Below are 57,671 nucleotides of genomic sequence, written 5' to 3' on the forward strand. Positions count from 1 at the left end.
ATCACAATGAGTGAGCATATTAACAGGGGTCAATACACTGCTTAACCATTCCCTTATTTCAGTCTGTTGGCACAGTTTTGAGCGACTATCATAGAGAAGAAAATAACACCCTTCCTCTTTACGACTTTCTAATGAATCTTTATTGGTATCATCGTCCGTTAAATGAATAGTTGAACAAACCATCTTGTTATTCAGTTCAGGAACGACCCAAATATCAATTTCATCTAATAATGCCCGCAAGCCAAAATAGCGATTAAAGGCCTTGATTTGCAGCTTATGTTTATCATTAGCGATAACTTGATAAGCGCCTGTGCCAATAGGGTGTTGTGCAAAAGAGGGAAGTGATGCCCATTCTTGCGGCAAAATAACAGCTTGTGGACTCCCTAATAACGTTGCAAATTGCTTATCAGCTTCGCTTAAGTAAATGTCGAGCACATAAGGTTGGGGCGAGGAAATTTGTTCTATATGGGCATAAAGAGGATTGCAGTGTTTCATTCTCATTAAAGAAGTGCTGATATCTTCAAGTGTAAGCTCTCGACCATGATGAAAATAGATAGAGGGACGTAAATAAAATCGCCAATGTTGCTCTGTGAGCATTTGCCAATGATGAGCTAATTCCGCTTCTACTTCCCCATTTTCCTCTTTTAGATGCACCAACGAATTGAATATTTGGCTCATTAAATGCAATTCAGAGCGCCTTAATGGTGTTCCTGGTAATAAATTTTTAAAGGGACGGTAGTAAATAATACGTAGTAATTGTTGACCGGGATGAAAGCTTTTTTCAATTTGTGAGAGCACCATTTGGCGTACAGAATCTTTATCACCCATTAGTGCTACAAGCTTTTCAATATCATTATCTTCTATTAGTCTTTCGGCGCGATTTTGTTGGATCTCAAGTGCATTAGAATGAAAAATAAGCGTGGATTTTTTACCTCGACCGACTTCTGCTTGCCAATTTATCCAACCTATTTCTTGCATTTTATTTAATAAAGAGCGGACATGACGACGTGTGCAATGCAGGGTTTGTGCTAATTCTTGTAACGTTGTTTCGGTTGCTTTTCCTTGGAAGGCTTGCCATAAGCGAATAAATTGTAACTCTAAGCGGGGTGAGGTCATAAAAGAGGAAATCCCTTGATAAAGTGATCAATTTTAATTTCCTTATATTAGACCGATAATGCCTGTGTTTAAAGTTAGCTCTCATGTTAGTTATCACAAATTACGAATACTGACAGACTCCCCCATTTGAGCATTCGGTGATTACCGGCCAGTGATACGGATCACTGGCTTTTTTATTTGAGCAAAAAAAAGCCGTAAATGAATTTACGGCAAGAATGACAAAGTAAACATCACAGAAAGTAGAAGAAGATGAAAAAATTACTGTAGTTAGCGCATAAAGGTGGGTTGTTTTGCCTCGTAAGCACTAATATCATCTTGGTGTTGCAGCGTTAATCCAATGCTGTCTAATCCTTCAATCATGCAGTGACGGCGAAATGAGTCGATTTCAAAAGAGAAATGTAATTCACCCGCTCTAACCTCTTGTGCCACTAAATCTACGGTAATTGGTGTACCAGCATGTTCTTTTACCCAATCAAATAATTGTGAGATTTCATCATCACTTAATTTGATGGGTAATAATTGATTGTTAAATGAATTTCCGTAAAAAATATCAGCAAAGCTGGGTGCGATAACGGCGTGAAAACCATAATCAGTTAATGCCCAAGGTGCGTGTTCACGAGATGATCCACAACCAAAGTTTTCTCGTGCTAATAAAATAGAAGCGCCTTGGTAAATTGGCTGATTTAAAATAAATGTAGGATCAGGCTGTGTGCCTTCGTCATCCAAAAAACGCCAATCATGAAACAGGTGTTTACCAAAACCAGTACGCGTCACTTTCTGCAAAAATTGCTTAGGAATAATGGCGTCGGTATCCACATTTGCTGCATCTAAAGGAACCGCAATACCCGTGTGTTGAGTAAATTTATTCATTGTGTTCTCCTTTAAGATGCCACTGCAAATGTACGAATATCTGCAAAATGACCATTAATAGCAGCAGCTGCCGCCATTGCAGGACTAACTAAGTGTGTTCGACCTCCACGACCTTGGCGGCCTTCAAAGTTACGGTTGCTGGTAGATGCACAGCGTTCGCCTGGATTTAATCGGTCGTTATTCATGGCCAAACACATTGAACAACCCGGTAAGCGCCATTCAAAACCTGCTTCAATAAAGATTTTATCTAAGCCTTCCGCTTCCGCTTGGGCTTTAACCGGCCCTGAACCCGGAACAACAATCGCTTGAACATGAGAGGCGACTTTATGACCTTTGGCTATTTCAGCGGCAGCACGTAAATCTTCAATACGAGAATTTGTACAAGAGCCAATAAAGACTTTGTCGATAGCGACATCTGTTAAGTTAACGCCTTCACTTAACCCCATATAAGCCAAGGCTTTTTCAGCAGAGGCACGTTCAACAGGATCGTTAAAACTGTTTAATAATGGAACAATTTGGTCAATCGCAATGACTTGGCCTGGGTTGGTTCCCCATGTGACTTGTGGTGCGATATCGGCAGCATTGATAGTCACTGTGGCATCAAAGATTGCATCATCATCAGATTTTAAGGTTCTCCAATAAGTGACGGCTTCATCCCATGACTGATCTTTAGGCGCAAATTGACGCCCTTTTAAGTAGTCAAAAGTGGTGTCATCAGGTGCGACTAAACCTGCTTTAGCTCCCATCTCAATTGCCATGTTACATAAGGTCATTCGACCTTCCATGCTTAAGGCTTCAATGGCTTCACCTGCAAATTCAACGATATAGCCTGTACCCCCCGCACTGCCTAATTTGCCGATAATGGCTAATACGATATCTTTTGCCGTGATCCCAATGGCTGTTTTACCCTGAACTTCGATTTTTAATGTTTTAGCACGAGACTGTTTTAAGGTCTGAGTTGCTAAAACATGTTCAACTTCTGAAGTACCAATCCCAAAAGCTAATGAACCAAAAGCGCCATGAGTTGCTGTATGTGAATCACCGCAAACAATAGTCATTCCCGGTAAGGTTATGCCTTGTTCTGGCCCCATTACGTGAACAATTCCTTGATAAGGATGATTTAAGTCATACAACGTGACACCAAATTCTTGGCAGTTTTTCATCAACTCTTGCATTTGAATTCTTGCCATATCACCACAAGCATTAATATCTTTAGTTTTTGTTGATACGTTGTGATCCATCGTTGCAAAGGTTTTATTCGGTTGACGAACAGGGCGACCTTTTGTCCTTAATCCATCAAAGGCTTGAGGCGATGTCACTTCATGCACTAAATGCCGGTCGATATACAGAATGGGTGTTTCATCACTCACTTCTCTGACAACATGTGCATCATAAATTTTTTGATATAATGTTTTACCCATGTTATGCCCCTTCACGAATATATTGAGCGATACGATCACCCATTTCGGCGGTTGTGATTGCGTTACCATCACCCGCTAAATCTGCGGTGCGATAGCCTTTTGCTAACACTTGTGTGATAGCATCTTCAATGGCTTGAGCTGCATTATCTTCATTAAAGCTATAACGTAATAACAGTGCGGCAGACAGAATTTGTGCAATAGGGTTAGCAATGTTTTTACCTGCTATATCAGGAGCTGAACCTCCAGCTGGTTCATATAAGCCAAAGCGTTCTTCGTTAACACTGGCAGATGGCAACATTCCCATAGAGCCAGTGATCATTGCGCATTCATCAGATAAAATATCGCCAAAAATATTGGAGCACAGCAACACATCAAACTGAGAAGGATCTTTAATTAACTGCATTGTTGCGTTATCGATATACATATGCTGAATTTCAACATCTGGGTATTCTTTTGCGATCCCTGTTACCACTTCACGCCATAAAATAGAGCTTTGTAATACGTTAGCTTTATCAATTGAGGTTACTTTATGACGGCGTTTACGTGCTGATTCAAACGCAAAGCGTGCAATACGTTCAATTTCATAACGATGATAAATTTCAGTATCAAAAGCACGCTCTTGTGCACCTTCACCTTCACGACCTTTAGGTTGACCGAAATAGATACCGCCTGTTAATTCACGTACACATAAAATATCAAAACCACGTTGTGCAATATCGGCTCGTAATGGGCAGTAGGCTTCTAAACCTTCATATAAGCGAGCAGGGCGTAAATTGCAGAACAATTTAAAATGCTTACGTAATGGTAATAAAGCACCACGTTCTGGCTGTTCATTTGCAGGTAAATGTTCCCATTTAGGACCACCGACTGAACCAAATAAAATCGCATCAGCTTGTTCACAACCTGCTAAAGTATCTGCGGGTAACGGAGTACCATGATTATCAATGGCAATGCCACCGATATCGTATTCTTTTGTTGTGATATTGAGTGAGAAGCGCTCACTAACTGCCTTCATCACTTTTTGTGCTTGAGCCATGACTTCAGGGCCAATACCATCTCCGGGTAATACTGCAATATGATAATTTTTTGACATAATTAAACCGCTTCTTGTGTTGTGTGTTGTTTGCGTTTTTCTATTTCGACTTGCTCTGAGCGCCAAATGCTATTAATAACGTGGATCATGGCATTTGCTGATGAACCTACGATGTCAGTTTCTAAACCCATTCCATGAAATTTACGTCCTTGATATTCAACGACGATATCAACTTGCCCTAAGGCGTCTCTGCCTTCACCTTTAGCTGTTAATTGGTAAGTGACTAATTTCAACGGATAACCTGTTGCGCGAGAGATGGCTTGATAAACCGCATCGACGGGACCATTACCCGTTGCTGCTTCAGTAATTTCTTTATCACCATGAGTAATGCTGACACTCGCGGTAGCAACGGTTGATGAACCCGATTGAGTATTAAAATAATTCATTACAAACTCATCAGGCTCTTGTTGCTGTTGTCCCATAAATGCTAAAGCTTCCAAATCGTAATCAAAGACTTGGCCTTTTTTATCAGCCAAACGTAAGAAGGCAGAATATAAAGTATCCAAGTTATAATCTGTTTCACGATAACCCATCTCTTCCATACGATGTTTAACTGCCGCACGACCTGAGCGAGAAGTTAAATTCAGTTGCACTTCTTTTAATCCGATAGATTCTGGAGTCATGATTTCGTAGGTTTCGCGGTTCTTCAAAACGCCATCTTGGTGAATACCCGATGAATGCGCGAATGCATTGGAGCCAACAACAGATTTATTAGCATGAATTGGCGTATTACATAATTGGCTGACTAATTGGCTGGTGCGATAAATTTCTTTGTGATTAATCCGTGTCTGAACATTCATCATTTGCTCACGGACTTTTATCGCCATAATGACTTCTTCTAATGCGCAGTTACCTGCACGTTCGCCTAAGCCATTAATTGTCCCTTCGACTTGTCTTGCACCCGCTTGTACTGCGGTAATTGAGTTAGCGACCGCCATGCCCAAATCGTCATGACAGTGAACAGAAATAATAGCTTTATCAATATTGGGAACACGCTCAAACAAGTTGGTGATAATGCCACCAAACTGATAAGGCGTTGTATAGCCTACGGTGTCTGGAATATTAATGGTGGTTGCACCAGCATTAATTGCGCTTTCAACAATTCGACATAAATTATCGATATGAGTACGTCCCGCATCTTCGCAAGAAAATTCCACATCATCGGTATAGCGACGAGCTCGTTTTATTGAGTTCACGCCCATTTCAATAATATCTTCGAATGATTTCTTCAATTTATGTTCAGCATGCAATGCCGAGGTTGCCAAGAACACGTGGATACGAAAAGCTTCTGCGACTTTTAAAGACTCTGCTGCAACATCAATATCGTTATCAACGCAGCGTGCTAATGCACAAATACGGCTATTTTTGATTTCGCGTGCAATGGTTTGTACGGATTCAAAATCACCGGGAGAAGAAACAGGAAAGCCCGCTTCAATGATATCCACACCTAAACGCTCTAAAGCGTAAGCAATTTGTAACTTCTCTTTTACGCTTAAGCTCGCCTGCAATGCTTGTTCACCATCTCTCAATGTGGTATCAAAAATAATCACGTCATGGCTCATAATCTATTCCTTTCTCTTTTTATTTGCTGTTTGCGCTCTCCCAGGTATAAAAAAACCCGCGACTAGCGCGGGTTTTCTCTCTAAGGGCAGGTGTGTTTCACTTTTTACCCATAAGCCGACCGCGCATAAAAGTTGCGAGTAGTAGTAGGCTTGATAGTAAAATTGCGTTTGACATGAAACATCCTTAGATAAGTTCTCAATAATCTGTATTTATTGATACCTAATACCAATAAAGATGTCAAGTGTTGGAATTTATTAATTCATTTGTCAGTGTTATTTATAAATTTTTCATAGTGATTCTGGCTAATATCTAAATTTTTACTAATGATTATAACTATCAAGCATTCATTGATTGGGTTAATGTTCCATACGTTGTTTGAAAAAGAGTGAAATGAAAAATTAAACAATTGTTTGCTTTTTTTTTAATCAGCCAGTGGGTAGGGGAAAAAGAGGGGGTTAGGGGAGGAATAATTGACAAATGTGAGCAACGTTTTGAATGTAAGAATAAAAATCATTGTATTATAAAAAATAATAGATATCGGATACCTATTTTAGGAATGAAAGTACATTATTTTATTATGATTTTTATCATACTTTGTTTTATTATTTGCAAGGCAGAAGGTAAAACAGGTTGTAATATATATTGATATAATCATTTTCTATACATGTAATTTTAATGTCAAAATTAATTTCTTATATGAAATATGTTTTTTTATTGATATGAAAATTATGTGTTTAGTTATATGCATGGATGATGAATAATAAATTTTAATAAATAGTTTAAGTAATAGTTAAAGCTTATTTATTATTAATAATATATTAGTTAATAATGTTTATTTGACTATTATGATAACATAGTGGAGTAAGAAATGACGGATTACACATCAGCAACAGTTACCAGCAGAGAATCAGCAGATATGCATTTACGTAATGTTGATCTTAATTTATTAACGGTATTTGATGCTGTTATGCAAATGCAAAATGTTACCCGTGCTGCGCAAGTACTGGGCATGTCACAACCCGCAGTGAGTAATGCTGTATCTCGCCTTAAAGTTATGTTTAATGACGAATTATTTGTTCGCTATGGACGCGGTATTCAACCTACATTAAGAGCTAAACAACTTTTTGGCCCAGTAAGACAAGCCTTACAATTGGTTCATAACGAGCTTCCTGGAGCAGGATTTGAACCAGAACAAAGTGAGCGTATATTTAATTTATCTATTTGTAGTCCTCTAGATATAAAACTAGCACCCAAAATAGTTGAACAAATTAAAAATGAAACACCTAATATTAACGTTAATATTAAGTCTTATTTAAATAGCAATATAGAACACCAATTAAAATATCAAGAAGTTGAGTTCTTTATTAGCTATAAGGAATTTGAAAAGACTGAATTTCATTCACAACCACTATTTAATGACGAAGTTGTTTTAGTCGTTTCTAATAAACATCCTCGTATTAAAGAGAGTGTGACCCAAGAGATGTTATTAAATGAGCAACATTCCATTGTTTCTTTAGATGATATTGGTTCATTTAGTGCGCCTTATTATAAAGATACTCATTTGGAAGATTTAATCACTTATCAAGGAACCGATTTAAATAGTGTATTAAATATTGTATCTAGAACTTATTTGGTCGCTATTGCACCAAGATGGTTAGTTGAAAGTTATTCTGAGCAATTAGATATTAAAGCTGTGTCGTTACCTTGGGAAAAAACAGAGCGTCCATGTTACTTGATTTGGCATGAGTCAACAGCGCGTGATAAAGGCCACTTATGGATGAAAAATTTATTAAGTGAAGTTTGTCAAAAATAGAGTGTTTTTGCTCATAATTAGTTTTTTTTACTAATTATGCAGAAATAGTGGCAGATAACGTTAGCTATTCGGCTAATGACCAAAATGGCGTTTATGCAGTTAGGTAAACTAAATTGGATTGCTGTCACTATTTTTGCCCTTTCTTTGTAATAATGACTCTTATTTGTATTATACTGTGCTAAACCTATTTTTTTTCACTAATATTCTCCTCTCTATATTGTCATTGATTAAGTTATAACAATTACCTATTGTTATTTATCAGCTTTTCTTTTCGGCTTTCCATAAAAAATAAGATCATCATATTTAGTTTTCTCACGATGATGAGATAGCCTTTTTTGACAAAACTTTTCATAACTCACAATTTTACAAATTTATGTAAAATTGAATTCCTTTATTTTGGTGGATCACTTAGACTTTTATTCGAGTCAGCGAACATGTGTAAGCTGAAATTGTAAGGGAGACATTTTATCCATTTCGGTTTCATAACACGGTCGCTTTTCCATAAATAGCAGGAAAATTATGATAAATAATAATAATCTTCATGATTATCATATAATTAGAAGATTGCAGATGCAATTTTTGCACAGCGGGAATAAAATTGCTTATCGTCAGTGGGATGCTAAGCGCAATATCGAAATGTCTTGGGAGTTGGTTGAAAAGAAAACACGCGCGCTCTCAAATGCATTGTTAGAAATGGGTGTGGATATTCAAGAAAATATTGGGATCTTTTCTCAAAATACCATTGATTGGTCTTTAGCTGATATTGCTTCTTTGCAGCTACGCGCAGTAACTGTTCCTCTTTATGCAACAAGTAGTGTTGAACAAGCCGCTTACATTTTAAATGATGCGAATATTCGTATTCTTTTTGTTGGCGACCAAAAGCAATACGATATTGTTTCTGAATTATTAGCGTTATGTCCTCAGCTTGAACATATTATTGTGTTTAACTCTGATGTTGTGTTAAACGAAAATATACCTTCATGCTATCTGGAAAATTTAATTAACCAGTCAACATTTCAGCATGATGACGTGTTAAAACAGCGTATTAATGAATGCAATTTAGATGATCTGTTTACTCTGATTTATACATCAGGAACCACAGGTGAACCTAAAGGCGTTATGCTTGACTATACAAGTCTAGCATCACAACTTTATCTACATGATGAGCGTCTCTCATTATCTGATAAAGATGTTTCTCTCTGTTTCTTACCTCTTTCTCACGTTTTTGAACGCGCGTGGAGCTTCTATGTGATGCATACAGGTGCGGTTAACGTGTATTTGACTGACACTCATGCTGTCAGAGAGGCAATGAGTGCGGTTAAACCTACCGTGATGTGCGCCGTTCCTCGCTTTTATGAGAAAGTGTATAGCGCTATTCAAGATAAAGTGTCTCAAGCTTCAGTGTTTCGTCAATTTATCTTTAAATGGGCGATAAAGCAGGGTGAAAAACAGCGTGAAGCACAACTAAATCAACGTCAACAGGGCTTTATTTCCCGCTTATGTTATCGTTTTGCAGATAAAAAAGTGTTAAGTCCAGTGCGTCAAATTTTAGGTGGGCGAGTTCGCTTTTTACCTGCGGCAGGAGCGCGTTTAGATGATGCTGTGATCCGCTTCTTCTTGGCTACTGGTATCAATATTAAATATGGCTATGGTATGACAGAAACCTGCGCCACAGTTTCATGCTGGGAAGAGAACAAATATAAATTAGGTTCTATTGGCACCCCATTGCCGAGCGTCGAAGTGCGTATTGGCGCAGAAAACGAAATCCAAGTACGTGGCAGCATTGTCATGAAAGGGTATTTCAATAAGCCTGAAGATACGGCGGATGCCTTTACAGAAGATGGATGGTTACGTACCGGAGATGCTGGTGCACTTGATAGTGATGGCATGTTATTTATCACTGAACGTTTAAAAGATTTAATGAAAACGTCAAATGGTAAATACATTGCACCACAAATGATCGAAGGAACATTAGGGCAAGACCGCTTTATTGAGCATATTGCGGTGATCGCAGATACACGCAAATTTGTTTCTGCACTTATCGTACCTTGCTTTGATGCATTAGAAGAACACGCGCGTGCATTAAATCTAAAATATCAAGATCGTATGGAATTATTACGCCATACTAAAATTAAAGAGCTATTTGATGAACGTTTACGTGAAATGCAAAAAAACTTTGCAAGTTTTCATCAAGTTAAGCGCTTTACTCTTCTTGCTGAAGGCTTTTCTATGGAATCGGGTGAATTAACACCAACATTGAAACTTCGCCGTAAAATTATTTTTGAACGCTATCGAAATGAAATCGAATTAATGTATCAAGATTAATTTTAATTGATGAAAAAGCACCTAAATGGTGCTTTTTTCTTTTGAAATTACTTATTGATAGATAATAATGATTGAAATAATTGATAAAAGACATAAACGGAAACGTTGACGCATACGGTTTTATCAGTAAATTGTGTTAAAATGCAAACTCAGATCAGCATGATGACTGAAATTCATAGCAATATGTAATAAATAACACATTTAATAATTAAAAGAGGCTAATGTGAAACTGGATGAAATCGCCCGCTTGGCTGGTGTTTCACGAACAACAGCAAGTTATGTCATTAATGGTAAAGCGAAACAGTACCGTGTAAGTGACAAGACTGTTGAAAAAGTGATGGCGGTGGTCAGAGAGCATAATTACCACCCGAACGCTGTTGCCGCGGGATTACGTGCTGGTCGTACGCGTTCTATTGGTTTGGTTATTCCTGATTTGGAAAATACCAGTTATACCAGGATTGCAAATTACCTTGAACGACAAGCGCGTCAACGCGGTTATCAATTACTGATTGCCTGTTCAGAAGACCAGCCAGACAACGAAATTCGTTGTGTTGAGCACTTACTGCAACGTCAAGTTGATGCCATTATTGTTTCAACAGCATTGCCACCAGAGCATCCTTTCTATCAGCGTTGGGCAAATCGCTCATTACCGATTATTGCGTTAGACCGAGCATTAGAAAGTGAGCATTTTATCAGTGTTGTTGGCGATGACTTAGAAGATGCCAAAATGCTGGCAACAGAATTAAAAGCATTCCCTTCGCAATCTGTACTCTATTTAGGCGCACTTCCTGAACTCTCTGTGAGTTTTTTACGTGAACAAGGTTTCCGTAATGTATGGAAAGATGATCCTAGAGAAGTCACCTACCTATATGCAAATAGCTATGAACGAGAAGCTGCTGCGGCTGCTTTTTCTGAATGGTTAAATAACAATCCAATGCCTGATGCGTTATTCACTACCTCTTTCGCTTTATTACAAGGGGTTATGGATGTGACATTACAACGTAGTGGTCGTTTACCAACACAATTGGTTATTGCGACTTTTGGTGATCATGAGTTATTGGATTTCCTTGAATGTCCTGTTTTATCTGTCGCTCAACGACATCGTGATATTGCAGAACGTGTGTTAGAACTTGTTCTTGCGAGTCTTGAAGAAGAACAAAAACCGCAAGCAGGAATTACACGTATTCGTCGTGATTTATGTCGTCGAGGCAGTTTGGGGCGTGCGCGTTAATTGATGTCGCTCTGTTGGTAATTATCTGCATTTATACTCATCCCTGTTTTATTAAATTAAAACGGGGATGTTTTATTTGATTTAAGAATGTCGAATTGCTTAGAGAATATTAAATTTGAGATTAATCTTAAGCGTTTTTTTACTATTTCTCGCATTTTGCTAAATTAGTAGATTGAATTTTGACATATCCATAAGTGATATTGCTTAAATTTAATGAGTAATTAATTTTATTTTGGGAAACTTAAGAAAAAAAGAAATAACTATCTTCATGATATTGAATTATTTTTTTTCGTCTTGCTGTTTTTGTTTATATAAAAGCAACCTCAAATTATTATGTTGGCTAAAGGTAAATGAACTGCAATAAATTAGTTTTTTATAATAAAAATCATGATTTACTTATTATGATTTCTTTATCTGGTTTTCTTCCTTGTAATCGCTATAAATAATTACTTTTCGTGATTAAAAATAGAATTTGAAAAATAACCTCTATTAATCATAGTGTTAATATTTCTTTTTTTCTTTTTGTCGATAATTTAAACATTCCAGAGTATCTACCAAATTACTGTAAATATAAATAAAGCTTCCTATATCTGGCTTGACAACGTTTTCATACCATCCGTAAACTCTATTTGTGGGGATTTGTGGGATAATGTGGTGTAAATTACAAAGCTGGGGGTAATGAGGATGTTTCGTGGAGCAACACTCGTTAATCTTGACAGCAAAGGGCGAATAACAGTTCCTTCCCGTTATCGAACAACGCTGAGTGAGATTTCTGAAGGTCAAATGGTTTGTACCATTGATCTCAATCAGCCATGTTTATTGCTTTATACCCTTCCAGAATGGGAAAAGATTGAGTTAAAATTAGCGGCTTTGTCCTCCATGAATCCTGCGGAACGTCGAGTTCAACGTTTGTTATTAGGTCACGCCAGCGAATGCCAAATGGATAGCGCAGGACGTCTTTTGTTAGCTAGCACGCTAAGACAGCATGCGGGGCTAACAAAAGAGGTCATGTTAGTCGGTCAATTCAATAAATTTGAATTGTGGGATGAACAGGTCTGGTACAAACAGATCGAAAAAGACATTGTAGCCGAGCAAACCTCACAGGAACCGTTATCGACACGACTATTGGATTTATCACTTTAAATAATGACAACGAATAATTTTAGTCATACCAGTGTATTACTGGATGAAGCAGTGAATGGCCTGAATATTAAACCTTCAGGTATCTATATCGACGGAACATTTGGTCGCGGAGGGCACTCTCGTCTAATTTTATCGCAATTGGGCGAACAAGGTCGCTTGATTGCGATAGACAGAGATCCACAAGCGATTGCTGTTGCTAATGAAATTGATGATGCTCGTTTTTCTATTGTTCATGGGCCGTTTTCAAATATTGAGCAGTATGTCACTGAGTTAGGTTTAGCAGGGAAAATTGATGGTGTATTACTGGATTTAGGTGTTTCTTCACCTCAACTTGATGATCCAGAACGTGGTTTTTCTTTTATGCGTGATGGACCTCTTGATATGCGTATGGACCCAACATCAGGGCAATCAGCCGCACAATGGCTGATGACAGCAGCAGAAGAAGACATCACATGGGTATTGAAAACCTTTGGTGAAGAACGATTTGCTAAGCGTATTGCTCGCGCCATTGTTGCACGTAACAAAACAGAAGAGCCTTTGACTCGAACCAAACAATTGGCTGATTTAATTAGCGACGCAAGCCCAGTAAAAGAACGACATAAACACCCAGCAACACGTAGCTTTCAGGCAATTCGTATCTATATCAACAGCGAATTAGATGAAATTGAAAAAGCATTAAAAGGTGCTGTTTCTGTTTTAGCACCAGAAGGACGTTTGTCGGTCATTAGTTTCCATTCATTAGAAGACCGATTGGTGAAGCGTTTTATTCGAGATGAAAGTAAAGGGCCAGTTGTCCCTGCGGGTATTCCTCTCACAGAAGCGCAGATAAAAGAGTTAGGAAGTGCTCGCTTATCGAGTATTCACAAGATGAAACCGACAGGCGTAGAAGTTGAAGAAAATCCACGGGCACGAAGCTCTGTATTGCGTGTAGCACAACGTATTGAGGAATAAATGTCTACTGAACGACACTCACTACCGAGAGTTATAGGGCAGGATTTACTGCGTCATGGCAAATTACCTGTATGTTTACTGATTGCTGTGATTATTTCTGCGGTGTATGTCGTGACGACCGCACATAAGACACGTTTATTAACAGCCGAGAAAGAGCGTTTAGTGCTGGAGAAAAACGTATTGGAGATCGAATGGCGCAATCTCATTCTTGAAGAAAACGCACTGGCTGACCATAGCCGAGTAGAGCGTTTTTCAAGTGATAGTTTGGGAATGATCCATGTTGACCCAACAAAAGAGAACATCGTGGTTACTAAATAATTAAGGCAAGTATGAAATTTTCACGTTCGGCAAAAGCGAAAGCAAAAACAAAGTCAAATGCCAAACTACGCAAGCCTGAAGAAAAAACAGGATTTGTGAGTTGGCGTTTTGCGTTGCTTTGCGGTGGTATTGGTATCGCTTTAGCCGCGCTATTAATCCGTGTTGCCTATTTACAGATTATTAACCCCGATCCCCTTATTCGTGAAGGGGATATGCGTTCTCTACGTGTACAAAAAGTACCGACAGCAAGAGGCATGATCAGTGATAGAATGGGGAGGCCTCTTGCCGTTAGCGTGCCTGTTTTTGCCATTTGGGCAGATCCTAAAGTTGTATTAGATGCTAATCCCGATATGACAGATTCTCGTTGGTTAGCACTTGCTGATGCACTGAAAATGCCAGTGAATCACATCGAGCAAAAAATTGTCGCAACGCCTTCCGCTCGTTTTATCTACTTGGCTCGCCAAGTGAACCCTGAAATTAGTGATTATATTAGTAAACTAAAAATCACTGGGATTAATATGCGCCAAGAATCAAAACGCTATTATCCATCAGGCGAAGTAACTGCTCACATCATCGGTGTAACAAATATTGATGGTGATGGTATTGAAGGTGTTGAAAAAAGCTTTAACCAGTGGCTGACAGGTGCTCCTGGTGAGCGTGTTGTTCGTAAAGATGGTTTTAACCGTGTTATCGAGAATATCGCTCAAACAGACAGCCAAGCTGCTCATAACCTGATGTTAAGTATCGATGAACGTCTGCAATCTGTGGTTTATCGCGAATTAACCAATGCGGTTATTAAGAATAAAGCAGAGTCGGGAACCGCTGTTTTAGTTGATGTAAATACCGGTGAAGTGCTGGCGATGGCTAACAGCCCATCGTACAACCCAAATAATTTAACGGGAACGCCTAAAGATGCGATGCGTAATCGTGCTATCACCGATATTTTTGAACCAGGTTCTACCGTAAAACCGATGGTTGTGATGAGTGCGCTCCACAATCATATTATTAAAGAAAATAGTGTTATTAATACCGTTCCTTATCGTATTAGCGGGCATCAGATAAAAGATGTGGCGTTATATCATGAGCTTTCGATAACAGGAATATTACAGAAATCGAGTAACGTTGGTGTTTCAAGACTGGCGTTAGCGATGCCTGCATCTGAACTTGTGGATGTTTATTCACGATTTGGATTCGGGAAGCCAACTAACTTGGGGCTAGTTGGCGAAAGTAGTGGCATATTTCCAATAAAAAAACAACGGTGGTCCGATCTTGAAAGGGCCACCTTCTCTTTCGGATATGGGCTAATGGTAACGCCGTTACAGTTAGCGCGTGTCTACGCAACGATTGGTAGTTTTGGTATTTACCGTCCTCTTTCTATTACAAAAGTTGACCCTCCAGTACCGGGAACTCGCGTATTCCCCGAGCCTGTGATGAGAACCGTCGTTCATATGATGGAAAGCGTTGCATTGCCCGGTGGCGGCGGTGTGAGTGCTGCAATTAAAGGTTATCGTGTTGCGATTAAAACAGGGACAGCGAAGAAAGTAGGGCCAGACGGAAAATATATCAATCAATATATCTCTTATGCGGCGGGTGTTGCTCCAGCAAGTCGCCCTCGTTTTGCATTGGTTGTCGTAATCAATGAACCCAAAGCAGGGAAGTACTATGGTGGGGCAGTTTCTGCACCGGTGTTTGGCGCGATCATGGGCGCGGTTTTACGCACAATGAACGTAGAACCTGACGCATTGACGCCAGACGATAAAAATGAATTTGTAATTAAAAAAGAAGAGGATACAAGTGGCCGATCCTAACTTAAGTGACCTATTAGGGGCACTCGGGATACAAGCACCGTCATTGATGCTCAAAGACATGACACTCGATAGCCGAAAAGCGGCGAGCGGTGATCTTTTTATCGCCATCAAAGGTCATGAAACTGATGGTAGACGCTATATTCCTCAAGCAATTGCTCAAGGTGTTTCGGCGGTATTAGCGGAAGCACAAGATGTTGCAACGCATGGTGAAATCCGTGAAAGTCACGGTATTCCAGTTATTTACATTGATAATCTTAATGCAGAATTATCAAAGTTAGCGGGACATTTTTATCATCAACCTGCGGAAAAACTGAAACTGATTGGTGTTACTGGGACTAATGGAAAAACGACAACAACACAATTGTTAGCACAGTGGGCACAAGGTTTAGGTGAAACAAGTGCTGTGATGGGAACAGTAGGTAACGGACTTTTAGGTCATGTTGTTCCTGCGATGAACACCACAGGATCTGCGGTTGATATTCAATTAGAGTTACAGCAATTATTAAATCAAGGCGCGACATTGACCGCTATGGAAGTTTCTTCTCATGGTTTAGTTCAAGGTCGTGTGAGTGCATTGCCTTTTGTGGCGAGTGTATTTACGAATTTAAGTCGTGATCATCTTGATTACCATGGTGATATGGCTAACTACGAAGAAGCAAAATGGTTACTGTTTTCCACTCATTGCAGTGGTGAAAAAATCATCAATGCGGATGATGCCGTTGGTCAAAAATGGTTATCTCGTTTACCTGACGCTGTTGCCGTGACAATGGAAAATAAATTGCCACAGAATTGGCAAGGCCGTTTTGTTAAAACAACCCAGATTAATTATCATGATGCGGGTGCAACCATTCACTTTAGTTCTAGCTGGGGTGATGGTGAAATTGAAAGCCCATTAATGGGGGCATTTAATGTTAGTAATCTTTTATGCGCTTTAGCGACATTATTAGCACTTGAATATCCATTAGATGCGGTTATTAAAGCGTCATCTTCACTCACACCTGTTTGTGGCCGCATGGAAGTATTTAGTGCGGATAATCGCCCTACGGTTATTGTCGATTATGCTCATACTCCAGATGCTTTAGAGAAAGCACTTCAAGCTGCTCGTTTACACTGCACAGGTAAACTATGGTGTGTATTTGGTTGTGGCGGAGATAGAGACAAAGGTAAGCGCCCACTAATGGGAGCAGTCGCAGAAGAGCTGGCTGATAAAGTTGTTATCACCGATGACAATCCTCGTAGTGAAGAGCCTCAAGCAATTATCCAAGATATTCTTTCGGGTTTAATGGATCCTGGTCGTGCGATTGCTATTGAAGGTCGGGCTGAAGCGGTTACTAACGTGATTATGCAAGCAGATACCAATGATATGATTTTAGTCGCAGGTAAAGGGCATGAGGATTATCAGTTGGTTGGCTCGCGTCGTCTCGATTATTCAGACAGATTAACCGTTGCTCGGTTATTGGGGGTGATAGCGTGATCCCTCTGTCTTTAGGAAATATTGCACAAATTAGCAAAGGCACATTGAGCCATCTCGCTCAAAGCCAAGCGGATCAACTTATCATCAAATCGATTTCAACAGATAGTCGTAAAATTGATGAAGATTGCCTGTTTATTGCATTAGCGGGTGAGCGTTTTGATGCTCATGATTTTATTGCTGATGTAAAAGAAAAGGGCGCCGTTGCGGTTTTAGTTAATCGTGAGATTGATGTTGATTGTCCGCAAATCATTGTGAAAGATACCCATCTAGCAATGGGCGAAATTGCAGCACATATTCGTTCGCTAAGCCACGCCAAGATTGTTGCGTTGACAGGCTCTTCTGGAAAAACCTCCGTTAAAGAGATGACCGCTTCTATTTTGCGTCACTGTGGCGAAACCTTATATACCCATGGCAATTTAAATAACGATATTGGTGTACCTTTAACGCTTTTTCGTTTAACGCCAGAACACCGTTTTGCGGTTATCGAATTAGGTGCAAACCATATCGGTGAAATCGCTTATACCGTAAATATGGTAAAACCAGATAGTGCATTGGTAAATAATCTCTTTTCTGCACATATTGAAGGTTTCGGTTCACTGGAAGGGATTGCTCAGGCAAAAGGTGAAATCTTTACCCACTTAAAAGAGCAAGGTACAGCCATTATTAATCTGGATAGTAATGACTTACCTCTGTGGAAACACCATTTGAATGCGCGCCAAACGCAATGGTCATTCTCTTTATCAGCACAAGGTAAAGCCGATTTTTATCCATCAGATATCACGGTTAAGCAATTCATCACAAACTTCACCTTACACACACCAGAAGGTTGTGTAGAAGTCACTCTTCCATTACCGGGTCGTCATAACATTGCGAATGCTTTAGCGGCAAGTGCGCTTGCGCTATCTGCTGGGGCGACGCTTGAAGATATTCGCCTTGGTTTATCGACATTAAAAGCCGTACCAGGAAGATTGTACCCTGTTGAATTAACAGCAGGAAAAATGGTGTTAGATGATACTTACAATGCTAACGATGGTTCGATGATCGCAGGCTTACAGGTTTTGTCTCAATTACCGGGATATAAGATTTTTGTCGCAGGTGATATGGCTGAATTAGGTAAAGATTCAGAAAAATGTCACCGTGATGTGGGGCGTTTTGCACACGATGTAGGTATTGATAGCGTATTTACCGTAGGACATCACAGCCATTTTATTAGTGATGAAAATCAAGGTGGTCAGCATTTTGCATTTAAAGCCGACTTACTTGCTCAATTAATTCCATTATTACAGCAGCATGATGTTGTTTCAGTTTTAGTAAAAGGTTCACGAAGCTCCGCGATGGAAGATATCGTGAACGCATTAAAGGAGTGCTTTGAATGTTAGTTTGGCTAGCCGAATATTTGGTTAAATACCATACATTTTTTAATGTGTTTTCTTATCTGACATTCAGGGCGATTGTTGGCTTATTGACGGCATTAATTATTGCGTTGTGGATGGGGCCTCATCTGATTGCATGGTTACAAAAAATGCAAATCGGGCAAGTGGTTCGTAGCGAAGGGCCTGAGTCTCACTTTAGCAAGCACGGTACGCCAACAATGGGCGGGATTATGATCCTGTTCTCTATCTCCATCTCCACACTACTATGGGCAAGATTAGATAACCCCTATGTTTGGTGTGTATTACTGGTTTTAATTGGTTACGGCGTGATTGGTTTTGTTGATGATTATCGCAAAGTAGTTCGTAAAGACACAAAAGGCTTAATTGCTCGCTGGAAATATTTCTGGCAGTCCGTACTCGCACTTGTTGTGGCATTTAGTATGTACGCAATTGGTAAAGATACGCCAGCAACACAGCTAGTCGTTCCATTCTTTAAAGATGTTATGCCTCAATTAGGTATGCTCTACATTTTATTGGCTTACTTTGTGATTGTGGGTACCAGTAACGCTGTGAACTTGACAGATGGTTTAGATGGTTTAGCTATTATGCCAACAGTATTTGTTGCTGCGGGCTTTGCATTAGTTGCATGGGCAACAGGTAACGTTAATTTCGCCAGTTATTTGAAAATTCCTTACTTAATGCATGCGGGCGAATTGGTGATTGTCTGTACCGCGATAGTTGGCGCTGGTTTAGGTTTTCTTTGGTTTAACACTTACCCAGCACAGGTCTTTATGGGCGATGTTGGTTCACTTGCATTAGGTGGCGCATTAGGGACTATCGCAGTGTTATTACGCCAAGAGTTCTTATTAGTGATTATGGGGGGTGTGTTTGTTGTTGAAACACTCTCCGTTATTTTACAAGTCGGTTCATTTAAGTTGCGTGGTCAACGTATTTTCCGTATGGCTCCAATTCATCACCATTATGAATTAAAAGGCTGGCCTGAACCTCGTGTTATTGTCCGTTTCTGGATCATCTCACTGATGTTAGTGCTTATTGGTCTGGCGACATTAAAGGTGCGTTAAGATGGCAAATTATCAGGGAAAAAAAGTGGTTGTTGTTGGGCTTGGGATAACAGGCCTTTCTTGCGTTGACTTTTTTATCCGCCAAGGTGTTACACCTAAGGTTATTGATACACGCCAAAAACCAGGAGGCTTAGATAAGCTTCCTGTTGACGTTGAATATCATACAGGTAGTTTTCATCAAGCATGGCTTAACGATGCTGATTTAATTATCTCAAGTCCGGGTATTGCACTTTCGACACCGGAGCTTGTTGAAGCCGCAAATCATGGTGTTGAAATTGTTGGTGATATTGAACTGTTTTGCCGTGAAGCCAAAGCGCCTATTGTAGCGATTACGGGCTCTAACGGTAAAAGTACCGTGACAACGCTTGTGGGTGAAATGGCAAGCGCGGATGGTATTCGTGTTGGAGTCGGTGGCAATATTGGTGTTCCAGCTCTGACCTTATTAACCGAGCCTTATGATTTATATGTATTAGAGCTATCGAGTTTTCAACTAGAAACGACTTATAGCTTACAAGCCGCTGCTGCAACGGTATTAAATATTAGCGAAGATCATATGAATCGCTATCCGTTAGGATTAGAACAATATCGTGAAGCAAAACTGCGTATTTACGATAATGCTAAAACCTGTGTTTATAACGAAGATGATGCATTAACGCTACCTTTAGCGGGTAAAGATAATCGTTGTGTTAGTTTTGGTGTTGGACAAGGTGATTATCAGCTTGATAACACAAATCGCATTTTAAAAGTGAAAGGTGAAAAAGTCCTTTCAACGGCTGAAATGTACCTTTCAGGACAGCATAACTATACCAATGCATTAGCCGCATTAGCTCTTGCTGATGCTGTGGGTATTTCTCGTAAAGCTGCAACCGAGGTACTGAAAACGTATCACGGTCTTGCTCACCGTTTTCAATTAGTTTATTCACATCAAAATGTACGTTGGATAAATGACTCGAAAGCCACCAATGTGGGAAGCACTGAAGCGGCATTACGAGGACTTGAAGTTGAGGGCACACTACATCTTTTATTAGGTGGTGATGGGAAATCTGCTGACTTCACTTCTTTATTGCCTTATATCAGTGGAGACAATATTCGTCTGTACTGTTTTGGACAAGATGGACACGCATTGGCAAATCTACGACCAGATGTCTCTTTATTAACAGTGACAATGGAAGAAGCCATGCGGGCTTTAGCTCCTTCTGTAAAATCAGGGGATATGGTGTTGCTCTCTCCTGCATGTGCAAGCTTAGATCAGTTTAAATGTTTTGAGCAGCGTGGTGATGAATTTGCACGTTTAGCAAGGGAGCTTGGCTGATGAGCGTATTCGCAATGCGAAGATTAAAACAGTGGCTAGTGGGCAGTTATCAAACTGAGAATACGGCATTTGTACCGTATGATCGCACTTTGCTCTGGTTTACTTTCGGATTAGCGGTTGTCGGCTTTGTTATGGTGACATCAGCTTCAATGCCTGTTGGTCAACGTCTTGCAGAAGATCCTTTCTTATTTGCTAAACGTGATGGCATCTATATTGTTGTCGCATTTTGTATTGCGTTAGTCACCATGCGCATTCCAATGGCAATTTGGCAACGTTATAGCAGCTTAATGCTGTTTGGTTCGATATTACTTTTATTAGTGGTATTGGGGGTAGGGAGTTCCGTTAATGGTGCTTCACGCTGGATTGCGGTGGGACCATTAAATTTCCAGCCTGCTGAATTATCAAAACTTGCGCTGTTTTGTTATTTATCGAGCTATTTAGTCCGAAAAGTTGAAGAAGTCAGAAATAACTTTTGGGGTTTCTGTAAGCCGATGGGCGTGATGTTAGTACTGGCCGTTTTATTGTTATTACAACCAGACTTAGGAACCGTTGTGGTTTTATTCGTAACAACATTAGCGCTGTTATTTTTAGCGGGTGCTAAAATTTGGCAGTTCTTAGCCATTATCGGTTCAGGAATTGCCGCTGTTGTTATGTTGATTATTGTTGAACCTTACCGTGTTCGACGTATCACTTCTTTCTTAGAACCTTGGGAAGATCCATTTGGAAGCGGTTATCAGCTTACACAATCTCTAATGGCATTTGGTCGTGGTGATTTGCTTGGACAAGGTTTAGGAAACTCAGTACAAAAACTAGAATATTTGCCAGAGGCACATACCGACTTTATTTTCTCCATTTTGGCTGAAGAACTTGGTTATATCGGTGTGGTTTTGGTGCTTTTAATGGTATTCTTCATCGCTTTTCGCGCGATGCAAATTGGACGACGTGCGCTGATCCTCGATCAACGTTTTTCAGGCTTTTTAGCTTGTTCTATCGGGATCTGGTTTACATTCCAATCATTGGTGAATGTAGGCGCAGCAGCAGGCATGTTGCCGACAAAGGGATTAACCCTTCCTCTTATTAGTTACGGTGGTTCGAGTTTGATTATTATGTCAACGGCTATCGTGATGTTATTACGAATTGATTATGAAACACGTCTAGCACAAGCTCAGGCGTTTGTAAGGAGCCCGAAATGAGCGAGCGTAGACGCCGTTTAATGGTTATGGCTGGTGGCACTGGGGGACATGTATTCCCAGGTCTGGCTGTTGCTCATTATCTACAATCTCAAGGTTGGGAAATCCGATGGTTAGGAACGGCAGATAGAATGGAAGCCGATTTAGTTCCTAAGCACGGTATCGAAATTGAATTTATTCGTATCTCAGGTTTACGTGGAAAAGGTATTAAAGCATTAATCGCAGCACCTATTCGTATTATTAAAGCGATTTTTCAAGCTCGTGCCATTATGAAGCGCTATCAGCCAGATGCTGTACTTGGTATGGGTGGTTACGTTTCAGGTCCTGGTGGTGTTGCCGCTTGGATGTGCGGGATACCCGTTATTTTGCATGAGCAAAATGGTATCGCTGGATTAACCAATCGCTGGTTATCGAAAATTGCGAAACGTGTATTACAGGCTTTTCCGGGGGCATTTCCTAAAGCACCGGTTGTTGGAAATCCTGTTCGTGAAGATGTATTGGCACTTGAAGCGCCTTCTGTACGATTAAAAGAGAGAACAGGACCTATTCGTGTACTGATCATTGGTGGTAGCCAAGGTGCTAGAATTTTAAATCACACCTTACCCGTAGTTGCAGGTTTACTAGGTGAACATGTTACAATCTGGCATCAAGCAGGAAAAGGTGGCGAAAGTGATACAAAAACACGCTATCAGAACGAATTAGCAAAAAATTCAGTTAAATCTGAATATAAAGTTACTGAATTTATTGATGATATAGCGCAAGCTTACCAATGGGCTGATGTTGTTGTGTGTCGTTCTGGTGCATTAACGGTCAGCGAAATTGCCGCAGCGGGATTACCCGCTATTTTTGTTCCTTTCCAGCACAAAGATAGACAGCAATATTGGAATGCACTGCCGTTAGAAAAAGCGGGTGCAGCGCGTATTATTGAGCAAAACGATTTAACTCCAGAAGTCATTGCACAAACCCTGAAAAATTGGGATAGAGAAACCTTGTTAGCAATGGCAGAGAAAGCAAAAAGTGTTGCGATTACGGATGCCACAGAGCGCGTAGCGAATGTGATAATCGAAGTGGTAAAAAAATAAACGTAACTTGTAACCATTAACGTAGAGTGAAGAAGTAAATAGTGAATACACAACAACTGGCAAAATTAAGATCATTTGTGCCTGAAATGAGAAAAGTTAGGCATATTCACTTTATTGGCATCGGTGGTGCTGGTATGGGGGGGATTGCCGAAGTGTTGGCTAACGAAGGTTATGAAATCAGCGGTTCTGATTTAGCACCAAACGTAGTCACACAACAGCTCGTTGCCTTAGGCGCGACAGTCTATTTTAATCATCGCCCTGAAAATATTCGTGGCGCAAGTGTTGTTGTGGTTTCGACAGCAATCAGTGCTGAAAATCCTGAGATTATTGCAGCAAGAGAAGCGCGTATCCCTGTTATTCGTCGTGCTGAAATGCTGGCCGAATTGATGCGTTATCGTCATGGTGTTGCGATTGCCGGAACACATGGCAAAACGACAACAACAGCGATGATTTCAAATATTTATGCGCAAGCGGGTTTAGATCCTACTTTTGTTAATGGTGGGCTTGTTAAATCGGCTGGCACTCATGCTCGCTTAGGTTGCAGTCGTTATTTAATTGCTGAAGCTGATGAAAGTGATGCATCGTTTTTACATTTACAACCCATGGTTGCTGTCGTTACGAATATCGAAGCAGACCATATGGACACATATCACGGTAATTTTGACAATCTAAAAGAGACGTTTATTACCTTTTTGCACAATTTACCATTCTATGGTCGTGCAGTGATGTGTCTGGATGACGATGTCATTCGCTCTATTATTCCTAAAGTGGGTCGTTATATTACGACTTATGGCTTTAGTGAAGATGCTGACGTTCGTATTACACATTATGAACAAAAAGGTGCTCAGGGCTTTTTCACTATTTCTCGTGAAGGTATGCCAGATTTACAAGTTGTATTAAATGCACCTGGTCGCCATAACGCACTGAATGCGACAGCTGCGGTTGCTGTCGCCACAGAAGAAGGCATTGCTGACGAACATATTTTAGCCGCATTACTTAACTTCCAAGGTACTGGACGTCGTTTTGATTTCTTAGGTAACTACGGTCTTGAGCATGTTAATGGTCAAGAAGGTGAAGTGATGCTAGTGGATGATTATGGTCATCATCCAACAGAAGTTGATGCAACGATTAAAGCGGCGAGAGCGGGATGGCCAGATAAACGCCTAGTGATGATTTTCCAACCTCATCGCTATACACGTACTCGCGATTTATATGAAGACTTTGCCACTGTTCTCAATCAGGTTGATATTTTATTATTAACAGATGTTTATTCTGCTGGGGAAGCGCCTATTGCAGGTGCCGATAGTCGCTCACTTTGTCGAACAATTCGCCAACGTGGGAAGCTAGATCCTATCTGGGTTTCTGATGTGACTAATATTTCATCAATATTGGCAGGTGTATTAACAGATAATGATCTTGTTTTAGTTCAAGGTGCTGGAAATATTGGTAAAATAGCGCGTCGCTTAGCAGATACGAAATTACAACCATCTTTCAGCGAGGATTAAGACGGATGTTTGAGCAAGTGAACATCATTTATGGTGAAATGGTCAATAAAGTAACTGTAATGATGGGGTGTTATGAGGAAAATAACACTGTATTAGCGAAAAAAATGATCGAGAATTCGCTTGCTCAAATCTGTGTTGAGAAAAAATTTCAGTTAAAAAGTAAGAAAAACGCAGAAAAATTCGCAATTTCTTCTTTTAAAGTAAATAATTCTCAACAGATTGAACAATTTAGTGATTTAATTATCAAACCTAAAAGTGTTCATAAAGTATATATATGTAGGAAAAGTATTAATCGCTGGAATATCGGACAAAAGAATGGGCGATTCTCTTGTTTAAACGTTGCTCAGGAGTTAGTGGGTTAATATGTCACAAGCAGCGCTAAATATAAAAGAACACAAAGAGAAGCAACATTCTGACAGACCGAGTAATGGTACTTATTTATCAGGATTAATCTTTTTCTTATGTGTGATTGCCACCATCATTTGGGGTGGAATACAAGTGGTTAACTGGATGAAAGACGCAAATCGTCTGCCAATCTCAAAACTTGTATTAACGGGTGAGCGACATTACACAACGAATGATGATGTACGTCAGGCCATTTTGTCTTTAGGACAGCCGGGTACATTTATGACACAGGATGTGAATATTATTCAGCAACAAATTGAACGTATGCCATGGATTAGGCAAGTCACTGTTCGTAAACAGTGGCCTGATGAACTTAAAATCCATCTGGTAGAGTATGTTCCCTTTACCCGTTGGAATGACACTTACTTTCTTGATAAAGAAGGACGCGTTTTCAGTCTGCCAACGCAGTTGGAAACCAAAGGAAGTTATCCTTTGTTATATGGTCCTCAAGGAAGCGAAAAAATGGTGTTGTCAGGTTATGTGGCAATGAGAGATCAGCTTCTTGCAAGTAACCTGAATTTAAAAGCAGCGTCAATGTCTGCCCGTCAAGGATGGCAATTAGTTTTAGACAATGATGTCCGATTGGAGTTAGGTCGTAAGGATAACGAAAAACGGATCGCTCGCTTTATTGAGTTGTATCCGATACTGCAACAACAAACAGATAAACGAGTTGATTACGTGGATCTGCGTTATGACAGTGGTGGTGCAGTCGGATGGGCTCCTTTATTACTTGATAATGAATAAACAAGACGTGGCAGATGACACGATGAAGGCGAAGGCAGAACAATAATGATCAAAGCGACGGACAGAAAATTAGTAGTTGGTCTTGAGATTGGTACGGCCAAAGTAGCCACCCTTGTCGGTGAGATCCTGCCTGATGGTGTAGTGAATATTATCGGGGTGGGAAGTTGTCCATCTCGGGGCATGGATAAAGGTGGCGTTAATGATCTCGAATCCGTCGTAAAATGTGTACAACGGGCGGTAGATCAGGCTGAGCTAATGGCTGACTGCCAAATATCTTCAGTATATTTGGCGTTATCAGGCAAGCATATCAGTTGCCAAAATGAGATTGGTATGGTGCCAATTTCGGAAGAAGAAGTGACTCAAGATGATGTTGATAGCGTGGTTCATACCGCGAAATCCGTCAAAGTAAAAGATGAACATCGTGTTTTACACGTTATACCGCAAGAGTATGCCATTGATTATCAAGAAGGGATCAAAAACCCAGTTGGATTATCGGGTGTGCGTATGCAGGCTAAAGTTCATTTAATTACCTGCCATAACGATATGGCAAAGAATATTGTAAAAGCAGTTGAACGCTGTGGGTTAAAAGTGGATCAACTGATTTTTGCGGGACTGGCTTCAAGTTTTGCTGTATTGACCGAAGATGAACGTGAATTAGGTGTGTGTGTTGTTGATATTGGTGGCGGTACAATGGATATCGCAATTTATACCGGTGGAGCATTAAGGCATACTCGCGTTATTCCTTATGCTGGCAATGTAGTAACAAGTGATATCGCTTACGCGTTTGGCACTCCGCCAAATGATGCCGAAGCTATCAAGGTTCGTCATGGTTGTGCATTAGGCTCTTTAGTTGGTAAAGATGAAAATGTCGAAGTTCCAAGTGTCGGAGGCAGACCACCAAGAAGTCTGCAACGACAAACTCTTGCTGAGGTGATTGAGCCTCGTTATACCGAACTGCTCAATCTTGTTAATGAAGAGATTTTAAAAGTTCAAGAACAGTTACGCCAGCAAGGGATTAAGCATCATTTAGCCGCAGGTATTGTGCTAACAGGTGGTGCTGCACAGATTGATGGACTTGTTGAATGTGCTCAACGTGTTTTCCACACGCAAGTACGGATCGGTAAACCGTTAAATATTACCGGGCTAACAGATTATGCGCAGGATCCCTACTACTCAACAGCGGTTGGGCTCTTGCATTACGGTAAAGAATCTCACTTTGGTGAGGAAACTGAAACCGAGAAACGCTCTGCTGTCGGTGGTTTATTTAAAAAACTCACTGGTTGGCTAAAAAGAGAGTTTTAATAATCAGACAAATTTAAAAAGAGGTCGTTTGAGCAAGCGGCCCTGAGAAGGCACAAAACGGAGAGAAATTATGTTTGAACCTATGGAATTAACCAACGATGCGGTGATCAAAGTCATCGGCGTTGGTGGCGGCGGCGGTAATGCGGTTGAGCACATGGTTCGTGAACGTATTGAAGGCGTAGATTTCTTTGCAGTCAATACGGATGCTCAAGCGCTACGTAAAACAGCGGTCGGACAGACTATCCAAATCGGTAATGCCATTACGAAAGGCTTAGGTGCAGGTGCAAATCCTGAAGTAGGCCGTAATGCAGCAGAGGAAGACCGCGAAGGGTTACGTGCAGCACTTGAAGGTGCCGATATGGTCTTTATCGCAGCAGGTATGGGCGGTGGTACTGGTACTGGTGCTGCGCCTGTTGTTGCAGAAGTGGCTAAAGAATTAGGCATTTTGACCGTTGCTGTAGTGACTAAGCCTTTTAATTTTGAAGGCAAAAAACGTATGGCATTTGCGGAACAAGGTATTACTGAGTTATCAAAACATGTTGACTCATTAATCACTATTCCAAATGACAAGTTATTAAAAGTACTTGGTCGTGGAATTTCATTATTAGATGCATTCGGCGCAGCTAATGATGTATTAAAAGGCGCAGTTCAAGGTATCGCTGAGCTAATCACTCGCCCAGGTTTAATGAACGTTGACTTTGCTGACGTAAGAACTGTGATGTCTGAAATGGGTTATGCCATGATGGGATCGGGTGCTGCGAAAGGCGAAGATCGCGCTGAAGAAGCAGCAGAAATGGCGATTTCAAGTCCATTATTGGAAGACATCGACTTATCTGGCGCGCGTGGTGTGTTAGTCAACATCACAGCAGGTTTTGACTTACGTCTTGATGAATTTGAAACAGTGGGTAATACCATTCGTGCATTTGCATCAGATAATGCGACTGTGGTTATCGGTACATCCCTTGACCCAGAAATGAATGATGAATTGCGTGTGACTGTGGTTGCAACAGGTATTGGTATGGACAAACGTCCAGAAATTACGCTGGTAACTAATAAACAGAATCAGCAAAGCGCAATGGAGAATCGTTACCAGCAAATGCAAAATAGCATGTCTTCTTTCTCTGCTGTAGAAGAAAGCAAGCCTGCCGCAAAAGCCGTTAACGAACAATCTACTCAGGCAAACAAAGAACCAGATTATTTAGATATCCCTGCGTTCCTGAGAAAACAGGCTGATTAATCGCCAAAAAGATTGGCATCTCCGCTTTTTGTGCTAAACTGTCCTGCCAATTATAAGTATAATGATTGGTAGGACGGATAACATTGCGAGATAAAATGATGATCAAACAACGGACATTAAAACGAATTGTACAAGCAACCGGTGTGGGACTTCACACGGGTAAAAAAGTTACGCTTACAATGCGTCCGGCGCCAGCAAATACTGGGGTCATCTACCGTCGTACTGACTTAAATCCACCGGTGGATTTTCCAGCAGACGCAAAATCAGTTCGTGACACTATGCTATGTACTTGCTTAGTTAACGAAGACGATGTGCGTATATCAACCGTTGAGCATTTAAATGCAGCACTGGCTGGTTTAGGCATTGATAATATCGTAATTGAAGTGAATGCACCTGAAATTCCAATTATGGATGGAAGTGCGGCACCTTTTGTTTTCTTGTTACTTGATGCAGGTATCGAAGAGCTTCGTACTGCGAAGAAATTCATTCGCATCAAAGAAACAGTACGTGTAGAAGATGGCGATAAATGGGCAGAGATGCGTCCATACAACGGGTTTAAATTAGATTTTACTATCGATTTTAATCATCCAGCCATTGATGCAAGTACACAGCGTTATAAATTAGATTTTTCCGCTGAATCTTTTATGAGCCAAATTAGCCGTGCTCGTACATTTGGATTTATGCGTGATATCGAATATCTACAATCTAAAGGATTGTGTTTGGGCGGAAGCTTCGATTGTGCAATCGTAGTTGATGACTATCGTGTTCTCAACGACGATGGCTTACGTTTTGAAGATGAATTTGTTCGTCACAAAATGTTGGATGCAATCGGTGATTTATTTATGTGTGGCTATAACATTATCGGTGAATTCACCGCGTTTAAATCAGGTCATGCACTGAACAATAAATTGCTCCAAGCTGTATTAGCGAAAGAATCTGCGTGGGAATTCGTCACATTTGAAGACGAAGCGCAAATGCCAGTGGCATTCAAAGCTCCCTCAATGGTCTTTGCTTAATTCCTGCGAAGGAAAGCGCGTTAATTATCTCTAATTAACGTTCATCTTTGGCTGTACTTGTACTCTCTCCGGCAAGTGCAGCCAACCGTTCTAATCTCTCTCTTAATTTCTTTGGACTTTTCTCAGCTAAATACTTCAATGATTGCGCACTTTCTAAACTTAAGTGACGTTTCTTTTTAGGCTCTTGTTCTTTTAATGATGATATTAAAGATCTTTTTTCCTGTTTTACGCCTAAAGACGGATTTATTTTGATGTCTATTGAGGATAAGGATGGTAAAATTTCTTGTCTCAATGCGGAAAGTAATGACGGGGTTTCATAACGTAAACGAGTTAACCAACTTGCGTTTGCAACTTCAATAATTAAAATAGCATTACGATAATTTGCGACACGGCACTTATCTCGTAAAGGAACGGGTAAAAGAGCCATGACGGCACGATTTAATTTTAGTAAAATCGTTGCGCGCTGTTGTATAAGTTGTAGTGTACTCTTGTTGGAACCTTCAAGTTCAATGAAGATTTTTTCCAATGATTGTGGGTAACTATCCCGCATAGATTTTGACTCCACAAAATAAAGATTAATGAGCAACGAAGGTTAATGAGTATTATAAGTTTTTGGCGACAGTTTGGCAGGCGATATTTTTGGTCGCATCTGCTTTTAGGGATGGTAGCAGCAGGTATCGGAATACCTTCGCTGTTGTCTGCTCATGCCGAAAATCCACAGCAAACAGATACTCCTTCTTCTCAAAACCGTCAAAGCCAGGCAATTATTGCGTTTGATAACTTATTCTTACGTCAAAGTGTACAGAATCCTGCCTCATCCTTCACCTTTAATTACTGGCAACAGCATGCAGTAAAAAATGTGATCAAACAGCTCTCTTTTGCATTCACCATTAATTCACCCGAATTGATGGTTAAAGCCAAAGATGAACCGTTACCTGCTTCTAATGTTGCAGCGGTTATGCTTGATACGCTGTATGCCTTATTAACAGAGACTCCATCATCGGCACTAAGCCTCCTCCCTCTTTCTGGCTATGTTTTAGTACAGAATAAAATTTCCTATCATACCGGATTATGGCTTGCACAAATCCGTGGTATTCGCGCAGGGCCTTACCTAACAGCTTAATTGAGTCACTTAATCTAATAAGATTATGATTATCTCTGTTTATCAATAAAAACAGAGGCTGTTTTCGGCGTTTCACGCCATAAATGAGAATAAAGATTTATGTTAGGTAAAATTGTAACCAAAATTTTTGGTAGTCGTAATGATCGTTCAATCCGCCGTATGCGCAAGGTTGTTGCTGAAATTAATAAACTAGAGCCAGAATTTGAAAAGCTGACAGATGATGAGCTAAAAGCGAAAACGGATGAATTCCGTGAGCGCTTAAAAAATGGTGAGAAAGAAGAAGATATTTTACCAGAAGCGTTTGCAACAGTGCGTGAAGCCAGTAAACGTGTTTTTGGTATGCGTCACTTCGACGTACAGTTAATCGGTGGTATGGTTCTGAATGAACGTTGTATTGCAGAAATGCGTACGGGTGAAGGTAAAACATTAACCGCAACATTACCTGCGTACTTAAATGCGCTATCAGGTAAAGGCGTTCACGTTGTTACCGTCAATGACTATTTGGCACAGCGTGATGCCGAAAACAACCGTCCTTTGTTTGAATTCTTAGGATTAAGCGTTGGTATCAACTTACCAAATATGGCGCCACCAGTAAAACGTGAAGCTTATAATGCTGATATCACTTATGGTACGAACAATGAATTTGGTTTCGACTACCTACGTGACAACATGGCATTTAGTCCACAAGAACGTGTTCAACGCAAATTACACTATGCATTAGTGGATGAGGTTGACTCAATCTTGATCGATGAAGCACGTACACCACTGATCATTTCAGGTCCAGCAGAAGACAGTTCTGAGCTTTATATCCAAATGAATAAAATCATTCCTCATTTGGTTTCTCAAGAAAAAGAAGACTCAGATACATTCCAAGGTGAAGGCGATTACTCTGTTGATGAAAAAACACGTCAAGTGAATATCACAGAACGCGGTCTGGTTAAAATTGAAGGTTTATTAGCAGATGCTGGCATGATGAAAGAAGGGGAGTCTTTATACTCACCGGCTAATATTATGTTAATGCACCATGTAACAGCGGCATTGCGTGCTCATGCGCTGTTTACCAAAGATGTTGATTATATTGTTAAAGATGGCGAAGTTATCATTGTTGACGAACATACAGGTCGTACAATGCAAGGTCGTCGTTGGTCTGATGGTTTACACCAAGCTGTTGAAGCAAAAGAAGGTGTGAAGATCCAAAATGAAAACCAGACATTAGCGTCAATCACATTCCAAAATTATTTCCGTTTATACGAAAAATTAGCAGGGATGACGGGTACTGCGGATACAGAAGCGTTTGAATTTAACTCTATCTATCGCTTAGAAACAATTGTTATCCCAACTAACCGCCCAATGGTACGTAAAGATCTGCCTGACTTAGTCTATATGAATGAGCAAGGTAAATTTGCAGCCATTATTGAAGATATTCGTGAACGTACTCAAAATGGTCAGCCTGTTCTTGTCGGTACCATTTCAATTGAAAAATCAGAAGAGATTTCTAAAGCGCTGACTAAAGCGAATGTTCACCATAACGTGCTGAATGCGAAATTCCACGCAATGGAAGCGGATATTATTGCTAACGCAGGTTTACCTTCAGCGGTAACTATCGCAACTAACATGGCAGGTCGTGGTACCGATATCGTGTTAGGGGGTAGCTGGCAAACTGAAGTGGCTAAACTGGAAGAGCCAACAGAAGAAAAAATTGAAGAAATCAAAGCTAAATGGAAAGAGCGCCATGATGCAGTATTAGCATCAGGTGGTTTACATATCATAGGTACTGAGCGTCACGAATCTCGCCGTATTGATAACCAGTTACGTGGTCGTGCGGGTCGTCAAGGGGATGAAGGTTCTTCTCGTTTCTATTTGTCTATGGAAGACTCCTTAATGCGTATTTTTGCTTCAGACAAAGTGTCTGGCATGATGCGTAAATTAGGGATGAATGAAACCGAAGCGATTGAGCACCCTTGGGTAACCAAAGCAATTGCAAACGCACAGCGTAAAGTAGAAAACCGCAACTTTGATATTCGTAAGCAACTGCTTGAATATGATGATGTGGCAAATGATCAGCGTCGTGCAATCTATACTCAGCGTAATGAATTACTGGATGTGGCAGACGTAAGTGAAACTATCGATAGTATTCGCCAAGACGTTTTCACTTCGATGATTGATAACTATATTCCACCTCAATCACTAGAAGAAATGTGGGATATTGACGGCTTAACGGCATGTTTACAAAAAGACTTTGATTTAAATTTACCAATCAAAGAGTGGTTAGATAAAGAACCAGAATTACACGAAGAAACATTACGTGAGCGTATTTTAGAAAAATCTATCGAAGTCTATAAAGCGAAAGAAGAGATCGTTAGTGCTGAAATGATGCGTAACTTTGAAAAAGGCGTGATGTTACAAACGCTAGACTCACTGTGGAAAGAGCACTTGGCAGCAATGGATTATTTACGTCAAGGTATCCACTTACGTGGTTATGCACAAAAAGATCCAAAACAAGAGTACAAACGTGAATCGTTCGCTATGTTTGCTAACATGTTGGAATCACTGAAATATGAAGTGATCAGCACACTAAGCAAAGTACAAGTTCGTTTACCTGAAGAAGTTGAAGAGTTAGAACGTCGTCGTCGTGAAGAAGCCGAGCGTTTAGCTAAACAACAACAATTAAGCCATGAAGTGACAAAAGAATCTCAAATGTCAGCAATCGATGGTCAAGTTGCTGCAGGTAAAAAAGTGGGTCGTAATGAGCCATGCCCTTGTGGATCAGGTAAGAAATATAAGCATTGTCATGGCCAATTAGGTTAATTTATTTTTCATAATAATAGCTGTGTAATGTACTGATTAGAAAAAGATCCACTTAGTCATAAGTGGGTCTTTTTTATCGATTACTGATCGTACTTTACGTTCTATTTTGAAACGAACACATAAAAAACCCCACTTTATTATCCTAATAAGTGGGGTTTGGTTTACAAAAGAATAGGCATTACTCTTTTATAGGGTGTCTATTATTTTTCAGAAATAGACGATTTTGTGTTTACCGTTTCATTCACTTTAATAGGTGATTTTAATGATAAGTCACCACCTGCAAGTTGTTTCACTAAATCAACAGCAGATGATTTCAGATCAAGATCTGCACCTGCTTCATATTGATGACCTTCAATATTGTTTAATTGAACGTTGCTACCGCCTAAATCAACCTGACCTTGCTCACTTTTAATTTCAGCACCTGTAAGTTTAGTTGTACCACTTACATTTAATGAAATGTCATTTTTGCTTGTTAAGGTTGTGGTTTGGGTAACGGCATCATTATCAATATGAGAAACTTTGATATCCGCATTCGCCGTATGGCCTTCAGCACCTGTTACGATATTTTTGATGCCATTGCCCACTGTACCAACACCTTTATCAATTTTGGCTTTTGTTTCGCCACTGATACCGGTTTTATCTGCGATAGTTGAAGAGAGTGAGTTGTATTTATCAGAGATAACATCAGTTGCAGATTTAATACCTGAATCAATAGTCTCTTTGATCGTATTTTCTAATAGTGATCCACCTGCTTTAGCTGTTTTATCAACTTGGCTAGATTTAGGATCATTATTGTGGTTGTAACCGACATTTACACCAACAGTAACGTGACGATCGCTGTCTTTTTGGCTTGTCACTGTAAAGTCACCACCCACATTACCTGTCACATTATCCGCAGAAACATTGGCACCAGAAAGAGCAAGGTTTTTGTCGCTATTTACAGTTAATGTGCCTGTTTCTACTGAAACATTTTGGTGTGTGGATTTTTGTTGATCTTCAACGTTTACTAAGACTTTGCCACCAATATTATGGATAGAGGTTGCTGGGTTTTCTTCAGTCACTTCTTTTGGCGTCGTATTAGTTTGTTTGCCATTTAAAGAGATATCAGTACCCCAATTATTTTTGTAATCAGTGGATTGTGCTGAAGTCAGGGTAGTATCACCAGATTGAGAGGTTAATTGCGTATCTTTGCTATTAACTTTAGTACCTTGAAGATTAACGGAACTACCGTTAACGGTTAAATTGCCTTGGTTAGCAATTATTCCACCTTCACGAGAGACCGTTTTCTCATCTTGCTTACCAATAGCAAATTCAGCGCCACCCAAGCCATTGACAGAAGATGATTTCTCTCCTGTTTTTTGACCGAAGCCCGCTTGTAATCCACCAGATAAGTTTTTACCTGTTTCAGTACGTTGAGATTCTGTTGCTTGGAAATCAACTTTGTTAGTTGCTGTCAGAGCAACATCATTTTCGCTGGTTAAATGAGTACCTTGTAAAGTCAGATTATGACCTGAATTTAACTCAATACCTTGAGAGCCATTCACTGAACCTGCTTTCGCTGTTGTCTGATCTTTTTGATGAGTAGCACCACCTGCGTTAAAACCGCCACCGTAATCTTTGCTGTCTGGTGTTGTACCTACTTTAAGGTTTGCGCTACCATTCACGTTATGTTGGCTTTCAGAGTGAGTATCTGTTGCTTGTGCCAGTGTTAAATCACCGCCAGCATTGATCACCGTTTTGCCATCTTGAGCATCAAACTTAGCGCCTTCATAATGTGCATCTTCACGTACATTAATATTGATATTACCGGCTGAATTAAACTGGCTACCATTAGCTTTCGTTGTGGTTAAGCTTGTATCTGTGGTTTTACCTTCGCCTTTAATGGCAACGGTAATATCACTCCCTGTTTTCGTGCTGACACCAACTTGACCACCACCTGCTGTTTCATGGAAAGACTCTTGGTGTTTGTTTTGAGCCGCTTCACTGGTGTGAGTATTTGCGGTTAGTGATACATCACCTTGTGTTGATTGGTAATGAGTACCTTGGTCACGTAAGTTGTTATTACTGTCAGAATTGATTTTACCCGCAGTAATTGATGTTGAAACCGCTTGGCTATCGCTTTGTGATTTCTGGCTACCGCCACCTTTAATACCGACTTCAACACCGACATTAGGTGCTTCTAGGTTACTTAAGTTAGCAAGATTACTAATGGCATCTTTAAAAGTAACTTTTTTATCCATATCGGTATTGTTACCTGGTTTTGTGGTATCAATTCCATCTTCTACTGCTTTTTTAATCGGTTTAGTCACACCACTGTAATCAAGATTAACACCTACATCGACACCGATATTTAAGGTATCTGTTTTAGATGTTGCACTGTCATTTGCCGCAAGATGATTAATATTTTCGCCTGATTCTTTATATGAACCGTCAACTTTGTGTGATGCACCTTGATGCGTTACATTATTGTTCGCAGTAATGGTTAAATCACCTGCAACTTGAGTTTCACTACCTTTATTTTTGGTGATCTCAGTTGTTGTATGCTGTTTATCATATTGAAAATCAGCTTTAGAGCCCACTTTATCAACACCACCTGTGTAGCTAAAGCCACCTGAAATGGTTCTATCTGTGCTGTCTGTTTCTTTTTTGTTTTCTGTTGAAACAAAAGCAACATTGTCACCAGAAACAGAGGCATTACCTGCGGTTGTTTTTAAATCAGAACCTGCAAAAGTGACATCTTTATCCGCTTGAACTTTAACACTGCCACCACTAATAGTAGATCCTACTTGTTCGGTTTCAGTGCTATTGTTTTTATTGGATGTATGAGTAATATGAAAACCTGCGCTATATTGCTTGTCTTCAACTTCTTTAGCATGACCAGTGATCTCTAATGATGTTTTTTCATCATTAATTTTTGTGGTCTGCTGTGCAGATTTAACGTTGATATCACCTAAAGATTCAATGCCTAACTCATCAGCACTTTTAATCAAGCTACCAATAACATTGACATCTTTCCCACTGATCACGGTTAATTGTGCATCAGAAACTAATTCACTACCGGTTGAAACTTGTTGATTAGTTTCATTTTTATGGGAATTCTTAGTAATATTAAAGGCTGTGCCTGTACGCTCATCAGTTTTAGTGATGGTTTCGCTAATCGCATTATCAATAACAATATCACCTTGGGTTGTGTTAACAAAAGCCCCTTGGTTGCCTTTCACTTGGCTACCCGTGATTTTGACATTGTTATCTGCCGTAAGTAACAGTTGTCCGTCAGCCGTTAATTGTGTTGAATGGCTAACTTCTTGTTTGTTATTATTATTCTTATTATTACCACCGCCGATACCCCCCCAAACAACATGATTGTTGGTTACTGTTTTATCATTGTTGGTATTTTGAACATTAAGATTGATGTTCTCTTTAGCGTTAACGACAACATTCTCATTAGAATGTAATTTTGCACCTTGAGCGGTAATAGAGCCTTCAGCATTTAAGCCCAGCGTTTTACCTGCGGTCAGTTCACTCGCTTTTAAGGTTTCTGTTTGATGGCTATTGCTCCAGCTACCTGTTTCTAAACGAGAAGTATGGTTACGTTTATAGCCGTTTTCACTGCGACTTTCTTTTTCAATTAATCCATTGATATTAATATCTTTATTGGCATTAATTGCCAGCGTGTTACCTGCATTAACTTTGGCACCTTCAAGTGTTACATCACCTTTAGTTGCTGTTAATGTTGCACTATTTTTGGCATCAATATGGCTACCAACTTGCTGTACTAGCTCTTTTTCTTTAGTGACATCATATTGCCAAGAATAGAACCAACGATTGTCAGTATCTGTGTCTTTTTGTTGTAACTGTTTGCCATCAACAGTTAAATGAGCCCCTTGTAATAAAATATCATCACCCATTAAATCAGAGGCTTTGATTTGGTTTTTATTATCAGCGACTAAAGTGATGTTTTTACCTTTTAACTCTGTTTTTGTCAGAGTCTGGCTTGAACCACTGTTATTAACCGCGATACCACCACGGTAATTTTGATAGTTTTCACTACCATCTTTGTCGTAACTGTCATAACGAACTTGGCTATCCGTTTGAATATTGTCTGCTCTGACACTTAATTCGTTATCAGCAACAAATTTACCTGTTAATTTAACACCACTTCCTTCTGCGGTATTAATGATGCGGATACGACCCGATTGCATACTTCCAAAGAAATAGCTATCTAAGGCAGAAGCGGGGTTTTGTGATGAAAGAATATCAAAACGTTGAGAGAAGGTATTTTGACCCGTTAATGCAGAAATCTCTGCTGCTGTTATTTTACCTCGGCTATCAATGCGAGGTGCAATTAAATCTAAAAGGCCGGGCGCATATAATCCGTTTTTACCAATAGAAAGTAAATTTGTATTATTAAGCGTGCTATAACCTTTTAACTCACCGTTTTCAAACAGTGGGTTACCTACAACTAAAGAAGAGCGGCTGGTATTGATAAAACCACAACCATCACAGGTGATACCATTTGGATTAGAAAGTACATATTCCGCAGCGATACCAAAAACTTCTTGCTGGCCTAATAAGAACGAAGGATTACGACTAACAACTTCATTTAAAATTAAAGAAGCGGCTTGTCCATTTAAGTTACTGTTGGCATTTAGCTGTCCAGCAAGCTGTGATTGTCCTGCCTCTAAAGAGTTGTTAAAAACAGCTCCTGGTTTACCTACATTAAAATTTTGATATTGGTTATGAGAGATACCTTCGTTATTTGGTGTAACGATATTAATGACTTGAGTGCCACCATTAACTGATGAAACATTCGGTCCTTGATTGCCCGCATCAGGAACAATACCGCCAGCATATGCATTTAGTGATACGAAAATAATCGCTAAAGATGCAGCAAGCCTACCCGAAGGAGAGAGCTTGAAGTTTTTTGATTTCATAGAGTTTTCTCCGTTTATTGCTATGAGTGTGAATCAAAATAAGTATGAAAATCTAACTAACACTTGAGTAGGGTCTTTGGTTTTATTGGAATTCGTTTGGTTGTAAAGCAAATGCCCCTTGGCAACTTCAATATCGAACTGTGCTTTTTGATATTGGAGGTTTAAGCCCGAACTTAGCCCATAGCCACTACGCCATCCTTCATAGTTACCATGTTGTTGAACACGACCAGCATCAAGACCAATTCGAGGGGTGATTGAAAATGTGTTTATCCGATAAGGATAAGAAAGCGTATTGCGCAAATAGCCGCCGTTATCGCCAGAAAGTGTGCTTTGATCAAAGCCACGGATTGCGTTTTTATCCGTTAAACTAAGCCATTCCACACCCGGTAAGGTGTCGGGGCTATATTGACCAAAGAAGGCGCTATTGAATAAAAATGTAGAATTCGATATAGAAAAACGATGTTGCCAATTGGCAAAAAGCTTAACTTTTGTAAAGCGATAGTCATTACTATTGCCATTAGCAATACGAGGTGACTCATCTGCACCAAACCAACCAATGGCTTTCTCAGCACTTAAATTAACGCTGATAACACCACTTGGAACAATGTGTAAATGGTTGATGCCTAGCTCTACCGTTGTAAGTGCAGGGCTACTTAGATCAAGGCGGATTTGGCTGAAATAGTTACGTATTCGTTTATGTGTTACCTGTATATTTAAGGTATCAATCTGTTTTTGACTACGATAAAAAGCGTAATCGCCCCTTAAACCAACTTGTGTGGTATCACCAGATAAACGTACGGTACGTGTTTGTAATGCTTGATGAAATTCATACTCGGAATAGCTACCAAAAGTACTGAATGTCAATGCACCATAAGGTAAAGAATAGAGTAGGGTGTAAGCACGATTAAAACGTGTATTGGGATTATCAGTGGTAATGCTGGCATTTAAGCTAACAAAATCAGATAACCCTAATGGGCTGTCTAAGCTTGCATTCGTTCTAACTAACCAGCGCCCTGAGTTTTTTTGCCCATAATTATCACTTGAAATATTTAGGTGCCACGGTGCTTGTCGCTGATTGGTGAGCTGAATAATAGAGCCACCTAATTGCGTACCAGGCAATATATCTAGTTTAACTTTATTCGATTGTAAGCGATTTGCTTGATCGAGCCCTTGATCCAATTTTGAAAGTTTAAGAGGCTCTCCTTCAATATGAGGGAAAAGTAATGCGGTATTAACGCCTCTATCGCCACCTTCTATTTTTTCAATAAAACCTTCAATAACATACAACCCAAGTTGTTGCTCTTGATTCGGACGTAAAAATTGGACTCTGGCTGTGATATAACCATGTTGAAGATAGCGTTGGGTTAACTCTTTAATTAAACGGTTAACGTCAGCACTTTTTATACATTGCTCTGGTAATGATGTTAAGGAATCAAGATCTTTTTCATTAAGTAAAGTAATTCCTTGAACATAAACCCCATTAATAGGCAAACAATGTTCTGATTCAGTAATAAGTGTGGGGGTAGGTGAAACTTCTAATACATTTTCTTGAAGTTGTTGATAGCGATTTTGTTCAATAAGTTGATTTATTTCACGTTGGCTATCTTGTAATGCGCGCCGCGATTCTCCCATCGAGCCTAAATAACCGGCGTCATTTGCTGTTAATCCACTGGTTGAAAAACCACTTAATAGTGTTAATAAAATAACTTTTTTTCTCATTTTACCTCAATATAAAGGTATTAATTCAAATATAAATAATATTGCTTAAATATAGAAAGATAATAATTAATGTTTTTATATTATCGTTAATTTTAGAATAATAAATACCGGTTACTCTCAATATGAAAAGAAATTAAAAATCGACGAAATAAAGATAAATTTTTATTTCTTTCGCTATTAAATAGCGATATAACTAAAATGATTGATATCTCAAATAGCATTACTTAAACAAATGATTCATTTAAATGGTGTCTAGTGTATTGATTTTCATGGTTATAATCTTTCATGTTATTTTTTCTTCTTGCCTAAACTACCATCGATTCAGCTATGTTAATTACAATTTTTTCATTTTTTATAAAGAGAAAATAAATAATGAGAGGAGATTCGAAGATATAAAAAAAGCAGAATGCTAATTAGCTTTTCATTTGTTGTTTGGAAGTTTATTAATGTTTTATTCTGGAATAAATATTTCATGAATTATTATTTCATTTTAATGAATAAAATGATTAGCAAGAAAGTAAAAAGATTAGGATTTTATTGTTAAATCATTAATCATGATAAAAAGTATGGTTATTTAAATGCAACTTTCATTCTGTGAAAATGCAATGTAAATACATGTATTACCACTTAATATTATCAATAAAAATTTAAGTTATAAAAAATAGTTTATTAAATAATAAAGTAAGTGATAGTGATCACGTTAATGTATCATTAATTATAAATAGTGTGATTTTTATCCAAAATATACTATTGTTATATTACTAATTGTGTTTAACTGTTATATAAATTAGCGTGTAAATTGTACTATTTCCTGACGATAAGGGTTAAAGTATGTTCTCATCATTTAATGTTTTGATAATATTAAGAGGTTTCTTCAGATTGAAGAAATGGTTTAATATTGATTCTGAACTCGCCTTCTTCTTCCCTGAAAAATAATCCTTTTTTATATCTATTCAAAATAATTTAATACTCTTTTCCGTTTAATTTAAATGGGAAGGCTATTTTATTTATTTTTAATTTTATTATTTAATTTATATTAAAGGTATTATCATGGCTAAAAGAATCGTAGAACCATTCCGTATTAAAATGGTAGAGAAAATCCGTGTTCCTTCAAGAGAAGAACGTGAAGCTGCATTAAAAGAAGCAGGATATAACCCATTCTTATTACCAAGTCATGCTGTCTATATTGATTTATTAACTGACTCTGGTACTAACGCAATGAGTGATCACCAGTGGGCAGCAATGATAACAGGTGATGAAGCTTATGCAGGCTCAAGAAACTATTATGATTTAAAAGATAAAGCCAAAGAGTTGTTTAACTACGATTATATTATTCCTGCTCACCAAGGACGTGGTGCTGAAAATATTCTTTTTCCAGTATTATTAAAATATAAACAAAAAGATGGAAAAGCGAAAAATCCTGTATTTATTTCTAACTTCCATTTTGACACAACAGCAGCGCACGTTGAATTAAATGGCTGTAAAGCAATTAATATTGTGACTGAAAAAGCGTTTGATTCAGAAACCTATGATGATTGGAAAGGCAATTTTGATATTGCTAAATTAAAAGAAAATATTGCTAAACATGGTGCTGATAACGTTGTTGCCATTGTTTCAACAGTGACCTGTAATAGTGCTGGTGGTCAGCCTGTTTCAATGGATAATTTAAGAGAAGTTTACGAAATTGCAAAACAACACGGTATTTTTGTTGTTATGGACTCAGCGCGTTATTGTGAAAATGCGTATTTCATTAAACAGCGTGATCCTAAATATAAAAATGCGACCATCAAAGAAGTTATTTTAGATATGTATAAATATGCTGACGCATTAACAATGTCAGCGAAGAAAGATCCTCTGTTAAATATCGGTGGTTTAGTCTCAATTCGTGATAATGAAGAAGTATTCACATTAGCAAGACAGCGCTGTGTACCAATGGAAGGCTTTGTGACTTATGGTGGTTTAGCGGGTCGTGATATGGCAGCAATGGTACAAGGTTTAGAGGAAGGTACTGAAGAAGAGTATCTACACTATCGTATTGGTCAGGTTCAATATCTGGGTGATCGTCTACGTGAAGCGGGTATTCCAATTCAATATCCTACTGGCGGACATGCTGTTTTCGTTGACTGTAAAAAACTAGTACCGCATATCCCAGGTGATCAATTCCCAGCTCAAGCTGTGATTAACGCACTTTACTTAGAATCTGGTGTTCGTGCTGTTGAAATTGGTTCGTTCTTATTGGGGCGTGATCCTGCAACGGGAGAACAAAAACACGCAGATATGGAATTTATGCGTTTAACCATTGCGCGTCGTGTCTATACCAACGACCATATGGATTATATTGCTGACGCACTTATCGGTTTAAAAGAGAAGTTTAAAACGCTTAAAGGTCTTGAGTTCGAATATGAACCACCTGTATTAAGACACTTTACTGCTAGATTAAAACCTATCAAATAAATAATACTCCACAATAATAATGGCTCTCGTGCAATGCGAGAGCCCTATCCTTATTTCAGTAAGGACTAAAAATGGAAAATAAGTCGGTAAATAAAGAACCCTCAATTATTGTAGGGGGATTTGTGTTGGGCGGCGCCATGATCGGTGCGGGAATGTTTAGCCTACCAACAATAATGTCTGGTGCTTGGTTTATTAACTCACTCTTTATATTATTTATTGTCTGTTTCTTTATGTTTCATTCGGGAATTTATATTCTTGAATGTATATCGAAATATGGCGCAGGAACAAACTACTTTCATATATCGAAAGAGTTATTACCTAAATGGGCGTGTTATCTCGCGAATGCCTCCTTGATATTTGTATTGTATATATTAATTTATGCTTATATCTCTGCCGCGGGTTCAATCATTTATGAAGCTTCATCATTATATGGCTTTAGTCTAAACCTTAGAGTGATATTCTTTGTATTTACCATAGTTCTTGGAGCAACAATATGGTGGGGAGGCGCTTGTGCCAGCCGTTTAACCTCAATATTTTTATTTATTAAGATTGTTCTATTCGTATTAGCATTCTCGGGCTTATTCTTCAAAGCGAGAGGCGATTTATTATTTACTGCTACCTTTGAAGGCAAAAGTCAATTATATCTTTATCCTTTTATTTTTATCATCATTCCTTATGCTATAACCTCTTTTGGTTATCATGGTAATGTTTGTAGCCTTTATAAGCTTTATCATGAAAATGAAAGAAAGGTCGTGAAAAGCTGTATTATTGGTTGTGTGTTAGCACTGGTGATTTATTTGCTCTGGATGATTGGTACTATGGGGAATTTACCTCGTGAGCAATTTATTACTATTATCCAAAAGGGCGGTAACTTAGATGCCTTTATTGATTCGTTATACACTGTATTAAATAGTAAATATATTGAAGGCTTTTTATTATGGTTTTCTATTAGTGCCGTATTCTGTTCATTTTTAGGGGTTGCGATTGGTTTATTCGACTATATTTTGGCATCACTAAAATTTGAAGATAACAAAACAGGGCGCTTAAAATCTGGCGTTTTATGCTTCACTCCGCCTTTACTATTATGTTTACTTTTCCCTAATGGTTTCTTAATTGCAATTGCTTATGCAGGAACCGCGGCATGTGTATGGGCAATTATTTGTCCTGCGGTTATGGCGCTAAAAGCACGCGAGAAATTCCCAAACTCAGGCTTTAAAGTGTGGGGCGGCAAAGGATTAATTTATGCCGTTATCGCTTTTGGTGCAGTGGGAATTATTTGCCAAACATTAGCACAGTTCGGTTTATTACCTATATATCGCTAATCAACGAAGATAATCAGGGAAAGAAAACCAGAGTAGCGCTATTGGATATACGTTATAATAACGTTAAGTTGTTATAATAACTGGACTATTCAATAGGTTGTCTATAATGGATAAAAAAAAGCTACATATTGCAGCGGGTATTATTTGTGATCAACACAATAATGTCTTTATCACCCAACGTCCTCTAAAATCGCATATGGGGGGATTTTGGGAATTTCCGGGGGGAAAATTAGAAGATAAAGAAACCCCAGAGCAGGCGCTAGTCCGTGAGTTGCAAGAAGAAATCGGTATTGATGTAACACAATACTCCCTTTTTGAAACGGTAGAGCATGATTTTCCAGATAGACACATTACGTTATCCTTTTTCTTAGTCACACAATGGGATAATGAGCCCTATGGTAAAGAGGGGCAAAAATTCAAGTGGATATCTATTGGATCGTTAAATGCTGATGATTTTCCGCCTGCTAACCGCACTATTGTGGCGTTATTGCAGAAGTAAGTAAAAGTAGAATCGTGTTAAATAAGCGTTTATAAATAAAATAGCCACTCGATTGAGTGGCTATTTTTATGTTATTAATCAGAGTATTAAAAGTCTTTAGGCTCTTGTTGCGGAGCCTCGCTCCAATCATCACTGTCATTAATATCACTTTGGCTGGGAATGCGTTTTGATTCATCCGCCCATTCGCCTAAATCAATAAGTTGGCAACGTTTACTACAAAAAGGACGATAAGGGCTGCTTTCATTCCAAACAACTTCTGTTTGACAGGTTGGGCATTTTACAATTAATTCTTCGCTCATTATCTCTCCTAGATTTCGTTGGTGCGATTTATGCTCATATCAATAAGCATAATGTTAGCAACAAGCAATCTCAAAAGGTAGCTCTAGAGGTACTGTTCCATTTTCACTATCAAGTGGTAAAAAGCGGATCGCATAGCGATTTTTATGCCCAGAGACTTGAGGATAGATTTGGTGATCAATGGCTATCTTAAGACGTAGCAATTCACCTTCTTCAGCGCTGTCTTGATAAAAACCACGGTGACTGAGCGCGGGCTTAAATGTATCTGATTGGCGAATAAGCATGAGCAAACTATTTAATGCATTTTGTAATGGCAATAAACCCGTCAACCAGCTTTGTAATCTTTCATCACGGGTTGCTTGAGGTAAGCTTAACCACAAATGTAATGCTGGCACATCAAAGTTACAGCATCCGCCAGGAATACTTAGGCGCTGTTTAACTAAACTGATGACTTTATCTTGTTTTAAATGCTGACCAATGCGAGGTGCTTGACTTAATACGGCAGCATTTTCAGCTAATTCATCAATAATTTGAGTGACAATCGCTTTATCAACATTAGGAAATGAAAGCCATTGCTGTAATTTTTTTTGTCTTTTTTCTAATTCTTTAAGTAATTCAGCGCGGATTTCGCCACGATCAAGCACTTCAATAAATTCTGATATCGCACGGAAAAACGAGAGTGCCGTGGGTAATGAATCAATTGCACTAAAACTGTTAATCTGAATCAATGAGTTTTCAATTCTAAGCCATGAACGCATTTTTTCATTGAGGGGATGTTCGAAGATGATTGTTGTGATGTCATCACTCATGGCAATTGTCCTGTAACGCTTGTTGAGCTAATTCTAAGTAATGCTGATGGAGTTGCTTAACTTTTCCAATCATATTTTGGCTATTATCGTGATTTTCAATAATATCATCAGCGACGGCTAATCGTTCCTGTCTTTGAGCTTGAGCTTTTAAAATATTGAGAACTTGCTCTCGACTTACGCCATCTCGTTTCATGGTTCTTTCTATTTGCTCTTCCTGTGTAACATCAACAACAAGAACGCGAGAGGCGAGATGCGTTAATTTATTTTCAATTAATAATGGAACAACCCAAATAAAGTAGGGCGCTGTAATTTGCTGTATCTGTTTTTGAGTCTCTTGCTGTATCAATGGGTGAAGAAGATTGTTAACCCAAGTTTTTTCTTCATTATTTTCAAAAATAATCTGGCGCAGCTGTGCTCGGTTTAACGAGCCATCGGGTAGCAAAATGCAGCCACCAAAATGCTGATGCAATGCATTTAGTCCTAAGGAGTTAGGCTCTACCACTAATCGAGCAATAATATCAGCATCAACAAGAGGTACACCTAATGAGGCAAAAGCATTAGCAACGGTAGTTTTACCACTGCCTATTCCGCCTGTAAGAGCAACCGTATAAGCCATTTGTGTTTATCTGTTTTTAATGAATTAAAATTTACTATTAGTCCAAGTATTCTAAAGCCTAATTTTGTTTTTATCACAAGATAATAACTGCAATATTTGGGTTTTATTCGGTTATTATGATAGATGATTTTCTGCTACCCTGACACCCTACCTCATAATATGTAATAGAATTACCATCAATCAATAAGTTAGTGCAATACAGAGTAACAGCATGTTACTCATAAAACTTGTGATTCATTGTATAGTATCACCTAACTGTAATATAGGAAGATACATAGCAATGATTAATGTGCCAATAATCAATGCAATGACCGTCATCAGCATTGGTTCTAACCAAGCACTAATTGTCTTTAATTGCTCATCGAGTTGATGATAAAACCAATCACTCAATTGCTGGCAAAAATAGAGCAACTGCCCTGAGCTTTCTGCACAAATAATAAACTGATAACAAATAGGTGTAAAAAGAGGCTCATTCTTCATAAATAAGCTCAACGATTTACCTTGCATAATGTGATCACTCATTTGAGAAAGGATTCGCTTATAAATAGGGTGTGTAAGTTGTTCTGTTCCTATTTTTAAGCTTTGTAATAAAGGTAATCCTGCTTGTTGTGTAATACTGATTATCTGAAAAATAAGATGTAGCTGCTGATATTTTAAAAGTTTACCTAAATAGGGAAGATGAAGAAAGAGAGCTTGTTCAGCAAAATAAAAGGGTGATAAAGAGTAACGAATCAAACGATAAATAAATATTAACCCGATAAAGATAAACACTATCATGCAGATATAATCAGTAAGCCATTGTGAAAAATCAATAAGGGCGAGTGTTAAAAGAGGAAGTTCTGTATTAAAAGCGCTGTATAAAGATTGATATTCAGGTAAAACATAGAGCAACATAATACTGGTAATAAAAACTAATACAGTCAGTAAAAAAATAGGATATTTAAAAGCTTTTTTGATTTTTTTTACAATCTCTCGGTGTTTTTTTAACTGTATTATTTGCAGAGTAATCACTTCATCTAACTTCCCACTTTCTTCACCAATAAAAACAAAACGACTTAGTGAGGTTGGAAAATAAAGTGGATAGCGATTTAATTGTTTAGAAAGTGAGCCTCCTTGCATTAAGTTAAAAATAATATCTTCTAATACACATTGCCAATGTGAGTAACGACATTCATTTTTTAATAGTGTTAATGCAGGAAGAAGTGCTAAACCAGAACGAAGTAATAAAGCTAATTGTTCGAATAATTGAATTCGATATTGTTTATCAGCATCTTGAAATAAAACGATTTTATATAAACGGATTTTTATGGGAACTTTTTGTTGTTGAGTTAAGTTAATAAATGCTTCGTTATTAGAGGAGGCAAGTATTTTTCCAGTGCACCATTCTCCTTGATAATTTAATGCATCATAGCGATAAATTAGCTGTAATCTCATTCAATATCTCCTAGCGTTTGATAAACCTCCTCAAGTGTTGTTATGCCTTGTTTAATTAATGAAAAACCTGAATAGAGTAGATGATAAAGGGATGAGTGTGTTTGTTTTGATGGTTCAAAGCATTCATAGATAGCCGTTCTTCCGCTATAGCCTGAACAGCATTGCTGGCAACCAACAGCTTGCCAATTTGGTAATTCGACCTCTTCTTTATTTATACTAATATGCTGTTTATTGGATAAGCATATTTTACAGTGAGGGCACAAACAACGAACTAATCGTTGTGAAATAATTAAACTAACACAGGAATGAATAAGATCTTTTTCAATCCCTAAGTTATATAGACGCATTAATGTGGATGAAGCCGAATTAGTATGTAAGGTTGATAATACAAGGTGCCCTGTTTGCGCTGATTTTATTGCCATTTCAGCAGTCGATTGGTCACGTATCTCACCTACCATTATAATGTCAGGATCTTGGCGTAGTAATGCTCGTAATATTGTCGTAAATGAGATCCCTGATTTTTCAGAAATTTGAATTTGATTAATACCTTTTAGAGGTAATTCAATCGGATCTTCAACACTATTTATATTTAGGTTCTCTTTATTTAAATAGTGTAAACAACTATACAAAGTGAGTGTTTTCCCGCTTCCCGTTGGCCCTGTGACTAAAATCATTCCTTGCGGTAAATTTAAATATTTCTTTAATAGCGTTAAATGCGAGGGTTGAAAACCTAGATGATTTAATTCTGGTTGTTGTAAATTATTTATAAGTCGTAAAACAACTTTTTCACCATACAGCGTGGGGAGTGTCGCTATTCGTATAGAATAGTTTTTTTCATTATAAGACCAACTAAATTGCCCATCTTGAGGTAACCGCTTTTCTGCAATATTTAAGTTAGCAAGTACCTTTAATCGAGTGACTATTCCTTCAGAGAATTCATCTGGAGGAGATGATAATAGATATAAGTGATTATCTATTCTGGCTCGAATTCTTACACTGGTTTGTTGAGGCTCTATATGTAAATCAGAGACGCGTTTTAAAATACTTTCACGTAATAGATGCTCAATAAATTCTGTTGCAGAGTGTGTGATATCCATTCTTCACCTCTTTATACTTTTTGATTTATCTGTGTTGTCTTCAATGTTTAATGTGCGTAATAGGAACACTCAATATGAGTGCTCCTTTATATCTAAAGCACTAATATGATTTTAAAATCTCACTACACTGTTTTTGCAACGTAAGATTTGCTGCTGAACATTGTGTTTTCCATATCGGAATAAGGTCGTTAATTCCTTTCTCTGGTGACATTGTGATCGTCAGGCCATCAAGCTGTGATTTTCCGGTTGCACTAATCACACCGTTTAACACATTAATATCGGACAAATATCGACTACGGAATTGTTGCGGTATAAAGGTTGAATCAGAATTACAGTGTTGAGGCTCGTTTTCATAGCGACATAATTCTATTGCAGAACGATAGGGAGACAGTGTTTGCAATACATCGGTTAATGCGGCTTTTTGGATATAACCTTGATAAGCCGGAATAGCAACAGAGCTTAAAATCGAGATGATAGCAATTACAATCATAAGCTCCATAAGGGTAAAACCATTTTCATTAGAGTGATAATTAAGTACATTCATCTAGCGTCCTCCTTGAGTAATAGACACTAGAAGTATGAAAAAAAAGGACTTTATTGGCGAATAGATAAAATAAAGTTTGAGTAAAATATCGAAAAGAAAAAGGAGATATACATATTTAGCCTTTATTATTGAGGGAAAGTTCGCATTTATTGATGAGTATGCGTTAATAACATTATTGATAATGGCTAAAACAAAATAAAAGAGGGTTGATGTGGAAATTAAACAAGGTTGGCTAATCGATGCTAGACAAGTTCCTTCACCTAATCATGATAAGAGACCCGAAGGTGAGCAGCCTTCTTTATTAATCGTTCATAATATCAGTTTGCCTCCTGGCCAATTTGGTGGACCTTATATTGACCAGCTTTTCACCAATACATTATCAGAGCAAGACCATCCTTTTTTTAGTGAGATTGTTAGCTTAAGAGTATCGGCTCATTGCCTTATTCGTCGTGATGGAGAAATTGTGCAATATGTGCCTTTTACTGAGAGAGCGTGGCATGCTGGTGTTTCTTTATATAAAGGCAGAGAAAAATGTAATGATTTCTCTATTGGTATTGAGCTTGAAGGTACTGATGAATGCGATTTTACCCAGCAACAATATCAACAATTAGTGAAGATAACTCAATCGCTTATTGCTCTTTATCCTGCTATTGAAGAAAACATTACTGGGCATAGTGATGTTGCACCAAATAGAAAAACTGATCCAGGACCTCACTTTGATTGGGCTTATTACCGCAGTTTGTTAACAAAATAACCACCTAAATCGAATTTAAAATTATAAATTATGAATTTAAATTCAAAATAACATTGCTGTCACGCTTCAGTTTGATTGTTTATGTGTTTAAAAAACGTTAAAAAATTTATTTTTAGCGTTTCTGTGTAATGCGATCTAGTTATCAATTTTGATGAATTTTTAAAATAATTTGTTAAAATTTGCAGGTTTTTATGATTTCGCTCAACAACTGTATGGACAGTTAGTGAATACTTTGTTACTTTATTATCCGTTATATTAAATTGGTATTACCAATTGACAACTCAATCACTAAGGTAATAGTTATCCAATAATGGCTTCCAGCAATATGGCTTATACAAAAATCCGCCAACCTAAGCTTTCTGATGTTATTGAGCAACAGCTTGAACATCTGATTTTAGAAGGTACTCTGCGCCCGGGAGAGAAACTCTTACCTGAGCGTGAACTGGCAAAACAATTTGATGTATCTCGCCCTTCATTGCGTGAAGCAATCCAAAAATTAGAAGCTAAAGGGTTTTTACTCCGTCGCCAAGGCGGTGGTACTTTTGTTCAGCATAATCTCTGGCAAAGTTTTAGTGATCCTTTAGCTCAACTGCTTAGCGGACACCCCGAATCTCAATTTGATCTTTTAGAAACTCGTCATGCACTTGAAGGTATTGCTGCATATTACGCTGCATTACGTGGTACTGATGAAGATCTTGAACGTATCAAAGCTAGCCATGATTGCATTTTGAAAGCCCATGAAGAGGGTGATTTAATCGCTGAGTCTGAAGCTGTATTGCAATACCAATTAATTGTCACGGAAGCTGCTCATAATGTCGTTTTATTACATCTATTACGATGCATGGTGCCAATGCTTGAGCAAAATATCCGCCAGAATTTTGAGTTTCTTTACACTCGTAAAGAGATGTTAACAGCAGTAAGTGAGCATCGTAGTCAGATTTATCAGGCTATTATTAATAGAGAGCCAGAAGCTGCGCGTGAAGCATCACATCGCCATTTGGCCTTTATTGAAGATGTTTTGTTGGATATGAGTCGTGAACATACTCGCCGTGAGCGCTCTTTGCGCCGGCTACAACAACATCCGGATTTATTTTAGTAGCACAGATCCTGACCGCTGAGTCTGTACTATCTATCGCCCTGTGATTTTCAGGGGAAGCGGTAATAACAGCAGGGCCTATCTTCCCGTCATATCAGATGGGTAGAACGGGAAGATAGGCTCCCATAACCATTAAAAACAGATAACAGATAAGGAATACACCATGTCAGATATGCTGAAAAATGACGTGGATCCGATCGAAACTCGCGACTGGTTACAAGCGATCGACTCGGTCATCCGTGAAGAAGGTGTTGAACGTGCACAGTTCCTGATTGATCAGGTATTAAAACAAGCCCGTAATGGTGGTCTTAATATCGCTTTAGGCGGTTCTGTACACAGTGATTATATCAATACCATTCCTGCTGAAGATGAACCCGCTTACCCTGGCAATCTGGAATTAGAGCGTCGTATTCGTTCTGCTATTCGCTGGAACGCAGTAATGATGGTTCTGCGTGCATCCAAAAAAGATTTGGAACTCGGCGGACACATGGCGTCATTCCAATCTTCTGCAACTTTATATGAAGTGTGCTTTAACCATTTCTTCCGTGCGCAAAATGAAACTGATGGCGGCGACTTGGTTTACTTCCAAGGTCATATCTCCCCAGGTATCTATGCACGTGCATTCTTAGAAGGTCGTTTAACAGAAGATCAATTAAACAACTTCCGTCAAGAAATTGGTGGTAAAGGTTTATCTTCTTATCCGCACCCTAAATTAATGCCTGAATTCTGGCAGTTCCCAACAGTTTCTATGGGTCTGGGACCACTATCTGCAATTTATCAGGCTAAGTTCCTGAAATATTTAAATCATCGTGGCTTGAAGAACACCACTGCACAAACTGTGTATGCGTTCTTAGGTGATGGTGAAATGGACGAACCAGAATCTAAAGGTGCTATCACTATCGCTGTTCGCGAAAAATTAGATAACCTGTGCTTCGTTGTTAACTGTAACTTACAGCGCCTTGATGGCCCAGTGACAGGTAACGGTAAAATTGTTAACGAACTAGAAGGTATCTTCGCAGGTGCTGGCTGGAACGTTATCAAAGTGATGTGGGGCGACCGTTGGGACGAACTGCTGCGTAAAGACACTTCTGGTAAACTCGTTCAATTAATGAACGAAACACTGGATGGTGACTACCAAACGTTTAAATCTCGTGACGGTGCTTACGTTCGTGAACACTTCTTCAATCGCTACCCAGAAACTGCTGCATTAGTTAAAGACATGACTGATGACGAGATTTGGGCATTAAACCGCGGTGGTCACGATCCGAAGAAAGTCTTTGCTGCATTCCAAAAAGCAAAAGAGACTCAAGGTAAACCAACTGTTATTTTAGCTCAAACCATCAAAGGTTATGGTATGGGTGAAACGGCAGAAGGTAAAAACATCGCTCACCAAGTTAAGAAAATGAACATGGATGGCGTTCATCATTTCCGTGATCGTTTCAATATTCCTGTTGCTGATGAGCAAATCAAAGACCTGCCTTATATTACTTTTGACAAAGAGTCAGAAGAGTACAAATACCTGCACGCACGTCGTCAGGATTTAGGCGGTTACTTACCAGCTCGTCGTCCACGTTTTGAAGAAAAACTGGATATCCCAACACTGGAAGATTTCAGCCAATTACTGGAAGAACAATCTAAAGAGATTTCAACAACTATCGCATTCGTTCGTGCTCTGAACGTGATGTTGAAAAACAAATCTATCAAAGATCGTTTAGTTCCAATTATTGCTGACGAAGCACGTACTTTCGGTATGGAAGGTCTGTTCCGTCAAATCGGTATTTATAGCCCGAATGGCCAACAATATACGCCTCAAGACCGTGAGCAAGTTGCTTACTATAAAGAAGACGTTAAAGGTCAGATTCTGCAAGAAGGTATCAATGAACTGGGTGCTGGCGCATCTTGGTTAGCGGCTGCAACATCTTACAGCACTAACAATCTGCCAATGATCCCATTCTATATCTACTACTCAATGTTTGGTTTCCAACGTATTGGCGACTTATGCTGGGCAGCAGGCGACCAACAAGCACGTGGTTTCTTAGTAGGTGGTACTTCAGGTCGTACAACACTTAACGGTGAAGGCTTACAGCACGAAGATGGTCATAGCCATATTCAATCGCTGACTATCCCTAACTGTATCTCTTATGATCCAGCATTCGCTTATGAAGTTGCTGTTATCATGCAAGACGGTTTAGAGCGTATGTATGGTGATAAACAAGAAAACGTTTATTACTACATCACTACACTGAACGAAAACTACCATATGCCAGCAATGCCAGCCGGTGTTGAAGAAGGTATCCGTAAAGGTATCTACAAACTGAAATCACACGAAGGTGCGAAAGGTAAAGTTCAGTTACTGGGTTCAGGTTCTATCCTGCGTCACGTTCGTGAAGCCGCAGAAATCCTGTCTGCTGAATACGGTATTGGTTCTGATGTTTATAGCGTAACTTCATTCACTGAATTGGCTCGTGATGGTCAAGATTGTGAACGTTGGAACATGCTGCACCCATCAGAAACACCACGCGTACCTTACATCGCTCAAATTATGAATGATGCACCAGCTGTTGCGTCTACTGACTACATGAAATTGTTTGCTGAACAAGTTCGTACTTATGTACCAGCAGATGATTACCGCGTATTAGGTACTGATGGTTTCGGTCGTTCTGATAGCCGTGAAAACCTGCGTCACCACTTTGAAGTTGATACTTCTTATGTGATTGTTGCTGCATTAGGTGAATTAGCTAAACGTGGTGAGATTGATGTGAAGGTTGTTGAAGAAGCAATCAAAAAATACAACATCAACCCTGAAAAAGTAAACCCACGTCTGGCGTAAGAGGTAAAGTGAATGTCTATTGAAATTAAAGTCCCAGATATCGGTGCTGATGAAGTTGAAGTCACCGAAGTGATGGTGAAAGTGGGTGACCGTATTGAGGAAGAACAATCCTTAATCACCGTAGAAGGCGATAAAGCGTCTATGGAAGTCCCATCACCACAAGCGGGTATTGTTAAAGAGATCAAAATTGCCGTAGGCGATAAAGTCCAAACGGGTTCTCTTATCATGATTTTTGAAGCAGAAGGTGCCGCGCAAGCAGCACCAGCTCAAGCAACTGCACCAGCACCAGCCGCAGCACCTGCAACAGCTGCGCTGAAAGAAGTTCACGTTCCAGATATCGGTGGTGACGAAGTTGAAGTCACTGAAGTGATGGTAAAAGTGGGCGATAGCGTTGCTGAAGAACAATCACTGATTACTGTTGAAGGCGACAAAGCTTCAATGGAAGTACCAGCACCATTTGCTGGCGTAGTGAAAGAAATTAAAATTGCAACAGGTGATAAAGTGAGCACAGGCTCTCTTATCATGGTATTTGAAGTTGCAGGTAGCGCACCTGTTGCTCAAGCAGCACCAGTACAAGCTCCAACGGCATCTGCACCAGCAGCATCTGCTGTGAAAGAAGTGAATGTTCCAGATATCGGCGGTGATGAAGTTGAAGTTACTGAAGTGATGGTGAAAGTAGGTGATTCCATCTCTGAAGAACAATCTCTGATCACAGTTGAAGGTGACAAAGCTTCAATGGAAGTGCCAGCACCATTTGCAGGTGTGGTTAAAGAGATCAAAATTGCAGTGGGTGACAAAGTGAAAACTGGCTCACTGATCATGACTTTCGAAGTTGCCGGTGCAGCGCCTGTCGCTCAAGCACCAGCAGCAACCGCGCCAGCGCCAGCAAGTTCTGCACCAGCAGCACCAGCTAAAGCACAAGCGACTGCGCCAGCTGCGAAAGAAGAGTTTGTTGAAAATGATGCTTATGTTCATGCAACACCAGTTATTCGTCGCTTAGCGCGCGAATTCGGTGTGAATTTAGCGAAAGTAAAAGGTACTGGTCGTAAAGGTCGTATCTTACGTGAAGACGTTCAGTCTTACGTGAAAGAATTAATTAAACGTGCTGAATCAGCGCCAGCTAATGCAGGTGGCGGATTACCTGGCATGTTACCTTGGCCGAAAGTTGACTTCAGCAAGTTTGGTGAAATTGAAGAAGTTGAATTAAGCCGTATCCAGAAGATCTCTGGTGCTAACTTAAGCCGTAACTGGGTGATGATCCCTCACGTAAATCTGTTTGATGAAGCAGATATTACTGAGGTTGAAGAATTCCGTAAGCAGCAAAATAAAGAAGCAGAGAAGAAAAAACTGGATGTTAAGATCACGCCATTAGTCTTCGTAATGAAAGCAGCAGCGAAAGCGCTGGCAGATATGCCTCGTTTTAACAGCTCTATCTCTGAAGATGGACAGAAACTGATCCTGAAAAAATACATCAATATCGGTATCGCAGTAGATACACCTAACGGTCTTGTTGTTCCTGTTTTCAAAGATGTTAACAAAAAAGGCATTATCGAACTGTCTTATGAGTTAGCTGAAGTTTCTAAGAAAGCGCGTGCAGGTAAACTGACAGCAGCAGATATGCAAGGCGGATGTTTCACTATTTCTAGCCTTGGTGGTATCGGTACTACCGGTTTTGCACCAATCGTTAACGCACCAGAAGTTGCGATTATGGGACTTTCCCGTTCTTCTATGAAACCTGTATGGAATGGTAAAGAATTCGTACCACGCTTGATTTTACCAATGTCACTATCTTTCGATCACCGTGTGATCGATGGTGCTGATGGTGCTCGATTCATCACTCTGATTAATCAGTACATGAGTGATTTACGTCGTTTGGTAATGTAATTTTAAAACCGGTGCTTAGCGCCGGTTTCTCTGATTACAGTGATGGGTTTTACAGTCATACATCTTAGGTTGTGAGATCCGTCATGTTAGAGCGCTTTTCAGTTTATTAACATTTCTGTAAACTGCATGCGGTATGTAAGTCTCGGTGTTAAATATGGATTATCGTCTGACTCGCCGGACAAATAAATAATGAGGTCACGATGAGTACTGAAATTAAAGCACAGGTAGTGGTTCTCGGTGCAGGCCCTGCGGGTTATTCCGCGGCGTTCCGTTGCGCTGACTTAGGTTTAGAAACAGTTTTAGTTGAACGTCACTCTACTTTAGGTGGTGTTTGTCTGAACGTGGGTTGTATCCCTTCTAAAGCGTTACTCCACGTTGCTAAAGTTATCGAAGAAGCGAAAGCATTGTCTGAACACGGTGTTGTATTTGACGCACCAAAAACAGATATCGACAAAATTCGCATCTGGAAAGATAAAGTTATCTCTCAGTTAACGGGTGGCTTAGCGGGCATGGCTAAAGGCCGTAAAGTTACTGTCGTTAATGGCGAAGCACGATTCACTGGTTCTCACACATTGTCTGTTGAAGGTGCTGAAGGTACAACTACCATCACTTTTGACAATGCAATCGTTGCTGCCGGCTCACGTCCAATCGAATTACCATTCATTCCACATGAAGATCCTCGTGTATGGGACTCAACAGATGCACTGCAACTGAAAACCGTACCAGAGCGTTTACTGGTTATGGGTGGTGGTATCATCGGTCTGGAAATGGGAACGGTTTATCACTCTCTGGGTTCTCAGATTGACGTAGTTGAAATGTTTGATCAGGTTATTCCTGCTGCTGATAAAGACGTGGTTAAAGTATTTACCAAACGTATCAGCAAGAAATTTAACCTGATGCTAGAAACCAAAGTAACTGCGGTTGAAGCAAAAGAAGATGGCATCTACGTAACAATGGAAGGCAAAAAAGCCCCAGCAGAACCACAACGTTACGATGCAGTATTAGTTGCTATCGGTCGTGTACCTAACGGTAAACTGTTAGACGCGGGTAAAGCAGGTATCGAAGTTGATGATCGTGGCTTTATCCATGTTGATAAACAAATGCGTACTAACGTACCTCACATCTTTGCTATCGGTGACATCGTTGGTCAACCAATGCTGGCTCACAAAGGTGTCCATGAAGGTCACGTTGCAGCAGAAGTTATCTCTGGTAAGAAACATTACTTCGATCCTAAAGTTATTCCATCAATCGCTTATACTGAACCAGAAGTTGCATGGGTTGGTATGACTGAAAAAGAAGCGAAAGAGAAAGGTGTTAGCTATGAAGTGGCTTCTTTCCCTTGGGCGGCATCAGGCCGTGCAATCGCATCAGATTGTGCTGATGGTATGACTAAACTGATTTTCGACAAAGAAACTAACCGTGTTATCGGTGGTGCAATTGTTGGTTCTAACGGTGGTGAACTGTTAGGTGAAATCGGTCTGGCAATTGAAATGGGTTGTGATGCTGAAGATATCGCATTAACTATCCATGCTCACCCAACGTTATACGAATCAATTGGTATGGCTGCGGAAGTATTTGAAGGTAGCATCACTGACCTGCCAAATCCAAAAGCGAAAAAGAAAAAATAAGCGACTCGTTTACTGAAAACAGTTTACTAAAGTTGTTTAAATGATAAGGGCTAAGTTCTTTATAGAACTTGGCTCTTTTTTTATGGTTTCTATTTAGAATATGACTGTTTTGTGAAGACTCATATCGATTATTATGTGCATTAGTCGTTTATTTAACCGTTAATTTCACTTTAGTGCTAATTTGGGTATTAAAAAAACTATAAAAAGTGTGGTTATTAACCCAAATCTTGGTTAAAAGTCTCTGTTATATATTTTGTTTAAGTGTTTTAATCTGAATAAGTGGATATTTGAATCTGATTAATGTTACTTTTATGTGAACGAATTAACATCGTGTTGAAGATTTGCTATGCTGATAGCCCTTAGCTGGGCATAATTTTACAACCTCTTATGTTTTATGCGAGCAAAAGATCCTCTGACCTGGCATCCTTCAACAGACAGGGTGCAGACAG

44 protein-coding genes (1 of these 44 only partly in view) are annotated in these 57,671 nt (G+C 39.2%); 30 read left to right on the forward strand and 14 right to left on the reverse strand.

From position 1 onward, the window contains the following. From sgrR to leuA, 5 genes are all read right to left on the reverse strand, one after another. Positions 1 to 1,116 carry the 5' portion of an HTH-type transcriptional regulator SgrR gene (sgrR, locus tag ACNARN_RS08245; RefSeq protein WP_349442961.1) on the reverse strand. It extends 564 nt beyond the left edge of the window, so only the first 1,116 of its 1,680 coding nucleotides appear in the window; the start codon lies at positions 1,114 to 1,116; the stop codon falls past the left edge of the window. Positions 1,117 to 1,383: 267 nt separating this feature from the next. Then, the gene (gene leuD / locus ACNARN_RS08250) at positions 1,384 to 1,986 is read right to left on the reverse strand and encodes a 3-isopropylmalate dehydratase small subunit (RefSeq protein ID WP_198620835.1); all 603 of its coding nucleotides are present in this window, start codon (positions 1,984 to 1,986) and stop codon (positions 1,384 to 1,386) included. Between the two features lie 11 nt (positions 1,987 to 1,997). Beyond that, complete coding sequence (gene leuC / locus ACNARN_RS08255) at positions 1,998 to 3,407, reverse strand: 3-isopropylmalate dehydratase large subunit (RefSeq protein WP_416304334.1); 1,410 nt, start codon at positions 3,405 to 3,407, stop codon at positions 1,998 to 2,000. A 1-nt stretch (position 3,408) separates the two neighbouring features. Next, on the reverse strand, positions 3,409 to 4,500 hold the full coding sequence (leuB, locus tag ACNARN_RS08260) for a 3-isopropylmalate dehydrogenase (RefSeq protein ID WP_109371164.1): 1,092 nt from the start codon (positions 4,498 to 4,500) through the stop codon (positions 3,409 to 3,411). A gap of 2 nt (positions 4,501 to 4,502) precedes the next feature. Then, on the reverse strand, positions 4,503 to 6,062 hold the full coding sequence (gene leuA, locus ACNARN_RS08265) for a 2-isopropylmalate synthase (protein ID WP_109371162.1): 1,560 nt from the start codon (positions 6,060 to 6,062) through the stop codon (positions 4,503 to 4,505). An 869-nt stretch (positions 6,063 to 6,931) separates the two neighbouring features. On the opposite strand from leuA, the gene leuO reads away from it, so the two are divergent. From leuO to lpxC, 19 genes are all read left to right on the forward strand, one after another. Next, complete coding sequence (gene leuO, locus ACNARN_RS08270) at positions 6,932 to 7,876, forward strand: transcriptional regulator LeuO (protein WP_109371160.1); 945 nt, start codon at positions 6,932 to 6,934, stop codon at positions 7,874 to 7,876. 519 nt (positions 7,877 to 8,395) lie between these two features. Further along, positions 8,396 to 10,201 (forward strand): AMP-dependent synthetase/ligase, encoded by a 1,806-nt coding sequence (locus ACNARN_RS08275; protein WP_416304335.1) that lies wholly within the window; start codon positions 8,396 to 8,398, stop codon positions 10,199 to 10,201. 223 nt (positions 10,202 to 10,424) lie between these two features. Continuing rightward, complete coding sequence (gene cra, locus ACNARN_RS08280; RefSeq protein ID WP_075670767.1) at positions 10,425 to 11,432, forward strand: catabolite repressor/activator; 1,008 nt, start codon at positions 10,425 to 10,427, stop codon at positions 11,430 to 11,432. Positions 11,433 to 12,116: 684 nt separating this feature from the next. After that, complete coding sequence (mraZ, locus tag ACNARN_RS08285; protein ID WP_075670769.1) at positions 12,117 to 12,575, forward strand: division/cell wall cluster transcriptional repressor MraZ; 459 nt, start codon at positions 12,117 to 12,119, stop codon at positions 12,573 to 12,575. Positions 12,576 to 12,578: 3 nt separating this feature from the next. Then, positions 12,579 to 13,526 carry a 16S rRNA (cytosine(1402)-N(4))-methyltransferase RsmH gene (gene rsmH / locus ACNARN_RS08290; RefSeq protein ID WP_196533377.1) on the forward strand — a complete coding sequence of 316 codons (948 nt, stop codon included), beginning with the start codon at positions 12,579 to 12,581 and terminating at the stop codon, positions 13,524 to 13,526. Further along, positions 13,527 to 13,844, forward strand: coding sequence for a cell division protein FtsL (gene ftsL, locus ACNARN_RS08295; RefSeq protein ID WP_109371152.1), 318 nt, complete (start codon positions 13,527 to 13,529; stop codon positions 13,842 to 13,844). Between the two features lie 11 nt (positions 13,845 to 13,855). Continuing rightward, positions 13,856 to 15,652 (forward strand): peptidoglycan glycosyltransferase FtsI, encoded by a 1,797-nt coding sequence (ftsI, locus tag ACNARN_RS08300; protein ID WP_109371150.1) that lies wholly within the window; start codon positions 13,856 to 13,858, stop codon positions 15,650 to 15,652. After that, the gene (gene murE, locus ACNARN_RS08305) at positions 15,639 to 17,126 is read left to right on the forward strand and encodes a UDP-N-acetylmuramoyl-L-alanyl-D-glutamate--2,6-diaminopimelate ligase (RefSeq protein WP_196533378.1); all 1,488 of its coding nucleotides are present in this window, start codon (positions 15,639 to 15,641) and stop codon (positions 17,124 to 17,126) included. The genes ftsI and murE overlap by 14 nt, the downstream gene beginning before the upstream one ends. Continuing rightward, entirely contained in the window at positions 17,123 to 18,505 is a 1,383-nt protein-coding gene (gene murF, locus ACNARN_RS08310; RefSeq protein ID WP_198630356.1) for a UDP-N-acetylmuramoyl-tripeptide--D-alanyl-D-alanine ligase, read from the forward strand. Before murE ends, murF begins: the two co-directional genes overlap by 4 nt. Next, complete coding sequence (gene mraY, locus ACNARN_RS08315) at positions 18,499 to 19,581, forward strand: phospho-N-acetylmuramoyl-pentapeptide-transferase (protein WP_416304336.1); 1,083 nt, start codon at positions 18,499 to 18,501, stop codon at positions 19,579 to 19,581. Before murF ends, mraY begins: the two co-directional genes overlap by 7 nt. Position 19,582: 1 nt before the next feature. Beyond that, positions 19,583 to 20,893 (forward strand): UDP-N-acetylmuramoyl-L-alanine--D-glutamate ligase, encoded by a 1,311-nt coding sequence (gene murD / locus ACNARN_RS08320; protein ID WP_198620830.1) that lies wholly within the window; start codon positions 19,583 to 19,585, stop codon positions 20,891 to 20,893. After that, positions 20,893 to 22,086 (forward strand): cell division protein FtsW, encoded by a 1,194-nt coding sequence (ftsW, locus tag ACNARN_RS08325; RefSeq protein ID WP_196533381.1) that lies wholly within the window; start codon positions 20,893 to 20,895, stop codon positions 22,084 to 22,086. Before murD ends, ftsW begins: the two co-directional genes overlap by 1 nt. Beyond that, positions 22,083 to 23,165 carry an undecaprenyldiphospho-muramoylpentapeptide beta-N-acetylglucosaminyltransferase gene (murG, locus tag ACNARN_RS08330; protein WP_198620828.1) on the forward strand — a complete coding sequence of 361 codons (1,083 nt, stop codon included), beginning with the start codon at positions 22,083 to 22,085 and terminating at the stop codon, positions 23,163 to 23,165. The genes ftsW and murG overlap by 4 nt, the downstream gene beginning before the upstream one ends. 41 nt (positions 23,166 to 23,206) lie before the next feature. Continuing rightward, positions 23,207 to 24,670 carry a UDP-N-acetylmuramate--L-alanine ligase gene (gene murC / locus ACNARN_RS08335; protein ID WP_160230585.1) on the forward strand — a complete coding sequence of 488 codons (1,464 nt, stop codon included), beginning with the start codon at positions 23,207 to 23,209 and terminating at the stop codon, positions 24,668 to 24,670. A 5-nt stretch (positions 24,671 to 24,675) separates the two neighbouring features. Next, a complete protein-coding gene (locus ACNARN_RS08340) occupies positions 24,676 to 25,032 on the forward strand; it encodes a hypothetical protein (RefSeq protein WP_416304337.1) in 357 nt (118 codons plus the stop codon). A 1-nt stretch (position 25,033) separates the two neighbouring features. Beyond that, positions 25,034 to 25,819, forward strand: coding sequence for a cell division protein FtsQ (gene ftsQ, locus ACNARN_RS08345; RefSeq protein ID WP_198620826.1), 786 nt, complete (start codon positions 25,034 to 25,036; stop codon positions 25,817 to 25,819). Between the two features lie 45 nt (positions 25,820 to 25,864). Continuing rightward, a complete protein-coding gene (ftsA, locus tag ACNARN_RS08350) occupies positions 25,865 to 27,121 on the forward strand; it encodes a cell division protein FtsA (RefSeq protein WP_098942190.1) in 1,257 nt (418 codons plus the stop codon). A gap of 70 nt (positions 27,122 to 27,191) precedes the next feature. After that, a complete protein-coding gene (gene ftsZ / locus ACNARN_RS08355) occupies positions 27,192 to 28,358 on the forward strand; it encodes a cell division protein FtsZ (protein ID WP_023581499.1) in 1,167 nt (388 codons plus the stop codon). 98 nt (positions 28,359 to 28,456) lie between these two features. Further along, positions 28,457 to 29,374, forward strand: coding sequence for a UDP-3-O-acyl-N-acetylglucosamine deacetylase (lpxC, locus tag ACNARN_RS08360; protein ID WP_036913397.1), 918 nt, complete (start codon positions 28,457 to 28,459; stop codon positions 29,372 to 29,374). Positions 29,375 to 29,408: 34 nt separating this feature from the next. On the opposite strand, the gene ACNARN_RS08365 is transcribed toward lpxC, so the two are convergent. Continuing rightward, positions 29,409 to 29,924 (reverse strand): DUF721 domain-containing protein, encoded by a 516-nt coding sequence (locus tag ACNARN_RS08365; protein ID WP_109371134.1) that lies wholly within the window; start codon positions 29,922 to 29,924, stop codon positions 29,409 to 29,411. Between the two features lie 45 nt (positions 29,925 to 29,969). On the opposite strand from ACNARN_RS08365, the gene secM reads away from it, so the two are divergent. Then, positions 29,970 to 30,497 carry a secA translation cis-regulator SecM gene (gene secM / locus ACNARN_RS08370; protein ID WP_198620825.1) on the forward strand — a complete coding sequence of 176 codons (528 nt, stop codon included), beginning with the start codon at positions 29,970 to 29,972 and terminating at the stop codon, positions 30,495 to 30,497. A gap of 99 nt (positions 30,498 to 30,596) precedes the next feature. Continuing rightward, a complete protein-coding gene (gene secA, locus ACNARN_RS08375; protein ID WP_198620824.1) occupies positions 30,597 to 33,305 on the forward strand; it encodes a preprotein translocase subunit SecA in 2,709 nt (902 codons plus the stop codon). A 200-nt stretch (positions 33,306 to 33,505) separates the two neighbouring features. Here secA and hpmA read toward each other — a convergent pair whose 3' ends face one another. After that, positions 33,506 to 38,239, reverse strand: coding sequence for a calcium-independent hemolysin HpmA (gene hpmA / locus ACNARN_RS08380; RefSeq protein ID WP_416304338.1), 4,734 nt, complete (start codon positions 38,237 to 38,239; stop codon positions 33,506 to 33,508). A gap of 33 nt (positions 38,240 to 38,272) precedes the next feature. Further along, positions 38,273 to 39,958 carry a ShlB/FhaC/HecB family hemolysin secretion/activation protein gene (locus tag ACNARN_RS08385; RefSeq protein WP_198629873.1) on the reverse strand — a complete coding sequence of 562 codons (1,686 nt, stop codon included), beginning with the start codon at positions 39,956 to 39,958 and terminating at the stop codon, positions 38,273 to 38,275. Between the two features lie 831 nt (positions 39,959 to 40,789). On the opposite strand from ACNARN_RS08385, the gene tnaC reads away from it, so the two are divergent. The 4 genes from tnaC (at position 40,790) to mutT (ending at position 44,233) form a co-directional block, all read left to right on the forward strand. Then, the gene (gene tnaC, locus ACNARN_RS08390) at positions 40,790 to 40,894 is read left to right on the forward strand and encodes a tryptophanase leader peptide (RefSeq protein WP_071788547.1); all 105 of its coding nucleotides are present in this window, start codon (positions 40,790 to 40,792) and stop codon (positions 40,892 to 40,894) included. Between the two features lie 114 nt (positions 40,895 to 41,008). Then, positions 41,009 to 42,412 carry a tryptophanase gene (locus tag ACNARN_RS08395; protein ID WP_075670808.1) on the forward strand — a complete coding sequence of 468 codons (1,404 nt, stop codon included), beginning with the start codon at positions 41,009 to 41,011 and terminating at the stop codon, positions 42,410 to 42,412. 71 nt (positions 42,413 to 42,483) lie between these two features. Continuing rightward, positions 42,484 to 43,734 (forward strand): aromatic amino acid transporter, encoded by a 1,251-nt coding sequence (locus tag ACNARN_RS08400; protein ID WP_196533390.1) that lies wholly within the window; start codon positions 42,484 to 42,486, stop codon positions 43,732 to 43,734. 106 nt (positions 43,735 to 43,840) lie between these two features. Continuing rightward, on the forward strand, positions 43,841 to 44,233 hold the full coding sequence (gene mutT, locus ACNARN_RS08405; protein ID WP_416304339.1) for an 8-oxo-dGTP diphosphatase MutT: 393 nt from the start codon (positions 43,841 to 43,843) through the stop codon (positions 44,231 to 44,233). 86 nt (positions 44,234 to 44,319) lie between these two features. Here the strand turns inward: mutT and yacG are convergent, their stop codons facing one another. The 6 genes from yacG to ppdD all read right to left on the reverse strand — a co-directional run bounded on the left by yacG (position 44,320) and on the right by ppdD (position 49,030). Further along, positions 44,320 to 44,532 (reverse strand): DNA gyrase inhibitor YacG, encoded by a 213-nt coding sequence (gene yacG, locus ACNARN_RS08410; protein WP_088494938.1) that lies wholly within the window; start codon positions 44,530 to 44,532, stop codon positions 44,320 to 44,322. A 54-nt stretch (positions 44,533 to 44,586) separates the two neighbouring features. Further along, complete coding sequence (gene zapD, locus ACNARN_RS08415; RefSeq protein ID WP_196533392.1) at positions 44,587 to 45,339, reverse strand: cell division protein ZapD; 753 nt, start codon at positions 45,337 to 45,339, stop codon at positions 44,587 to 44,589. Further along, positions 45,332 to 45,955, reverse strand: a complete 624-nt coding sequence (gene coaE, locus ACNARN_RS08420; protein WP_109371118.1) for a dephospho-CoA kinase — start codon at positions 45,953 to 45,955, stop codon at positions 45,332 to 45,334. The genes zapD and coaE overlap by 8 nt, the downstream gene beginning before the upstream one ends. Positions 45,956 to 46,189: 234 nt before the next feature. After that, positions 46,190 to 47,389: a type II secretion system F family protein gene (locus ACNARN_RS08425; protein WP_416304340.1), complete on the reverse strand. Its 1,200-nt coding sequence runs from the start codon at positions 47,387 to 47,389 to the stop codon at positions 46,190 to 46,192. Next, positions 47,386 to 48,486: an ATPase, T2SS/T4P/T4SS family gene (locus ACNARN_RS08430; RefSeq protein ID WP_198620819.1), complete on the reverse strand. Its 1,101-nt coding sequence runs from the start codon at positions 48,484 to 48,486 to the stop codon at positions 47,386 to 47,388. The genes ACNARN_RS08425 and ACNARN_RS08430 overlap by 4 nt, the downstream gene beginning before the upstream one ends. Before the next feature lie 100 nt (positions 48,487 to 48,586). Continuing rightward, the gene (ppdD, locus tag ACNARN_RS08435; RefSeq protein ID WP_416303749.1) at positions 48,587 to 49,030 is read right to left on the reverse strand and encodes a prepilin peptidase-dependent pilin; all 444 of its coding nucleotides are present in this window, start codon (positions 49,028 to 49,030) and stop codon (positions 48,587 to 48,589) included. Positions 49,031 to 49,241: 211 nt separating this feature from the next. Between ppdD and ampD the strand changes: the two genes are divergently transcribed. From ampD to lpdA, 5 genes are all read left to right on the forward strand, one after another. Continuing rightward, complete coding sequence (ampD, locus tag ACNARN_RS08440; protein WP_198620817.1) at positions 49,242 to 49,784, forward strand: 1,6-anhydro-N-acetylmuramyl-L-alanine amidase AmpD; 543 nt, start codon at positions 49,242 to 49,244, stop codon at positions 49,782 to 49,784. A 325-nt stretch (positions 49,785 to 50,109) separates the two neighbouring features. Further along, on the forward strand, positions 50,110 to 50,880 hold the full coding sequence (pdhR, locus tag ACNARN_RS08445; RefSeq protein ID WP_109371481.1) for a pyruvate dehydrogenase complex transcriptional repressor PdhR: 771 nt from the start codon (positions 50,110 to 50,112) through the stop codon (positions 50,878 to 50,880). Positions 50,881 to 51,043: 163 nt separating this feature from the next. Further along, complete coding sequence (gene aceE / locus ACNARN_RS08450) at positions 51,044 to 53,710, forward strand: pyruvate dehydrogenase (acetyl-transferring), homodimeric type (RefSeq protein WP_109371108.1); 2,667 nt, start codon at positions 51,044 to 51,046, stop codon at positions 53,708 to 53,710. 12 nt (positions 53,711 to 53,722) lie between these two features. Next, on the forward strand, positions 53,723 to 55,594 hold the full coding sequence (gene aceF / locus ACNARN_RS08455; RefSeq protein ID WP_198620816.1) for a pyruvate dehydrogenase complex dihydrolipoyllysine-residue acetyltransferase: 1,872 nt from the start codon (positions 53,723 to 53,725) through the stop codon (positions 55,592 to 55,594). 200 nt (positions 55,595 to 55,794) lie between these two features. Continuing rightward, the gene (lpdA, locus tag ACNARN_RS08460) at positions 55,795 to 57,222 is read left to right on the forward strand and encodes a dihydrolipoyl dehydrogenase (protein ID WP_075670832.1); all 1,428 of its coding nucleotides are present in this window, start codon (positions 55,795 to 55,797) and stop codon (positions 57,220 to 57,222) included. The last annotated feature ends 449 nt before the right edge of the window (positions 57,223 to 57,671 follow it).

The organism is Proteus sp. TSJ240517, assembly GCF_047921575.1.
Lineage (GTDB): Bacteria > Pseudomonadota > Gammaproteobacteria > Enterobacterales > Enterobacteriaceae > Proteus.

What these genes read in the sequence shown, in the direction of transcription:
- leuD (WP_198620835.1), bottom strand. Translation starts at nt 1,986, where the DNA reads ATGAATAAATTTACTCAACACACGGGTATTGCGGTTCCTTTAGATGCA.
- leuC (WP_416304334.1), bottom strand. Translation starts at nt 3,407, where the DNA reads ATGGGTAAAACATTATATCAAAAAATTTATGATGCACATGTTGTCAGA.
- leuB (WP_109371164.1), bottom strand. Translation starts at nt 4,500, where the DNA reads ATGTCAAAAAATTATCATATTGCAGTATTACCCGGAGATGGTATTGGC.
- leuA (WP_109371162.1), bottom strand. Translation starts at nt 6,062, where the DNA reads ATGAGCCATGACGTGATTATTTTTGATACCACATTGAGAGATGGTGAA.
- leuO (WP_109371160.1), top strand. Translation starts at nt 6,932, where the DNA reads ATGACGGATTACACATCAGCAACAGTTACCAGCAGAGAATCAGCAGAT.
- ACNARN_RS08275 (WP_416304335.1), top strand. Translation starts at nt 8,396, where the DNA reads ATGATAAATAATAATAATCTTCATGATTATCATATAATTAGAAGATTG.
- mraZ (WP_075670769.1), top strand. Translation starts at nt 12,117, where the DNA reads ATGTTTCGTGGAGCAACACTCGTTAATCTTGACAGCAAAGGGCGAATA.
- rsmH (WP_196533377.1), top strand. Translation starts at nt 12,579, where the DNA reads ATGACAACGAATAATTTTAGTCATACCAGTGTATTACTGGATGAAGCA.
- ftsL (WP_109371152.1), top strand. Translation starts at nt 13,527, where the DNA reads ATGTCTACTGAACGACACTCACTACCGAGAGTTATAGGGCAGGATTTA.
- ftsI (WP_109371150.1), top strand. Translation starts at nt 13,856, where the DNA reads ATGAAATTTTCACGTTCGGCAAAAGCGAAAGCAAAAACAAAGTCAAAT.
- mraY (WP_416304336.1), top strand. Translation starts at nt 18,499, where the DNA reads ATGTTAGTTTGGCTAGCCGAATATTTGGTTAAATACCATACATTTTTT.
- murD (WP_198620830.1), top strand. Translation starts at nt 19,583, where the DNA reads ATGGCAAATTATCAGGGAAAAAAAGTGGTTGTTGTTGGGCTTGGGATA.
- ftsW (WP_196533381.1), top strand. Translation starts at nt 20,893, where the DNA reads ATGAGCGTATTCGCAATGCGAAGATTAAAACAGTGGCTAGTGGGCAGT.
- murG (WP_198620828.1), top strand. Translation starts at nt 22,083, where the DNA reads ATGAGCGAGCGTAGACGCCGTTTAATGGTTATGGCTGGTGGCACTGGG.
- ACNARN_RS08340 (WP_416304337.1), top strand. Translation starts at nt 24,676, where the DNA reads ATGTTTGAGCAAGTGAACATCATTTATGGTGAAATGGTCAATAAAGTA.
- ftsQ (WP_198620826.1), top strand. Translation starts at nt 25,034, where the DNA reads ATGTCACAAGCAGCGCTAAATATAAAAGAACACAAAGAGAAGCAACAT.
- ftsA (WP_098942190.1), top strand. Translation starts at nt 25,865, where the DNA reads ATGATCAAAGCGACGGACAGAAAATTAGTAGTTGGTCTTGAGATTGGT.
- ftsZ (WP_023581499.1), top strand. Translation starts at nt 27,192, where the DNA reads ATGTTTGAACCTATGGAATTAACCAACGATGCGGTGATCAAAGTCATC.
- lpxC (WP_036913397.1), top strand. Translation starts at nt 28,457, where the DNA reads ATGATCAAACAACGGACATTAAAACGAATTGTACAAGCAACCGGTGTG.
- ACNARN_RS08365 (WP_109371134.1), bottom strand. Translation starts at nt 29,924, where the DNA reads ATGCGGGATAGTTACCCACAATCATTGGAAAAAATCTTCATTGAACTT.
- secM (WP_198620825.1), top strand. Translation starts at nt 29,970, where the DNA reads ATGAGTATTATAAGTTTTTGGCGACAGTTTGGCAGGCGATATTTTTGG.
- secA (WP_198620824.1), top strand. Translation starts at nt 30,597, where the DNA reads ATGTTAGGTAAAATTGTAACCAAAATTTTTGGTAGTCGTAATGATCGT.
- hpmA (WP_416304338.1), bottom strand. Translation starts at nt 38,239, where the DNA reads ATGAAATCAAAAAACTTCAAGCTCTCTCCTTCGGGTAGGCTTGCTGCA.
- ACNARN_RS08385 (WP_198629873.1), bottom strand. Translation starts at nt 39,958, where the DNA reads ATGAGAAAAAAAGTTATTTTATTAACACTATTAAGTGGTTTTTCAACC.
- tnaC (WP_071788547.1), top strand. Translation starts at nt 40,790, where the DNA reads ATGTTCTCATCATTTAATGTTTTGATAATATTAAGAGGTTTCTTCAGA.
- ACNARN_RS08395 (WP_075670808.1), top strand. Translation starts at nt 41,009, where the DNA reads ATGGCTAAAAGAATCGTAGAACCATTCCGTATTAAAATGGTAGAGAAA.
- ACNARN_RS08400 (WP_196533390.1), top strand. Translation starts at nt 42,484, where the DNA reads ATGGAAAATAAGTCGGTAAATAAAGAACCCTCAATTATTGTAGGGGGA.
- mutT (WP_416304339.1), top strand. Translation starts at nt 43,841, where the DNA reads ATGGATAAAAAAAAGCTACATATTGCAGCGGGTATTATTTGTGATCAA.
- yacG (WP_088494938.1), bottom strand. Translation starts at nt 44,532, where the DNA reads ATGAGCGAAGAATTAATTGTAAAATGCCCAACCTGTCAAACAGAAGTT.
- zapD (WP_196533392.1), bottom strand. Translation starts at nt 45,339, where the DNA reads ATGAGTGATGACATCACAACAATCATCTTCGAACATCCCCTCAATGAA.
- coaE (WP_109371118.1), bottom strand. Translation starts at nt 45,955, where the DNA reads ATGGCTTATACGGTTGCTCTTACAGGCGGAATAGGCAGTGGTAAAACT.
- ACNARN_RS08425 (WP_416304340.1), bottom strand. Translation starts at nt 47,389, where the DNA reads ATGAGATTACAGCTAATTTATCGCTATGATGCATTAAATTATCAAGGA.
- ACNARN_RS08430 (WP_198620819.1), bottom strand. Translation starts at nt 48,486, where the DNA reads ATGGATATCACACACTCTGCAACAGAATTTATTGAGCATCTATTACGT.
- ppdD (WP_416303749.1), bottom strand. Translation starts at nt 49,030, where the DNA reads ATGAATGTACTTAATTATCACTCTAATGAAAATGGTTTTACCCTTATG.
- pdhR (WP_109371481.1), top strand. Translation starts at nt 50,110, where the DNA reads ATGGCTTATACAAAAATCCGCCAACCTAAGCTTTCTGATGTTATTGAG.
- aceE (WP_109371108.1), top strand. Translation starts at nt 51,044, where the DNA reads ATGTCAGATATGCTGAAAAATGACGTGGATCCGATCGAAACTCGCGAC.
- aceF (WP_198620816.1), top strand. Translation starts at nt 53,723, where the DNA reads ATGTCTATTGAAATTAAAGTCCCAGATATCGGTGCTGATGAAGTTGAA.
- lpdA (WP_075670832.1), top strand. Translation starts at nt 55,795, where the DNA reads ATGAGTACTGAAATTAAAGCACAGGTAGTGGTTCTCGGTGCAGGCCCT.